Origin of the sequence: Trinickia sp. (assembly GCF_051953405.1) — a bacterium.
Lineage (GTDB): Bacteria > Pseudomonadota > Gammaproteobacteria > Burkholderiales > Burkholderiaceae > Trinickia.
In genome coordinates this window covers 1-41300 of sequence record NZ_JBQCIV010000065.1, presented here as the reverse complement: position 1 = coordinate 41300, position 41300 = coordinate 1, and the positions used below count along the sequence as shown (strand labels likewise).

The 41300-nt window shown below is 62.6% G+C and carries 26 protein-coding genes and 2 pseudogenes; 20 read left to right on the top strand and 8 right to left on the bottom strand.

Annotated elements, in window-relative coordinates:
- Window positions 1–457: 457 nt before the first annotated feature.
- The 13 genes and pseudogenes from ACTHN9_RS10660 to ACTHN9_RS10600 form a co-directional block, all read left to right on the top strand.
- Window positions 458–1966, top strand: a pseudogene (locus ACTHN9_RS10660) (phage integrase family protein); the annotation flags it as partial.
- A gap of 457 nt (window positions 1967–2423) precedes the next feature.
- Window positions 2424–4150, top strand: a pseudogene (locus ACTHN9_RS10655) (transposase); the annotation flags it as partial.
- Between the two features lie 284 nt (window positions 4151–4434).
- Complete coding sequence (locus ACTHN9_RS10650; protein ID WP_440536728.1) at window positions 4435–5313, top strand: MurR/RpiR family transcriptional regulator; 879 nt, start codon at window positions 4435–4437, stop codon at window positions 5311–5313.
- The gene (locus ACTHN9_RS10645; protein ID WP_440536727.1) at window positions 5306–6301 is read left to right on the top strand and encodes an isoaspartyl peptidase/L-asparaginase family protein; all 996 of its coding nucleotides are present in this window, start codon (window positions 5306–5308) and stop codon (window positions 6299–6301) included. Before ACTHN9_RS10650 ends, ACTHN9_RS10645 begins: the two co-directional genes overlap by 8 nt.
- A 57-nt stretch (window positions 6302–6358) precedes the next feature.
- On the top strand, window positions 6359–8254 hold the full coding sequence (locus tag ACTHN9_RS10640) for a dipeptide ABC transporter ATP-binding protein (RefSeq protein ID WP_440536726.1): 1896 nt from the start codon (window positions 6359–6361) through the stop codon (window positions 8252–8254).
- A 29-nt stretch (window positions 8255–8283) separates the two neighbouring features.
- Window positions 8284–9831 (top strand): glutathione ABC transporter substrate-binding protein GsiB, encoded by a 1548-nt coding sequence (gene gsiB / locus ACTHN9_RS10635; protein ID WP_440536725.1) that lies wholly within the window; start codon window positions 8284–8286, stop codon window positions 9829–9831.
- A 69-nt stretch (window positions 9832–9900) separates the two neighbouring features.
- The gene (gene gsiC / locus ACTHN9_RS10630; RefSeq protein ID WP_440536724.1) at window positions 9901–10821 is read left to right on the top strand and encodes a glutathione ABC transporter permease GsiC; all 921 of its coding nucleotides are present in this window, start codon (window positions 9901–9903) and stop codon (window positions 10819–10821) included.
- Window positions 10822–10833: 12 nt separating this feature from the next.
- Window positions 10834–11733, top strand: coding sequence for a glutathione ABC transporter permease GsiD (gsiD, locus tag ACTHN9_RS10625; RefSeq protein ID WP_440536723.1), 900 nt, complete (start codon window positions 10834–10836; stop codon window positions 11731–11733).
- Between the two features lie 37 nt (window positions 11734–11770).
- The gene (locus tag ACTHN9_RS10620; protein ID WP_440536722.1) at window positions 11771–12892 is read left to right on the top strand and encodes a DmpA family aminopeptidase; all 1122 of its coding nucleotides are present in this window, start codon (window positions 11771–11773) and stop codon (window positions 12890–12892) included.
- Window positions 12889–13707: a M55 family metallopeptidase gene (locus ACTHN9_RS10615; RefSeq protein ID WP_440536721.1), complete on the top strand. Its 819-nt coding sequence runs from the start codon at window positions 12889–12891 to the stop codon at window positions 13705–13707. Before ACTHN9_RS10620 ends, ACTHN9_RS10615 begins: the two co-directional genes overlap by 4 nt.
- A 493-nt stretch (window positions 13708–14200) precedes the next feature.
- Window positions 14201–14680 (top strand): DUF2147 domain-containing protein, encoded by a 480-nt coding sequence (locus tag ACTHN9_RS10610; protein WP_440536720.1) that lies wholly within the window; start codon window positions 14201–14203, stop codon window positions 14678–14680.
- Between the two features lie 13 nt (window positions 14681–14693).
- Window positions 14694–15392: a cytochrome c biogenesis CcdA family protein gene (locus tag ACTHN9_RS10605; protein WP_440536719.1), complete on the top strand. Its 699-nt coding sequence runs from the start codon at window positions 14694–14696 to the stop codon at window positions 15390–15392.
- Between the two features lie 2 nt (window positions 15393–15394).
- Window positions 15395–15922, top strand: a complete 528-nt coding sequence (locus tag ACTHN9_RS10600; RefSeq protein WP_440536718.1) for a thioredoxin family protein — start codon at window positions 15395–15397, stop codon at window positions 15920–15922.
- A gap of 157 nt (window positions 15923–16079) precedes the next feature.
- On the opposite strand, the gene ACTHN9_RS10595 is transcribed toward ACTHN9_RS10600, so the two are convergent.
- Both ACTHN9_RS10595 and ACTHN9_RS10590 read right to left on the bottom strand, forming a co-directional pair.
- A complete protein-coding gene (locus tag ACTHN9_RS10595) occupies window positions 16080–16946 on the bottom strand; it encodes an AraC family transcriptional regulator (protein ID WP_440536717.1) in 867 nt (288 codons plus the stop codon).
- A 320-nt stretch (window positions 16947–17266) separates the two neighbouring features.
- Complete coding sequence (locus ACTHN9_RS10590; RefSeq protein ID WP_440536716.1) at window positions 17267–18115, bottom strand: alpha/beta fold hydrolase; 849 nt, start codon at window positions 18113–18115, stop codon at window positions 17267–17269.
- 141 nt (window positions 18116–18256) lie between these two features.
- On the opposite strand from ACTHN9_RS10590, the gene ACTHN9_RS10585 reads away from it, so the two are divergent.
- From ACTHN9_RS10585 to ACTHN9_RS10575, 3 genes are read left to right on the top strand one after another with little or no spacing between them, the layout of a single operon-like run.
- Window positions 18257–18895, top strand: coding sequence for a TetR/AcrR family transcriptional regulator (locus tag ACTHN9_RS10585; RefSeq protein ID WP_440536715.1), 639 nt, complete (start codon window positions 18257–18259; stop codon window positions 18893–18895).
- A gap of 57 nt (window positions 18896–18952) precedes the next feature.
- Window positions 18953–20248: an MFS transporter gene (locus ACTHN9_RS10580; protein WP_440536714.1), complete on the top strand. Its 1296-nt coding sequence runs from the start codon at window positions 18953–18955 to the stop codon at window positions 20246–20248.
- Between the two features lie 22 nt (window positions 20249–20270).
- Window positions 20271–21770 carry an amidase gene (locus tag ACTHN9_RS10575; protein WP_440536713.1) on the top strand — a complete coding sequence of 500 codons (1500 nt, stop codon included), beginning with the start codon at window positions 20271–20273 and terminating at the stop codon, window positions 21768–21770.
- Window positions 21771–22402: 632 nt separating this feature from the next.
- On the opposite strand, the gene ACTHN9_RS10570 is transcribed toward ACTHN9_RS10575, so the two are convergent.
- From ACTHN9_RS10570 to ACTHN9_RS10560, 3 genes are all read right to left on the bottom strand, one after another.
- Complete coding sequence (locus ACTHN9_RS10570) at window positions 22403–25510, bottom strand: efflux RND transporter permease subunit (protein WP_440536712.1); 3108 nt, start codon at window positions 25508–25510, stop codon at window positions 22403–22405.
- A complete protein-coding gene (locus ACTHN9_RS10565; protein WP_440536711.1) occupies window positions 25507–26628 on the bottom strand; it encodes an efflux RND transporter periplasmic adaptor subunit in 1122 nt (373 codons plus the stop codon). The genes ACTHN9_RS10570 and ACTHN9_RS10565 overlap by 4 nt, the downstream gene beginning before the upstream one ends.
- A gap of 79 nt (window positions 26629–26707) precedes the next feature.
- Window positions 26708–27325, bottom strand: coding sequence for a TetR/AcrR family transcriptional regulator (locus ACTHN9_RS10560; protein WP_440536710.1), 618 nt, complete (start codon window positions 27323–27325; stop codon window positions 26708–26710).
- 87 nt (window positions 27326–27412) lie between these two features.
- Between ACTHN9_RS10560 and ACTHN9_RS10555 the strand changes: the two genes are divergently transcribed.
- The gene (locus tag ACTHN9_RS10555) at window positions 27413–28945 is read left to right on the top strand and encodes an efflux transporter outer membrane subunit (protein ID WP_440536709.1); all 1533 of its coding nucleotides are present in this window, start codon (window positions 27413–27415) and stop codon (window positions 28943–28945) included.
- Here ACTHN9_RS10555 and ACTHN9_RS10550 read toward each other — a convergent pair.
- A complete protein-coding gene (locus tag ACTHN9_RS10550; RefSeq protein WP_440536708.1) occupies window positions 28942–29343 on the bottom strand; it encodes a hypothetical protein in 402 nt (133 codons plus the stop codon). The genes ACTHN9_RS10555 and ACTHN9_RS10550 overlap by 4 nt on opposite strands.
- Here ACTHN9_RS10550 and ACTHN9_RS10545 point away from each other — a divergent pair.
- From ACTHN9_RS10545 to ACTHN9_RS10535, 3 genes are all read left to right on the top strand, one after another.
- Window positions 29300–30106, top strand: a complete 807-nt coding sequence (locus tag ACTHN9_RS10545; protein ID WP_440536707.1) for an oxidoreductase — start codon at window positions 29300–29302, stop codon at window positions 30104–30106. The two genes, ACTHN9_RS10550 and ACTHN9_RS10545, sit on opposite strands and share 44 nt — an antisense overlap.
- 459 nt (window positions 30107–30565) lie before the next feature.
- Window positions 30566–33838 carry a hypothetical protein gene (locus ACTHN9_RS10540; protein ID WP_440536706.1) on the top strand — a complete coding sequence of 1091 codons (3273 nt, stop codon included), beginning with the start codon at window positions 30566–30568 and terminating at the stop codon, window positions 33836–33838.
- A gap of 21 nt (window positions 33839–33859) precedes the next feature.
- Window positions 33860–39955, top strand: coding sequence for a toxin TcdB middle/N-terminal domain-containing protein (locus tag ACTHN9_RS10535; protein ID WP_440536705.1), 6096 nt, complete (start codon window positions 33860–33862; stop codon window positions 39953–39955).
- A 13-nt stretch (window positions 39956–39968) separates the two neighbouring features.
- Here the strand turns inward: ACTHN9_RS10535 and ACTHN9_RS10530 are convergent, their stop codons facing one another.
- Window positions 39969–40706, bottom strand: coding sequence for an amino acid ABC transporter permease (locus tag ACTHN9_RS10530; RefSeq protein WP_440536704.1), 738 nt, complete (start codon window positions 40704–40706; stop codon window positions 39969–39971).
- Window positions 40703–41300 (bottom strand): amino acid ABC transporter permease (locus ACTHN9_RS10525; RefSeq protein WP_440536703.1); only part of this gene is annotated, 598 nt, incomplete at its 5' end. The genes ACTHN9_RS10530 and ACTHN9_RS10525, both read right to left, overlap by 4 nt.

The following is a 41300-nucleotide window of genomic DNA, read 5'->3' as shown; positions in this document are numbered from 1 at the left end:
CGCAATGTCGTTGCCAAATGGACCGGATCTCGACATGATTGGAAAAGCGCGATGACACAGTTCGCACTGCTTTACCCCGAGCGCTTCAACATCGGGCTGTAAGTGTCAACCCGCCTCACACACAAAATCCCGGATACGTCCGTTCCTATCGGCGCGTTCTCGTTCAATAAGTCCAATCACGACCTTGTTAAGGCTGTGAACAAGCGACTTATCGAGTATCTCGGTTCAGCCGACCACCGCGCCCGCATGGAAAGGTACGGCCTCACGCACACGGAGATTGACGGCGCGATCATAAGCCAATCCGCTAAGTACTAGGGGTTGATTCGTGAGAAAGATGTGGTTCTATCGCTAACTCATATTATCGATAGGCATGCATTTTCCAGTGAAACTGCCGTTTCGCAAAACGCGTCACACCTGCCCGTCACTTCGCTGTCATCCCGCTACCTATAATCTTTGGATGCCAAACGTTCTGTTTCCACCATCCTTTCCCGACGCCGCGTCCCTGTCCGCGGTGCGCGCGTGGTATGCAGGCGTTGGCTCGCGCGAGGCGGTCGGGCGTTATTGCCCGCACGCGCTAGGAGGGGGCCAGTCAGCGCGCGGCGTGATCGGCCGGATTCGCCAGCAACTCGCCGGTTTCGCCCTCAGTCGTCATCGCGCCGATCTGGCGCGGCCGTTCCAGTGTGCGGCTGGTGAACGGACCTGCCATCGCAAAGCCGCGACCCGGGCGATCGCCATCATGCCGACGCTTGCGGTCCCGCAACCGCAGGTGAGCGATCCAGTCGATGTCTGGCTGCCGCCTCGCGTCGTCCCAGTGCTGCATCGACACGGCATCCGGACACTGGCCGACCTGACCGTGCGGATTCCCCGTCGCCGGCGCTGGTGGCTCACGTTTGTCGGACTCGGCGAGCGAAGCGCACGCCGGATCGAAGCCTTCTTTGCCGCACATTCGGCGCTCACCGAGAGGGTTCGTGCATTGGTCGTGGTGGTAACGCCTGAACCCGTGGTACCGTGGGAAAGCATCCGAGTGCCGCATGACGTCGATGGCTCGCGCGGCACTTTCCGCGCGCCGAAGCCGATGTGTGCACTCGAGGCCAATAACGACTATCAGGCAATCAGCGCCTGGCTCGAACGACACGAAGCTACCGAAACGCAGCGAGCCTATCGCCGGGAAGCCGAGCGCGTGCTGCTCTGGGCGATCGTCGAGCGCGGCAAGGCGTTGTCCTCGCTGACGAGCGAGGACGCGACCGCCTATCGCGCCTTCCTGCGCCATCCCGCACCCAGGGCCCGCTGGGTCGCGCCCGCGCGTCCGAGATCGTCGTCCGAGTGGCGTCCCTTCACCGGGGCGCTGTCGCCGGATTCGATCGCCTATGCGCTATCGGTCCTTGGTGCGATGTTCCGCTGGCTGATCGAGCAGCGCTACGTGCTCGCGAATCCATTCGCCGGCCTCAAGGTGCGCGGCGCGCAGCGCAACGGGGAACTGGACATCTCGCGCGCCTTTACGGCTGGCGAATGGGAACTGATCCGGACGATTGCTGATGGGCTCGAATGGTCCCATGGCTGGATGGTTCCCGCCGCGCAGCGCCTGCGCTTTCTACTCGATTTCGGTTACGCGACCGGCCTGCGTGCAGGCGAACTGGTCGGCGTTACGCTCGGCGGCATCGAAACCGGCGCGCGCGGCGAGCGGTGGCTCCACCTCACCGGCAAGGGTGCGAAGGCCGGCAAGGTGGTGCTGCCACCGCTCGCACGCGGCGCGCTGGACCAGTACCTGATGCAGCGCGGTCTGCCCGTGAGCCCCGCACGATGGACGCAGGACACGCCTCTGCTCGGACATCTCGACGAACCCGGCGGCATCACCACGCCGCGCCTGAGGGAGGTGCTGCGCCGGTTCTTCCGGACCGCTGCCGACGCTATCGAGGCCGACCACCCCGCGCTCGCCGGCAAGCTGCGGCGCGCGACGCCGCACTGGCATTATCAATGTGCTGATCGAGGACCTGGTCCGCCGCCGGTATGAGCTGCCGCCGCAGGGAACGTTGCAGCGCATCGCCACGCAGGCGCGCAACGATCTCAACGAGGCGATCCACGGCGCCATCAGCGGCACACTCGATGCATCACACATCGACCGGATCGACGCGCTGCTCGTCGTCAGGGCCGGCAAGTCGGGTTGGGACGATCTAAAACAGGAGCCGAAACGGCCAGCCGCGCGGGCGATCGCCAGCTTCCTCAAACATATCAACGGGATCAGGAAACTGGCGGAAGACTTGCCGGCGCCCCCGGTGATCCTATCCGTCAGCAAGCGGGCCCAGCTGATCACCGAAGCACGGGCACTCGACGTCGCGGAACTGCGTTCGCTCAAGGCCGAGAAGCGTTATGCGCTCGCGGTGCTCTTCATTCAGGCTCAGTTGCAGCAAGCGCTCGATGACGTCGCCGAGATCTTCATCAAGGTGGTGCGCAAGTTCGAATCCTATGCGAAGGTCCGGCTGCAAAAATACCAGCTTGAGCATGCCGATGTGCTGGAGGGACTGGTCGGCCAGTTCCGCGACGTGTTGCAAATCCTCCAGGACGAGGGTGTATCGGAGCGCAACAGGTTGCCGAAAATCCGCGAGGCGCTCGGCGACCCGGCCGAGGCGCTCGCGCAGTGCAACGAGCACATTGCCTATGCCGGCCAGTTCGACTTGCCGTTCATGCTCGTGCCTTGTCGCAACCAGCGCTCGCTGCTGTTCCAGTGTCTGGACGTGCTGCCGTTGCGATCGAGCTCGCAGGACCGCGCGGTACTGGTCGCGCTGGCCTGGTTGCAAGGCTTCCGGAACGCGCACCGCGAATATCTCCTATTGACGGAGAACGACCTCGCGAACCTGCCGCTGGACTGGCTTCCAGAAAAATGGGAGCGTGCGGTGTTCCCGCACGGCCAGGACACCCGGATCTCCTCACCGAAACCGAGCAGTGGCTCGACCTGCATAAACTGTTCGGCCCGCTGTCCGGGTTCGACGCGAAGGTCGACGATCCGCGCAAGCGCTTCATCACGACGCTGTTCTGCTATGGCTGCAACCTCGGTCCCAGCCAGACGGCGCGCTCGGTGAAGGGTCTCAGCCGCAAGCAGGTTGCCTGGCTGAACCTGAAGCACGTCACCGAGGAGCGGCTCGACAAGGCGAACGTGAAGGTGATCAACGCTTACAACCAGTTCGCGTTGCCGAAATACTGGGGCAGCGGCAAGCGTGCGTCGGCGGACGGCACCAAGTGGAGCCTGTACGAGCAGAACCTGCTGTCCGAGTATCACGTCCGCTATGGCGGATATGGAGGGATCGGCTACTACCACGTGTCCGACATGTACATCGCGCTGTTCAGCCACTTCATTCCGTGCGGCGTTCACGAAGTCGTCTACATTCTTGATGGGCTGATCCTGAACGGCGCCGACGTCAAGCCCGATACGATCCACGGCGATACGCAGGCGCAAAGTGGTCCGGTGTTCGGCCTGTCCTACGTGACGGGCATCAATCTGATGCCGCGCATGCGCAACATCAAGGACCTCGTTCTGTACAAGGCGGACCGGCGTCGCAAGTACAAGCATATCGACAGCCTGTGCCGCAAGGCGATTGACTGGGAACTGATCGAGCGGCACTATCCCGACATGATGCGCGTCGCGGTGTCGATCAAGGCAGGCAAGATGACGCCATCAACGATTCTGCGCCGGCTCGGCTCGGAGAGCACGAAAAACAAGCTCTACTTCGCATTCCGGGAGTTGGGGCGCGTGATCCGCACGTTGTTCCTGCTGAGGTATCTGAATGACCCGGAGCTGCGCCGCACGATTCACGCGGCGACCAACAAGAGCGAGCAGTTCAACGATTTCGCGCAATGGCTGATGTTCGGCGGCGAAGGTGTCATCGCGGAAAACGTCCGGCACGAGCAGCGCAAGGTGATCAAGTACAACCACCTCGTCGCAAATATGGTGATCCTGTACAACGTGCAATGGATGTCGCGCAAACTGAAAGAGCTGCAGCAGAAGGGGCATCCGGTCGACGCCGAGGTGCTCAAGGTGCTGTCACCGTACCGGCGGGAGCATGTCAACCGGCTCGGGGACTATCTGCTGGATCTGCAACGCCCCGTTCCACCACTCGATCCGACCATCGATTTCGCATTCAAATCAGCAGCTTAGGCCGAGATGTGGCGGATTTTTAGCGAATCCCGGCCGGACCTCAATCAATCTTTAACCGCGCCCCGCTAGCCTCACGCCAGCACGTCGGCTGGGTCCCCCCGCTTCCGTTGCCGCGATGCGTCGACGAACGGCATCGCGAGCGCAATCGCCGCATCGCCCCCTGAAAAGCAAAATCGCTAACCGATCGCGGGTTAGGGTTATTCCCAATGAAAATAGATTTTCGTCGCCGCTATTGTGGCGAAAAAATATTTTCATGCCCGAATTCTCAACCGCGTCGGAGTGCAATGAGCAAGACAGCGGCGTCAGTCGTCGACCGTATCGCGCAGGTGTTGCCGTCGTTGAGCGACGCCAACCGGCGCCTTGCCGACTTCGTGCTGGCCAAGCCGTTCAAGGTCGCGGTCATGACCATCGACGAATTCGCGAGTGCCTGCGAGGTATCGAACGCCACTGCCAATCGCTTCGTGCGCAAGCTGGGCTTGCCGGGGTATCCGCAATTCCGGGCGCTGCTTGCGCAAGGTTTCGAGCAGGCGCTCGCGCCGGTCGAGCGCTTACGGCTCGAGCGCACGCGTGCCGCATCGGCGGCCGATATCTTCGCCGCGTCGCTGTACGAGGACCAACGCAACTTCGACCTGACGCGCATGTCGCTCAGCGCCGACGAGTGCGAGAAGGCGGTGCAGGCGGTACTGGCCGCGCGCCGAATTTTCATTGTCGGCTTCGGATCGAGCGGGTTTCTCGCGGGCTTTTTGCAACGCAATCTCACGGTGCACTGCGATGTCGTGAAAAGCCTCGCCACGCTCGGTGGGGTGTCGGAGGCGGCCCGGCAAATCTCGCGCATTCGCAAGGGCGATCTGTTGATCTCGATCTGCTTCCCGCGCTATCTCGCCGACACCGTCACGCTGACGAAGTTAGCCCGAGAGGCCGGTGTCGACGTGCTCGCGATCACCGACAAGCCAACCTCGCCGATCGCCAAGCACGCCGACATCTGCCTTTATGCATCGAGCGAGCGGCAGTACCTATCGAATTCGGAAACCGCGGCGCTCGGGATGATCGAGGCGCTGTCGGCGGCGGTCGCGCATCGCTCCGAGCACTCGCTAGACGACGTGGCACAGCTCACGGAGGCGGTGATGCCGTGGCTAAGCAACCAGGATGACGGCCATGACTAATGCGGTATTGGCGATTCACGGCGGCGCGGGTGCGATGGCACGCGCGCAAGCCACCGCCGCAATGCGCGAAGCCTACGAAACCGCGCTCGCGCGCGTGCTGCAGGATGCGGGACGCGTGCTGGAGCAGGGCGGAAGCGCGCTCGATGCCGTGACCGAAGCCGTGCGGCTGCTCGAGGAATGCCCGCTCTTTAACGCGGGGCGCGGCGCCGTGTTCACGAGCGCCGGGACGCACGAACTCGATGCATCCATCATGGACGGGCGCACGCTGAACGCCGGCGCCGTCGCCAATCTACGCACCGTGCGCAATCCGGTACTCGCGGCGCGCGCGGTGATGGAGCGCAGCCAGCATGTCATGTTCGTTGCCGACGGCGCGGAAGCGTTCGCCCGTGAGCACGGGCTCGAATGCGTGGAGCCGTCGTTTTTCTCGACGCCATTGCGCCGCGAACAGCTCGAACGCGTGCAGCGGAGCGACGCCCAGCACACGGCGCTCGATCACGATGCCGGCTCGGCCGACGCGGTGCCGTTGTCGTTTTCCGGGGCACCGCGAGGCACCGCGCCACTCGACGAAGATCGCAAGCTCGGCACCGTCGGCGCGGTCGCGCTCGACGTGCACGGCGACCTCGCGGCAGCGACGTCCACCGGCGGCATGACCAATAAGCAACCGGGCCGCGTCGGCGACTCACCGATCATCGGCGCGGGATGCTATGCGGACAACCGCACCTGCGCCATCTCGACCACCGGCAGCGGCGAAATGTTCATCCGCATGGCGGTGGCGCACGACATCGCGGCACGCATCGAATACACGGGCGCCTCGCTGGACGCCGCTGCGCATCACGTGGTCCACGAAAAACTGCCGCGGATCGACGGGCGCGGCGGATTGGTTGCCGTCGATGCCCACGGCAACGTGAGCATGCCGTTCAACACGGAAGGGATGTACCGGGGCTTCATTCGCGCTGGACAGGCTCCGGTCGTTGCCATCTACAAGTAGGTCGATCCAGGGCGTTCGCGGTATGAAGGCCCGGCTCTTTTCGGCAGAAGAAAGACGATGAGCGAGAAAACGGCTGTCTTCGCGGATATGGCGCCCGAGCGGGTAGCACAGGTCGAAGGCCTGAGCGTTGTGTTCAGCGGATCGGAGCGCACGGTCGAGGCGGTCAAGCATCTGTCGTTTCATGTCGATCGAGGCGAGACGCTGGCAATCGTCGGCGAATCCGGCTCGGGAAAATCCGTCACCTCGCTCGCCCTCATGCGGCTCGTGGAGTACGGCGGAGGATGCATCACCGGCGGGCGTCTGGGTTTTCGGCGGCGCGGCGGGCAAACGCTCGATATCGCGCAGTGCTCCGGGCAGCACATGCGTGCGATGCGCGGCGCCGATCTGGCGATGATCTTTCAGGAGCCGATGACGTCGCTCAATCCCGTGTTTCCGGTGGGAGAGCAGATCGCCGAATCGATCCGCCTGCACCAAGGGCTCGGCGCGGAGCAGGCGCGCGCGCAAGCGCTGCGTATGCTCGATCAGGTGCGCATCCCCGATGCGAAAAATGTGCTCGGACGCTATCCGCATCAACTGTCGGGCGGCATGCGTCAGCGCGTGATGATCGCGATGGCGCTCGCCTGCAAGCCGGCGCTGCTGATCGCCGACGAGCCGACCACGGCGCTGGATGTGACCGTGCAGGCGCAGATCCTTCAATTGATCCGCGAACTGCAGCGCGAGATGCAGATGGGTGTGATGTTTATCACGCACGACATGGGCGTGGTTGCCGAAGTCGCCGATCGCGTGCTCGTCATGTTGCGCGGCGAGGCGGTCGAGGAGGGCCCATCGCAGCAGATTTTCGATGCGCCGGCTCATCCGTACACCCGCGCGCTGCTCGCGGCGGTGCCCCGCCTCGGATCGATGTGCGGCACGGATCTGCCTGAGCGTTTTCCGCTGCTCGCGGGTGCCGATGCGGCACAGCCCGTGCCGCCTGCGCCGCAGGACGCGCGAAACGCCGGCCCTGCCACCGCGAAGGAGCGCGAGCCGATCCTGAGCGTGCGCGAACTCACCACGCGCTTCGATATCCGCACGGGGCTTCTGAGCCGCATCACGCGCCGAGTGCATGCGGTGGAAAAGATCAGCTTCGATCTGTATCGCGGCGAAACGCTCGCGCTGGTCGGCGAATCCGGTTGCGGCAAATCGACAACGGGCCGTTCGCTGCTGCAGCTGGTCAAGAGCCAGCATGGCCGTATCGTGTTCGACGGCCAGGATATCGGCCGCCTAAGCGGCAATGCGTTGCGGGACCTGCGCCGCCATATTCAATTCGTGTTCCAAGATCCGCTAGCCTCGCTCGATCCGAGACTGACGGTCGGCTTCTCGATCATGGAGCCGATGCGGATCCATCGCCTGTACCCGGCGCGTGAAGCCGAAGCACGGATGCGCTATCTGCTCGAGCGTGTCGGCTTGCCCGCCGATGCCGCGCAGCGCTATCCGCACGAATTCTCCGGTGGCCAGCGTCAGCGCATTTGCATTGCACGGGCGCTGGCCACGAATCCGAAGGTCGTGATCGCCGACGAATCGGTGTCGGCGCTCGACGTCTCTATTCAAGCCCAGATCGTCAACTTGCTGATCGATCTGCAGCGCGAGATGGGCATGGCGTTGCTGTTCATTTCGCACGACATGGCCGTGGTGGAGCGTATCAGTCATCGGGTGGCGGTCATGTATCTGGGCCAGATCGTCGAGATCGGTTCGCGCCGCGACATTTTCGAGAATCCGCAACACCCCTATACCAAGCGCTTGATGGCCGCCGTGCCCGTCGCGGACCCGCACCGGCGCCATCTCGACCGGAAGCTGTCGTCGGGCGAGATTCCGAGCCCGATTCGCGATGTCGGCGACGAGCCGGACGTGAAGCCTTTGACGCAGATCGCCGACGGTCACTTCGTCGCACAGCACGCGATTGCCGCGCAGTTTTGATACACCCACCCGCTACGAGGAGTACAACGATGCGTACGTTTCGCGCGAAACAATGGATAGGGGCTGCCGCGCTGGCCTTTGGGGTTTTGACTGCACCGATGGCGATGGCGGCGAAGAATGTGACCGTCGCGGTACCGATCACGCTCGATTCGCTCGATCCATACAACACGAATTCGACGCTGGCGCAGGCGGTGGGCAAGTCGTACTACGAAGGATTGTTCGGGTTCGACAAGAATCTGAAAGTTCAGCCGCTATTGGCGGAAAGCTACACGGCGAGCCCCGACGGTCTCAGCTACACGTTCAAGCTGCGCCACGGCGTGAAATTCCAGGACGGGACCGATTTCAACGCCGAAGCGGTCAAGGTCAATCTCGAGCGCGTGCTCGACAAGAGCAACGGGCTCGCGCGCTACAACCAGTTCAATCGCATCAAGTCGGTGACCGTGGTCGATCCGTATACCGTCAAGATCGAACTGAACGAGCCGTTCTCCGCGCTCATCAATGCGCTCGCCCATCCGTCCGCAATGATGATCTCGCCCACCGCGCTCAAGAAGTGGGGCAAGGATATCGCGCTCCATCCGGTCGGCACCGGCCCGTTCGAATTCGTCGAATGGAAGCCGGCCGAGTACCTGAAGGTCCAGAAGTTCGACGGCTATTGGCGCAAGGGCTACCCGAAGATCGACACGTTGACGTTCCGTACCGTGACCGACAACAACACGCGCGCGGCGGTGGTGCAGACGGGCGAAGCGCAGTTCGCGTATCCGGTGCCCTACGAGCAAGCGAGCCTCTTGAAGGCGAACCCGAAGCTCGAATTGGTGGCGACGCCGTCGATCACGACGCGCTATGTGTCGATGAACACGCTGCAAAAACCGTTCGACGACGTGCGGGTGCGCGAGGCCGTGAACTATGCGATCAACAAGGACGCGCTCGCGAAGGTCGCGTTCGCGGGCTATGCATTCCCGGCGCAAGGCGTGGTGCCGCAAGGCGTGGCATTTGCGGAAAAGATGACCCCGTGGCCGTACGATCCCGCAAAGGCGCGCGAACTGCTGAAGGAGGCAGGCTACCCGACGGGCTTCTCCACGTCGCTGTGGTCGGGCTATAACGACGGGACGTCGGCGAAGGTCGTGCAGTTTCTGCAGCAGCAACTCGCGCAAGTAGGCATCAAGACGTCGATCGAAATGCTCGAGTCCGGCCAGCGCGTGCAGCGCGTGCAGACCGTGAAGGACCCGAAAACAGCCCCGGTGCGCATGTACTACGGCGGTTGGTCGGCTTCGACGGGCGAGGCCGATTGGGCGCTGCGTCCGCTGCTGACGACCAACGGTTGGCCGCCCGTGTTCTATAACACGGCCTATTACTCGAACAAGGAGGTCGACAAGGACGTCTCCGATGCGTTGTCGATCACCGATGCGACGAGGCGGCAGCAGCTTTACGCCGACGCGCAGCAGCGAGTGTGGAAGGACGCACCGTGGGCGTTTCTCACGACGGATCGCAACCTGTCGGTCGAGAGCAAAAACCTGAGCGGTTTCTACGTGATGCCCGACGGTTCGTTCAACTTCAGCGACGTCGATCTCGCGCAATAAGCGGATCGAGCCTCGGGTATCGGGGCGCGGGCGGGACAATTCGCTCGCGCTCGTCAACGCGGACTTGCCATGTTTGTCTATATCGTCAAGCGGCTCCTCGGCGCCGTCCCGACCCTGGTGTTCGTCGCGGTCGCGGTGTTCTTGTTCGTGCATGTGTTGCCCGGCGATCCGGCCCGCCTCGCGGCCGGGCCCGACGCGGACGAAGCGACCGTCACCCTCGTGCGCCACCAGCTTGGGCTGGATTTACCGATGCCCCAACAATTCGTGCGCTATTTCGGTCACGCGCTGCATGGGGATCTGGGCCAGTCGCTGCGGACGAAACGCCCCGTGTCGATCGAGATCGGCGAGCGTTTCATGCCGACGTTCGTTCTGACCGTCACCAGCATGGTGTGGTCCGTCGTCTTCGGGCTCGTGGTCGGCGTCGTATCGGCCGTGTGGCGCAACCGTGCGCCGGATGCGATCGGGATGACGCTCGCGGTTTCGGGTATCTCTTTTCCAGCATTCGCGCTCGGCATGGTGCTGATGCAAATCTTTTCGGTTCAACTCGGATGGCTGCCGGCGATCGGCGCGGGCTCGTGGCAGCACTACATTTTGCCGTCGATCACGCTGGGCGCCGGTGTGGCCGCGGTCATGGCGCGCTTCACGCGCGCCGCGTTCGTCGAGGTCATGCAGGAGGACTATGTGCGTACGGCGCGGGCAAAAGGCCTGTCCGAGTGGTTCGTGGTCGTCAAGCATACGTTTCGCAATGCCTTGATTCCGGTCGTGACGATGATGGGGCTGCAGTTCGGCTTTTTGCTGGGCGGCTCGATCGTCGTCGAAGCCGTGTTTGCGTGGCCCGGCATGGGCAGCTTGTTGGTCGATTCGGTGAATATGCGCGACTACCCGGTGATTCAGGGGCTGATTTTGCTGTTCTCCGTCGAGTTCATTGTCATCAATATCGTCGTGGACGTGCTGTACGGATTGATCAATCCGACCATCCACTATCAGTAAGAGGGAGCCGCCATGAATCGAATCGAAGTGCCCGCGCTGCGTATGCGCATCGCGCCGGCCGGGCAGGTTCGCACGCCGGCACGCGAGTTTTGGCGCAAGTTCCGCAAGCAGAAGCTGGCAATGTGGGCCGGCGCGTTCGTGCTGCTGCTCGTGCTCGTGGCAATCGTTGCGCCTTGGGTGGTACCGTTCGACCCGGAAAACTACTTCGACTACGACGCGCTGAACGCCGGTCCCTCGTGGCTGCATTGGATGGGCGTGGACGCGCTCGGTCGCGACGAGTTCAGCCGTATCGTGATGGGCTCGCGCATATCGCTGGCAGCGGGCTTCGTATCCGTGGCGCTCGGCGCCTTCGCCGGCACGGTCATGGGGTTGCTGGCGGGATACTACGAGGGCTGGTGGGACCGCATCGCGATGCGGATATCGGACGTGCTGCTCGCGTTCCCCGGCATTTTATTGGCGATCGGCGTGGTGGCGGTGTTGGGCTCGAGCATGGTCAATGTGATCATCGCGGTCGCCGTTTTTAGCGTCCCGGCGTTCGCGCGGCTAGTGCGTGCGAGCACGCTGTCGATCAAACACATGCTTTACATCGAGGCCATGCGCAGTATCGGCGCATCGGATTGGGTGATTCTGTTTCGGCACATCTTGCCGGGCACGATCTCGCCGATCGTGGTGTACGGGACCATGCGCATCGGCACGTCGATCATCACGGCGGCGAGCTTATCGTTCCTCGGCATGGGGGCGCAGCCGCCGACGCCGGAGTGGGGCGCCATGCTCAACGATGCCCGCGCGGACATGATGTTGGCGCCGCACGTGGCGATCTTCCCTGCTGTTGCAATCTTTCTGACCGTGCTGGCCTTCAATCTGCTTGGCGACGGCCTGCGCGATGCGCTCGACCCCAAACTCGACCGGTGAAGCGAATCGGTTTCCGTTATTGACCTCAAGGTGTCGAATGCCCGTACAACGAACCGGCGCGTCTGGCGCAAACGCGTCCGAAGCGATCCCCCGGATCGGCGTTCTTCCGTCGGGACCGCGCGATCTCATCAGCGATGTGCCCGGCGTGAAGGTCGGGCATGCGACGCTCGACCATGGCAACGTTCAGACCGGAGTCACCGTCGTCATACCGAATGAAGGCGACACGTTTTTGCATAAGGTTCCGGCCGCTGCGGCGGTCATCAATGGTTTCGGCAAGAGCGTCGGGCTTGTGCAACTGCGGGAGCTAGGCGTGCTCGAAACGCCGATCGCGCTAACGAACACGTTCTGCGTCGGGACAGTTGCCGAGGCGCAGATTCGCGCGGCGGTGAGTCGCCACCGGGAAATCGGTCGCACCTGGCCGACAGTCAATCCGCTCGTGTTCGAATGCAACGACGGCTATCTGAACGACATTCAAGCGTTGGCGGTGACAACCGAACACTATACGAAGGCTTTCCAAGAAGCGGCAGTGCAATTCGCACAGGGCTCCGTTGGGGCAGGGCGAGGGATGTCGTCGTTCGGATTCAAGGGCGGCATCGGCTCCGCCTCGCGTATCGCCACGTCGGCGAACGACGAGCGATATGTGCTGGGCGCGCTCGTGCTCGCCAACTTCGGGCGCCTCGAGAACCTGACGGTGGGCGGACAACCGCTCGGGCGTCGCATTCTCGAAAGCGGGCCTAAGACGAGCCACGCATCGTCCGAGCCGGAGAAAGGCTCGATCATCATGATCCTCGCAACGGATGCGCCGCTCGACGTACGCCAACTCGAACGCTTGGCGAAACGCTCGGCGGCTGGACTGGCTCGCACGGGCTCGGTGTACGGGCACGGTAGCGGCGATATCGCGCTCGCGTTCAGCTCGGCGTGGCGGGTTCCGCATTTGGCGAGCGAGCCGATGCCCGCCGTTCGGATGCTGCACGAAACGATGCTGGATCCGCTGTTCGATGCCTGCGCGGAAGCGGTCGAGCAGGCCGTTGTACGAGCGCTGTGGCGGGCCACTACCGTCACCGGGCGAGACGGGCATCGGCGCGAAGCGCTACCGGATGCAGTACCGAACTGGCGGGCGCTGCTGGCGCTTTCGCACTCGAGCGAGCCATCACATTGAAAATTCTGATCTCCACCGACATTGAAGGCGTGGCAGGCGTCACCCACGCCGAACAGACGCGCAGCGGCAACCCCGAGTACGAGCGGGCGCGAGCATGGATGACCGACGAGGCCAACGCGGCGATCCGCGGCGCGTTCGCCGGCGGCGCGTCTGATGTGCTCGTCAACGATTCGCATGGCGGTTTTCGCAATCTGCTGCTCGACCGGCTCGACGCGCGCGCGCAGACGATCACCGGCAAACCGCGCTACCTCGGCATGATGGCGGGCGTCGAGCAGGATTGCGACGCCGTTTATATGATCGGCTATCACGCGCGCGCGCAAACCGCCGGGGTGTTGGCGCACACGATCAATAGCCTTGCGTTCAGAAGCGTTCGCGTGAACGGCACGGAACTAGGGGAGGCCGGGCTTTACGGCGCGCTCGCAGGAGAATGGGGCGTGCCGGTGGCGTTGCTCTCCGGCGATGATGTGTTTTTAGCCGAAACCGCACCGATTTTCCCGGGGGCGATCGGCGTCGAAACGAAACGTGCCTTTGGCAATGCGGCATGCACGAGCCTCGCGCCGTCGCGCGCGTGCGCGCTGATCGAGGCGGCTGCTAGAGCTGCCGTGGCCAATGTGCGGGCCTTGCGGGCGTTCACGATCGCGGGGCCTTTGGAGTGCGAACTGACGACACAGACGCCGGGCCAAGCGGATCTGTTTTGCCAATGGCCACAGACGCGGCGGATCGACGGCAGCACGCTGCGTTTTGGCGCGGACAGCATGCAGTCCTTGGTGCGAATGCTCAACTGTTTTTCCGCGATGTCGTTTATGTTGCGCTGACTTGCGCAAGCGGGCATAGGGCGAAGATCAGAGCGCCTGCCCGATTCGGTCCTTGGCGGAAATGTCGGCGCGGCTGCGGACTCGGCCGGAGACGCGTTCGGCATCGTCCAGGCCGTTAGGGGAGGAGCGGCAAGCAAATATCAGTCGGCAAATCCCGGGGGCCGTGTCTTTTGGGGATTTCGGTATTCCTCGAACGGCCGGCGCATTCGTCGCTTCGTGACCGAACTTCACGGGTCATTCTCCATAGGGCCACGCTGCGCGTTGCGGTCGTAACGGGCCTTTCTGCTCGACATCCGACTCGCTACGCGAGGGCGCCGTGCTTTCCGTAAAGAGATTTGTATCGCAGTGTATCTGGCGCACCTTTTTACATGCTTTGATACACAAGCGGAAAAGTGCGAAATATACCGGGACATTATTTACGGTAAAGTTCGCCAGGGCATGACAGAGTTTTATCCGGCGTAAATTCCGAATCCATATAAAGTGAGTTATTAAAATGGAATTTTTATCAAAAAACGGCGATTGGGCAGGACTTGGGAAATTGGCCCTCGCGTTTGCGCTATCGGCCGGACTCGCGACTCCGGCGTTTGCCCAGGGCTCGAAGACTGAGCACCCGGCACCGATCGACGGTCGATGGTTGACGGCGAGCGGCAATCTGGAAATCCAGATTGCGCCCTGTGGCAAGGCGCGGTGTGGGACAGTCGTGAAAGTTCTAGCCAACCGTGCGATGGGTGGTCCGGGAGCGATCCACCCCACCGATTCTCGCCCGGCTATCGGAATGCATATTCTCAACGACTTTTTAGAAGGCCAAGATGGAAAATGGGCCGGGTCTATCTACAACCGTGAAAATGGCAAGAGCTACCCTTGCAAGATGGCCACCGGCAGTTCCGACCAGCTGATCGTTGTGCCATATGTCAGTGAAGGGGTGGCGGGCAACGTCCAAGTCTGGACACGCGTCGCGACCGCCTCGGAGTAGGAAGGAGGATGACGTGAACGTTTTTCTCGCCTTTCTCTCAGGCATCCTGACCATTGCAGCACCTTGCATTTTGCCGATGTTGCCGGTAGTGCTCGGTTCATCCATGGGTCAAGCGGATCGTTTTCGTCCCGTTTGTATTACTGCGGGTTTTGTTGCAGCATTTTCAACAGTCGCATTTATTTTCAGTCTCGTCACGGACATCATGGGGCTATCGCAACAGGTTTTGCGAGACTTGGCGATCGGCATGTTGATGATATTCGGCGTTCTCATGATATGGCCTGAGGGGTTCAGGAGGCTATCCGTCTATCTCAACGGCGTTGCTAACATGGCGAATGTGCTGGGGGCTCGCGGCTCGTCCGGCCGCCTCGGGGGATTTCTCCTCGGCATTTCCCTCGGTGCGGTGTGGACCCCGTGTGCGGGACCGGTCCTCGGTTCGATTCTTACGCTGATCGCGACCGATCACGATCATGCCAGGGCGGCGATTTTGTTATTCAGCTATTCGCTCGGGGCCGGTGTTCCAATGCTCGCGATTGCGTATGGCGGTCAACACGTCTCGCGGCGCATTCCGCGCGTCGCACGCTATAGCTATCGGCTACAACAGGGTTTTGGCGTATTGATCACGATGCTGGCCGTGGCCTTGTATCTTCAATACGACACGCTGATGACGGTGTGGCTATCTGGGTGGTTTCCGAGTTTTCAAACGGGGCTTTAGAAATGATTTTCAAATTTCTCCAGAGGATGGTGGTTTTTTTCGCAGTCCTGCTTTCTGCCTCGGTCTATGCGGAGGGCGCTGGTTTATACGACTACGGTCCAGCGCCCGAGTTAAAGGGAACGGGGGAGTGGTTGAATAGTTCGCCGTTGACCCTCGGATCGCTGAGAGGGAAAGTGGTTCTGGTTGATTTTTGGACCTATTCGTGTATCAACTGTTTGCGTGCGCTGCCATATGTCACGGGATGGTACAACAAATATAAGAATCAAGGGCTGGTCGTGCTCGGAGTTCATACCCCGGAGTTTCCGTTCGAGAAGGAAGTCGCGGGCGTGAAGACTGCGATAGATCATTTTCATATAAATTATCCAGTTGTGCAGGACAATCGATATGAAACATGGAATGCTTTTGGAAATGAATATTGGCCGTCTAGTTATTTGATCGACAAGCGCGGGAGAGTTGTGTTTAAGCATTTTGGCGAAGGAGGTTACGAGGAGATGGAGGCTGTAATCCGCCAGTTGCTTTCCCAGAAGTAAGTTGTTTGAGTAGGCTACGCGCAGCTCCCGCACGCGCGAAGGGACACTGGGTTTGCCTTCATCGAGTCTTGCCGATAGTTCACCGCGCGCGGCCGGGTGCGTCGCGGCGAGTGTGCAGGGCAGCGTATCGTCTTGCTCCCGTTGAACGGGTTGTGAGTCACGAAACCAGCGGTAAGCAGATATCGGTCAGCAATTCGGCGGGGGCGGTGTTCTTGGGGTTGTTGTGGTACTCCTCGAACACCGGCGCGTCCGCTGCCTCGTAATCGGAGTTGACGAGCCACTCGCCGTATAGCCATTGGTATGCAGCAGCCATGTCGGCATAGGGGCCTTTGTGCCGCAATACAGCGTATTTGCCGCCCGGGACCGATGTGATACGCACAGGGCCGCCGGACACGTCCACTGCGCGCGGTAGCCAAACGCCGGCTTTCGAGCGCAGTTCGTTTTCGCTCACGATGGCGGGATCGTCGTAGTAGAGCCCGATCATCCGTATTTCACCGGACAGCAGGCCGCGCGGGGCGAGCCATCCCATGAGGGCATCGAACGCTTTGCCGATTTGCATATAGGGGCCGATATGGTCGATCGTCAGCAGATCGAAGCCTTCGACGTTGCGAATCGCTACGTCATGGTTAAGCATTTTGGATTCTCCAGGGATGGCGAAAGATGGCCGGAAGCGTGTGTGCGTTCCGGCGTTTCGATACTGGGCGGGCGGCATGCCGAACACCGCGCTGAACGTTCTCGTGAAGGATTGCAGAGTGCTGTAGCCGGATCGCTCGGCGATCTCCGCAATAGGCATCGTGCCGTTGGCGAGGAAGCCAGCCGCGCGGTGCAGGCGCAACCGGCGCACCGTCGTGGCCAAGCTTTCGCCGTACATGGCGTGATAGATCCGATGCCAGTGATACGGAGAGAGGCACGCGATATCGGCTAGCTTTTCGATATCTAACGGCTCGTCCAAATGCTCGTAGATGTGGTCGAGCACCCGGGCGAGCCGGGCGGCGTATCGGTCGCGGTGGCCGTGATCATTCATGGCGGTCGTCAGGAAAATGCGATGCGTGGGACGATAGCATGCAGCGATTTAGCAAATCCTGCGGTTTTTGGTGGTCCGAGTGGGCGGGGGCGGTCACGAACGGACCGGGTCGCTGCTGCACGCCCACGAGCTGCCATCCGAAGGTGGCGACACGTTGTTCGCTAATATGTTTCCATCGCGGCGAGGGCTGGTGCCCGCCGTACGCGCATTCATCGATTTTCTCGGCACCGAGCTATCCGAAACGACGGCGCGTTCGAATCGGAACTTCGCAGCGTTCAGAGAGCGTGGCCGCCAGCCGTGACAACGCCGTTACCGATGGGCTATTGCCCAACGTCGCGGGCGGCACGATCGATCAGGTTGGCGACCACATCGGGATGCGAGACAAGGGACATGTGACTCGATTTCACCGTGTCGGTTCGCGCGCCGATTTGCTCCGCAAGCTTGCGCTGCACGACCGTTGGAAGGGCGTGGTCGCCTTCGGTGATCAGATACCAGCTTGGCTTGCGGTGCCACGCGGCCGTCGTCACTTTTCCGTCGAACGCGGCGGCTGCGATGGGCTGCTCCGTCGCGGCTAGGACGCGCACGCTCGACATCGGGACATCGCCTGCCATGACCTGCCGGTAGGCATTGGGGTCATCGAGCCAAATCAATCCACGTTGATCGGGCTGCATGCCTTGCATCGGCGCATGGAGCCGCGCGAGCATCGTAGAGACGGACTCGCCATTGTCGGGGACCAGCGCCGACAAATAGACGAGGGCCTTCACGTTGTCGGAATTGCCCGCTTCGGTGATGACCGCACCGGCCCAGGAGTGTCCAACGAGAACAACCGGGCCGTGTTGACGTTCGAGCACGCGGCGCGTGGCCGCGACGTCATCGTCGAGAGAGGTCAGAGGGTTCTGAACCGCTACGACATGATAGCCCCTGCGCTGAAGAATCTTGATCACGTCGGACCAGCAGGCGCCGTCCGCGAACGCGCCGTGGACGAGAACGATGTTGCGGGCTGGGACATGCATGGTCTGGGCAGTGCCCTCAAGTGGAACGACAAACGTTGCGGCGATCGTGGCTAGGCGAAGCCATCTGAGCCCCGGACTGCCGCTCTTGGAACGCGGCATCGGTTTGCTCGACGGTGAGATGCGGAATCGACGAATGATGCGAAAAATGCGTTTCATGGTTTTCCTTTTTTTCGATCGCTTGGCGGGCGCCCAGCACGAGAGCTGATTTCCAACTGCCCACGCGAGATGAACCCAGCTTGCCGGGTATACCCCATTCGACCTTGAGGTTGGCCAATATACAATACATCCATATTGTAAATGTTCAAACCTACCGTGACGATCTCCACCGATACCCGCAAGCGCGGCCCTCATGCAGAGAGGCGCCGTGCCACGCGCCAACAGATCTTGAACTCTGCTATTGAAGTTGTTCGGACCAAAAGTTTTCAGGGGGCGACCGTATTTGAAGTGGCGAAGCACGCAGACGTAACACCGGGGGCTGTGCAGCATCACTTCGCTTCGAAGGCCGATCTCATGATGGAAATCGTCGATGAGATTCTCCGTGCCGGACAAGATAGCCTGGGCGATACGGCACTACCGCGCAAAGCTCCTGTGCTTCGAGCCAGGGCATATGTGCAGAAACTGTGGCGCACGGTTTATGAACCACCAAGATTCCTCGTAGCGTGGAGCATCTATTTCGGGTGCACAACGGACACGGAAGCCTGCGCTCGGCTCGCTGAGCGCAGGGCCGAACTTGCCAAGGTTTTGCATCAGGGCTTTGTCGCCCAGTTTCCCGAGCTAGCAGGCGCGCGTGGTATCGATTCTTTTATCGATTTCGTCTTTTCCGCGTTGCGCGGCATTGCGATAGCACGGCTGTTCGGCCCTCAAGACGACAACTGCCGAGCGCAGCTCGAGCAGCTTGCGCAGACCATCCGGCATCGAATCGAGAGGGTTGGATAGTTCCACAGTGCGGATACGCCCGTCGGGACCGATAAAATCCACATTAGGAGACGAAGGATGAGCACGGTAGCTGGCGAGCAGAGTGGGGTGCTACCTAGGGGCTACGTGATCGTCGCGACGACCATCGGAAGCGCGCTGGAGTTCTACGACTTCACGGTCTATAGCTTTTTCTCTTTGATCATCGGCGAACTGTACTTTCCGGAGGTTGCGCCGGCGAATCGATTTCTTGCATCGATCGCGGTGTTTGGTGTCGGCTTTCTGATGCGTCCGCTTGGCGGCATCGTGTTCGGCGCCTATGCCGATACCGTAGGGCGCAAGAAGGCAATGGTGCTGACGATGATGCTCATGTCGGCTAGCTGCGCACTGATGACCGTGCTGCCGACTTACGGAACCATAGGCGCGGCGGCCCCGCTATTGCTAATGGGCGCGAGGCTTTTGCAGGGATTTGCGGCCGGCGGGGAGTTCGGGCCGGGCACGACGTTTCTGATGGAATACGCTACGCCCAAAACCCGTGCATTCTTCTCGAGTTGGAATTTTGCCGCGCAGTCGCTGGGCGTCGCGATGGGCGCGCTGACTGCCACGCTCGCGCATCTGTTTCTGTCTCGGGCGGAAATGGTGTCGTGGGGATGGCGCTTGCCGTTCGCCCTCGGCATATTCGTCGCGCCGATCGGGATGTTCATTCGGCGGCGTCTCGATGAGACGCTCGAAGTCCGGAAGGGGGGATCGACTGCCAGGCACTCGGTCCGTGTAGTCAAGGAAGTCCTGACGAAGCATCTCCGGCTGACAATCCTCGGAACGTTCGCCGAGTTGGGAGGTTCGGTTTCCACTCACGCCACGGCGTTCTTCTTGCCGAGTTACGCGGCGCGCCAACTCGGGATCGATCCCACCTACGCATCCGCGTCGGGGATTGTCGTTGCGATAGCGATTTTCGTTGCATCGCCCATGATGGGGCTGCTTGCAGAGCGCATAACCCGAAAGCGCCTCCTAATCATCTGCCGCGTCGCAATGATTGCGCTGGTCTACCCGTTGTTGCTCTGGCTCAAGACCGAACCGAATCCCGCAGTGCTGTTTGCCGTCGCGGCGATCCTTTCCGTCCTGGTCGCCGGGCAGGTGGTTCCGGTCAATGTGATGATTCCGGAGGCCTTTCCGCAATCGGTGCGAGCAACCGCCATTGCCATGACGTTCGTTGTCAGCGCCTCATTGTTCGGCGGCTTCACGCCCTTCATCGCAGGGCTTCTGGTCAAGCTGAGCGGGAATGACCTCGCGCCGGCGTGGTACGTGAGCGCGGCTTGTCTGATTGCTTTGTTGCCTTTCATTTGGCTGAAAGATCGCACCCACGACAACATTGAATGATCCATTGGAGGGCCCTTTGGCCATGAATGACCTGGTGAGCCTGTCCGCGGTCGAAATGAGATCGTTGATTGCGAAGAAAGATGTTTCCCCCGTCGATCTTGTGGAGGCGTGCATTGCCCGGATCGAGCGGATCAACCCGGCGGTCAACGCAATAGCGGCGACCTGCTACGACCGCGCTCGCGACGAGGCGAAGCATGCCGAGCAAGCGTTGGTTCGGGGGGATGGCCTTGGGTTATTGCATGGCGTGCCGATTGGGATCAAAGACATCGAAGATACTGCCGGGCTGCTCTCGACGTATGGCTCGCCCTTATACCGCAATCACGTGCCGAACAAAGACGCGGCGATAGTCGCCCGCTTGCGCGCTGCGGGTGCAATCATTGTGGGAAAGACAAACATCCCGGAGATGGGGGCGGGCGCCAATACTCGCAATCCGGTATGGGGTGCCACCGGCAACCCGTTTTCCCCTCTGCTTACCGCGGGTGGATCGTCGGGTGGCTCCGCCGCGGCGCTGGCTACGGACATGCTTCCGCTCTGTACCGGTTCGGATACAGGCGGCTCATTGCGAATTCCCGCCGCTTACTGCGGCGTGGTTGGCCTGCGGCCCTCGGTTGGGCTCGTCCCGAATCAACGCAAACCGTTGGGTTGGTCTCCTATTTCCGTTGTCGGGCCGATGGCGCGGTCGGTCGCCGATCTTCGCTTGCAACTCGCTGCGATGGTAGGGCTGCATGAGTCGGACCCGCTGTCGTATGCCGACACGCCGGAGCGCTATTTGGAGCGCGCTCCGGTCGATCTCAGCGCTTTGCGTGTAGCCTGGACCGAAGACTTTGGCGTGTGCGCGGTGGATCCGGCGATACGTTCGGCTTTCCGGGAAAAGATCGCCTCGATCGAGCATTGGTTCGCGAAGTGCGAACCGCTAGCGATCGATTTAGGCGAGGCACATCGCACGTTCGACGTTATCCGCGCAGAAGCATTTGTCGCGGGATTCCAAGACGTTTACGAACGTAGTCGCGATGCGCTTGCGTCCACCGTTCGGAGCAACTACGAGATGGGGGCCGCGCTTAGCTTGAACGAAGTCGCGAGGGCTCAGGCGGCGCAGACAAAGATCTTTCATGCTTTCCAGGAAGCGTTCGGACAGTACGATATTTTGCTTTCGCCCGTGGCTCCCGTGTCTCCGTTCCCTTGGGCGCGCGCATACGTCGATCGTATCGGGGACGTTGCCTTGGAGAATTATTACCGGTGGATAGCGCTTACGTACGTCGTCACGCTCGCTACTAATCCTGCCTTGTCCCTGCCTTGCGGAACAGACCATTTAGGCATGCCGTTTGGGCTGCAGATCGTAGGAAAGTTTCGTGGGGACAGGGAGCTGCTTTCCATTGCTGCGGCTCTTGAAAGCGAATTTTGCGCACGGGAGGATTTGCGACGGTCGCGGCCCGACATCGAGGGCCTCCCGGCAAGCGTTGCAGCGCTGCGCAGCGTTGTGACCGCTCCTAGCGACCGCTATGTTAGGGGGGCGATTTGCTAGCCGATGCGCTCGAAAAAGGAGGAATAGGAAGAGATGCGATGTTGGGGTGCTCGGTTCGATTTCCTTCATTTGACATAATCTCAATTATCAACCGATTGATTGTTTGGGTGTTCAGGTTGCAAGCAAGACGAAAGGCAGTCGTTCATACACCACAGCGCCTACGAACCGTCACACTTTTTTGCCTCGCGCCGGTAAGCTTATCCGGCAGCCATCGAGCAGGACCAGCACGCTAAAAGCACGAAGCAGGTCATTCGACGCCGCCCCGCAGCTAACGAAGAGCAATTCACCTTGCAACTACGGCTCGACATCGCATAACGAAATCTAGCCGACATGCTAAAAGCGCCGCAATAGCGGCGCTTTTTTTTACTTGCTTCTGGGATTTATCCCATGCTTCGTTAGAAGCGCCCTCAATCGACGTATCTCAAGGAACATCGAGACTAGCGAAAACAGCGTTAGCGCAGGGAAAAACCACTGACCCGAGTAATGAAGAAGGGCCCATGCGCCCGCAGCGCAAACAAGCGCCACCAGCACCAACGCCTGAACGCAACGACCTCTTGCTGCCCGTCATCAAACCATCGAGTGCGAACCAAGTATTCATCCCCGCCCCCGCGATACGGGCGCGCATTCGGCAACTACGATGCAACGGCGCCCGCGCTCACGCTGTCCTTCCCGGCAGAGTCAGTGCCTACGACCTCAGGGCGGATCGTGAACCAGATCGAGTACATCGCCGGCAGAAAAACCAAGGTGAGGATCGTCCCGGCAAAAGTCCCGCCGATCAGCGTATAGGCCAAGGTGCCCCAGAACACGGAGTGCGTCAGCGGGATGAAGGCTAGCATCGCGGCGAGCGCGGTCAATATGACGGGTCTAGACCGTTGGATAGTCGCTTCCACCACTGCATGGAAAGGCGTCATCCCTTCGCCGGCGTTGTGCTCGATCTGACCGATCAGGATCAGCGTATTGCGCATCAAGATGCCCGAGAGCGCAATGAGTCCGACGAGCGCGTTGATTCCGAACGGCTGATTGAACAGCAACAACGTGGGAACCACGCCGATCAACCCGAGCGGACTCGTCGCGAATACCATCATCGTGGCGGCGATCGATCGCGTCTGGAAAATGATAATCAGCAACGTCAGCGCAATCATGATCGGGAACAGCGGCACGAGTGCCTTCGTCGCCTTGCCCGACTCTTCGATCGAACCGGCCTCCTCGATCCGGTAACCGTCCGGAAGCTTCGCGATAATCGGCTGCAACTGCTTCATCATTGCGGTGGAGACGTCGGGTGGCTGCAGTCCGTCCGCAATATCGCCCCGCACAGTGATAGTGGGCGTGCGATCGCGCCGGCGCAGGATCGGGTCCTCCATGCGAATGTCGATCTTTCCGACTTGGGACAGCGGAATGCGCTGACCTGCCGCTCCGATCAGGGTGAAGCCGCCGATACGCTGCGGATCCAGCCGGATATCGCCAGCAGAGCGCGCGACCACCTCGACGGAACGAATGTCTTCGCGAACGTTCGTCACCGGCACCCCTGTCAGGAGAAACTGCAACTGCTGTGCGACAGAACTGGACGTCAGCCCCACCGCCGCCAGTCGATCTTGGTCCAAAGTGAAGTGAACGGTCGGAACGAGCGGCCCCCAATCGGTGTTCACTGTCCGCATCATCGAACTCGCACGCATCGTGCCTTCGACCTGGGCGGCGATTGCGCGCAACGTGGCCGCGTCGGGTCCCGTGACTCGGAATGCCACCGGATAGGGGGAGTATGGCCCGAACACCAATTGCGTGACGCGTACCTGCGCACCGGGCGCCAATCCTTCCGCGACCGCTTTGCGCAGGCGGTTTTTGAGCGCCTCGCGCTGTTCCTCATCGTTCGTACGAATCACAATCTTGGCGAAAGACGGGTCGGGAAGCTCCGGCGCCATCGCCAGATAAAAGCGCGGAGCCCCTTGGCCAATGTATGAAGTCACGATTTTGGCCTCGGGCTGCTTCGCCAGCCACGCCTCGACCTTGCCCGTTGCAGCAGACGTTTGCTCGATCGACGTGCCGTAGGGCAGTTGAACTTCCACCATGACTTCCGGGCGATCGGACGTCGGGAAGAATTGCTTCTTCACAACGGCCATTCCCGCCACGGCCACGAAGAACGACGCGACGACGATCCCCGCGACCATCCATTTACGCTGAACCACACGTACGAGGAACCGGCGAAAGCGCTGGTAGTTCGGCGTGTTGTAGATGGCATCATGCCCGCCCTCCACTTTGGGAATGTCGGGCAGCAATTTCACGCCGAGATACGGCGTGAACACGACAGCGACGATCCAAGAAGCGATCAGCGCGATGCCGACGATCCAGAACATATTGCTGGTGTACTCGCCGGCCGTCGATCGGGCAAAGCCGTTCGGCATGAAGCCGACCGCGGTCACCAGCGTGCCCGAGAGCATGGGCGCGGCCGTATGGCTCCACGCATACGCCGACGCTTGAACGCGGCTGTAGCCCTCCTCCATTTTCACGACCATCATCTCGATGGCGATGATGGCGTCATCCACAAGCAGGCCGAGCGCCAGAATCAGCGAACCGAGCGTGATGCGGTCGAAATTCTTCCCCGTTGCGGCCATGACGATGAATACGGCCGCCAAGGTCAACGGCACCGCTGCCGATACGACGACCCCGACGCGCCAGCCCATGCTCGCGAAACTGACGATCATGACGACGAGCAGCGCAACGAAGAACTTGATCATGAATTCGTTGACGGCCGAACGAATGTTGACGGCTTGGTCGGTCACCTTCGTCAAGCTCATCCCCAGCGGCAGGCCTGTGTTGATTTTCGCGACCTCTTTGTCCAGCGCCTGCCCGAGGTTCAATCCATTCCAGCCGTCGCGCATGACGACACCCAGCAGCACTGCCGGTTCGCCGTTGTTGCGAATCTGGAAGGTGGCCGGATCTTCGTAACCGCGCTCGACGGTCGCCACGTCCGAAAGCTTGAGCGTTCTGCCTTGGACGACGATCGGCGTATCGCGGATCTTCTGCAGTTTGTCGAACGCCCCTTCGACTCGGATGAAGACTTGCGAGCCGGCCGTATCGATCGAGCCCGCCGGCGTCAGGACATTCTGGCCGTTCAGCGCCGCGAAAATTTGCTGCGGCGTGACGCCGATCGTCGCGAGCCGATCGTGCGAGAACGAGATGAAGATTCGTTCGGCTTGCTCACCGACAATGTTGACCTTTTTGACCCCTGCCACATGAAGCAGCCGCTGCCGAAGCTTTTCGGCATCTCGTACCAGTAGCCGTTCGGGTTGTCCTTTCGCCTTGAGCGCGAACAACGCAAAGGTCACGTCGGCGTATTCGTCGTTGACGACAGGTCCGATCACGCCCGCCGGCAAATTCCCGGCCTCGTCGGAGAGCTTCTTTCGTGCTTGGTAGAACTGCTCGGGCACTTCGGCGGGCGGTGTGCTGTCGAGCAACGTCACCGTCGTGAACGCGAGCCCCGGGCGCGTATAGGTCTCGGTGCGCTCGTACCAGCGCAATTCCTGCATCCGCTTTTCGAGCGGTTCGGCTACCTGGTCCTGCATCTCCTGCGCGGTGGCTCCGGGCCATGCCGTAATGACTGTCATCGATTTGACGGTAAAAGGCGGATCCTCGGCTCGGCCAAGTTTGAAGAACGCGACGATCCCGGCAACGGAGATCAGGATGATCAGAAAGAGTGTGACGGAGCGCTCGCGAACCGCGAGGGCCGACAAGTTGAATCCGCTCATCGCGTCTCTCCTTGTTGCCCGACCGAGGCTGCGGCAATGCGGTCGTCCGCAAGACGCACCTGCTCGCCTTCGTGCAGCAGTTGCGCGCCAAGCGCGACTACCCGCTCGCCTTCGCGAACGTCGCCCGTGACAGCGGCCGTATCGGCGCCGAGCGCCGCGACGTGAACCTTATGCCAGGACGCATGCGCCGGCGATCCGTCGATCGTCCAGACGCCGGTGCCCGTGCCCGGATCGAACAATGCGCCGACCGGCACCTCCATCGCAGCCTGTGGCTGTCCGGCGTCGCGCGGCAGATCGAGGGTAACGGTCGCCCCTAGCGGCGCGTCCGACAGCGTGCCCCCAAGCACGTATCTCGCCTCGAAGGTGCGGGTCAGACGATCGGCGGAATCCGACAATTGCCGCAACGTAGCGGGCACGCTCTTCTGATTCGCACCGTAAAGCCTCGCCTGCGCAATCGAACCGGGAGACGGGCGAAGCGTTTCGGGAAGTTGCACGATGGCTTCGCGCGGCCCCGCGTGTGCGAGGCGCACAACCACCTGCCCCGCGGTCACGACCTGCCCCGGCTCGGCCAAAGTGTCGACGATGACGCCGTCGGCATCCGCCAGGAGTACCGCATATCCCGAAGCATTGTTCGCCACGTCGGCCTGCGCTTTCGCGGCGGCCAATTGCGCCTTCGCCGAATCGGCCGCTGCCTTGAGCTGTTCGTAGGTCGATACCGACACCGCGCCCGCCGCCACGAGACCGCGATACCGGGCTTCATCGTCGGAGGCTTGCTTGGCGCGTGCCTGAGCGGCATCGACCAATTGCTGCTGCGATCGCGCCTGAAGGCCGAGGTCGACCGGATCGATGCGCATCAAGGGTTGGCCGCGCTTGACCGTCTGGCCCACGTCGACCAAGCGCTCGATCACTTTTCCTTGAACCCGGAAACCGAGATCGCTTTGGACCCGTGCACCAACGATGCCGGTGAACGAGCGGCTTTGCCCCGGGGCGGCTTGGACCACGCTGGTACGCACGAGCGGAGCCTCGGTGCGCGGGTCGGAGACATGCCCGTCACCGCACGCCGCCAGAGCGAGCGAGGCCAGGCTCAATGTGTAAAAGAGATGACGACGCGCAAACATGAGGTCGCTCCTTGCGACGAGTAGGAGCGCTCATTCTTCTACGAGTGACTATTTTAGTCAATGGTCACAAAGAAAAAATTTACGGTGCCAGACTTCTGAGGACGAGACTTGCGAGCTGCATCGTCGCTTCCTCCGCGCCATCGAGGTTGTGCTGGAGCAGCAGCGGGTTGAAGTACGGGTTCATCACCAAGAAGATGGCATTCACCGTTTCGTCGAGCGGCGTCTTGCGCTCGAACTCGCCTGTTTCGCGGCCGAGCCGCACGATGTCCGACACCATTTGGCGGATCTGCTGCTCGTAGCCGTTGACCGAAGGCCACGGGGTGCCCGCCGCCGCGGCTGCAATGTCGTAAAGCTTGCGGTCTTGGAAGAAGAGTTGGCTCCCGGAGACGACCAAAGCCTTGAACATGCGGCGGAATTTCTCGGTTGCGCTGTGGGCGTCCCCCACTGTTCGGTGGACCGCTTCGATGATGGTGGCCAGCCGATTGGCACAAATTACCTCACCAATGGCCTGTTTGGAGTCAAAAAACTTATAGATATAAGCCTTCGAAAAACCAATCGCCTTCGCAAGGTCGGAGACTGTAGTTTTTTCGTAGCCATATCGGCTGAAGTATTCGGTCGCGGCATCGACGATCTGTGCGCGGACTTCGTGCTCCGTGGGACCACGGGACGGCTGGGAGGACGGGGTGGGCGTGTTCATGGCTCAAGCTTAACTTCCGAGAGAGTGATTGACAACTAGTGACCGTATTGTATATTAGTCACACTTCGACCCCTCTCTGGACTCACCATGTTCTCGTATCGACCGGTTCTTCTCTTATTAAGCGCCGCCGTGCTCTCCGCCTGCGCGGTGGGGCCCGACTACCGGCGCCCCGATGTGCCGCTCGCGCAAAGCTACATGAATCGGCCGACGGCTGCGACGAAGGCGACGACCCCCGGCGATCTATCCGCTTGGTGGGAGGGATTCAACGACCCGCTGCTGACGCGTTATGTGTCCACAGCCCTCGCCCAGAATCTGGACCTGGCGCAAGCGGCTGCGCGGATCGATCAGGCTCGTGCGCGCCTGGGCGGCGCGAACGCCGCACTACTGCCTTCGGCGACGGTTTCCGCTTCTGCCGCCAGGGCCTATCAGTCGATCGATACGCCCGAGGGCCGGTTGCTCAATGCAACACCCAATTACCAGCGCCGGGGCAGCGAATACGAGACCGATCTCGAAGCCGGTTGGGAGATCGACATTTTTGGCGGCCTGCGCCGACAGCGCGAAGCTGCACTCGCCGATTATTCGGCTACGCAAGCGTCGGCTGTCGCGACTCGGCTGGCCGTTACGGCCCAGACCGCGGACATTTACGTCACGATCCGTGGCCTGCAGGCGCGCCTCGATATTGCCAACCGGCAGGTGAAAACCCAGCAAGACCTCTTGAGCAGAGTCAAGCTGCTCTTCGCAAGCGGCGCCGCCGCCGACTATCAGGTCCAACAAGCGCAAGGAACACTGGATCAGGTTCAGGCAACGATCCCGATCCTCACTGCCAGCCTCGATGCGGCGACGAATTCGCTGGACGTCATGCTCGGCACCCCGCCCGGTACCCATCGCGCCGAGTTGGCCGTCGCGGCCCCCATCCCGGCCGTGCCGCCCATCTCCGATATGGGCACGCCGGCCGATCTGCTGCAACGACGGCCCGATTTGATCGCGGCCGAACGCCACCTCGCCGCCACGAACGCGCAGATCGGTGCAGCGGTGAGCGAGTACTATCCGAAGCTTTCGCTCAGTGCGATGCTCGGCAGCGCAACTGCCGTCTCGGCCGGCACGCTGTTCACCGGCGGCGCCACGCAGGCGGCGGGGCTCTTGGGATTGCGCTGGCGCTTGTTCGACTTTGGGCGTATCGACGCCGAAGTGGGCGAGGCAAAAGGCAAGGAGGCGGAAGCGCTCGCAGGCTATCGACTCGCTGTTCTGCGCGCCACCGAGGATGTCGAGAATTCGCTGTCGTCGCTCGTGAACCGGCAGGCGCAGACGACGACGCTCGAGCACGCGGTATCGTCGTTGTCCAAAGCGAAGGACGCTTCGACGGCGGCGTACAGTAGCGGCGCGGCCAGCTTCATCGATGTATTGCACGCCGACGAAACCTTGCTTCAGGCTTCCGATGCGAGCGTGCAGGCGCAAACCGAATCGGCTCGCGCAGCGATTGCGACCTTCAAAGCGCTCGGGGGTGGATGGAACGCTCCCATGCATCCGCAGCAGTTGACGTCCGCCGTGATCGACGCGTCTCGTCGGCCACCGATCGATGCGCCTGACGATGTCGCTGTCATCGCGCCGGAGACACACTAAGCCCGCTTGGCTTCGATGAATAAGGCGAGCTGCGCGCCTACGTCGTTTAGGATTTCGCTCGAAAACGACGGATCGATATCGCCAATGGCCCTTGACAGGGCCATCGCCCCCACCATTGCCGCCAGCACGGTCACCGCCTCGGCCCGGCCGTGCTTCTCGTCGCCTGACGACAGCATTGCTCCAACCAGTTCGATATAGCGCTGGATGCCATCGCGAAAGGCTTGACGCGTTCCGGCGGGTTGTCGCCACACCTCGGTAGCGAGCGCGGCATTTTCATTGCTGTTGCAATCAAAAAAGGAGAGGCTGATGCCTCGACTCCCCTCAAGCCGTAACCCCACTGCCGGAGTGCATCCGATGAAGAAGAAAACCGTATTGATTACCGGCGCGTCCTCCGGCATTGGAGAGGCCAGCGCAAGAGCGCTGGCCGCCGCCGGCTACCGCGTATTCGGCGGCGTGCGCAGACTGGATTCCGCCCGCGAGATTCCCGGCGTCGAGTTCGTCAAACTGGACGTGCAGGACGAGGATTCGATCGCAGCCGCGGTCCACGCCGTGCTGCAAAAGACGGGGCGCATCGACATCCTCGTCAACAATGCTGGGGTTGCGCTCGCGGGCCCTGTCGAGGCCACGAGCGACGCGGAGGCAAAGGCACTGTTCGACGTCAACTTGTTTGGCGTTTTGCGCGTCGTCCGGGCGCTCTTGCCTTCGATGCGAAGCCATCGGAGCGGGCTTATCGTCAACGTGAGTTCGGTACTCGGATTCCTGCCGGCCCCTTTCATGGGCCTTTACGCCGCCAGCAAGCACGCACTCGAAGGTCTTTCCGAATCGCTCGATCACGAAGTCCGAGGCTTTGGCATCCGTGTCGTGCTGTTGCAGCCGAGCTTTACGCGCACGAAGCTGGACGCGAACGCGACGAAAACTCAGGCCGTTATCGAAGACTACGCCGCCGCGTTCGCCGGCAGCGTCGAGGCAGTGCGGCAGCAAGTGGCGAGTGCTCCGCCGCCCGAGGATGTAGCGAAGAAACTCTTGGCCGTCATCGAGAGCACCCACCAGCTAAGGCGCCCAGCGGACGGCCGGGCAAAGCTGCTCAGTGTCTTGCGCCGGTTCGCGCCTTTGGGGCAAGTCGATAAGAGTCTAAGGCGCGCCTTCGGCCTACAGGCTTGAATGGCTGCGCCGGTTACTCAAGTGCGAATACTCGCGTCCAATGGAGACTTCGCCGCGCGCAGTTTCGCCGCCCGTAAGGGGGAGCTTCAAAAGTACGCCGCTTACGCACGCCACAAATGGGCAAGCGGTGGCCGATCTGCTCGGGCCGCCGGAAATGCTCTTTGTAATTTCCGCGCGAAAAACACGCATGGAAATTACTTTATTAATCGGAAATGGAATAAATTCGAATCATAAAAAGAACGATCGATCAAATAATACCAACTCGTCTTTTAAATCAAAGATGAATTGACTTAGGAAAATATCCACCTAAAGTACAGCAACCGTGTTTCGACTGGCACGCAAACGTACCTGCCATGTCGCCCACGTTAAAGCTTGCAAGATCAGGCCGGGAGTTCGACCGCGCGGCTGCTCGCCGGCGGTCTAGATGAAACTGAACGCCGTTTTCGGGGGGACGCCACGATGCCTACGCTCACTCAGCGCGTATCGACCTACAGCTTCATCGACCGTCCACCGGTCAATCCACGCGCGGTCGGCACATCGAACACGGACGCTGCGTTGCTCGCAGAGATCGACGCGTTGCTGGCATCGGCCGCCGCTTCGTTCAACGCGCGCGCTTATGCGGACGCGCTCGACGACTACTTCGCATGCGAATCGCTGATCTATGCACAGCTCGATCCGCAATGGGACCCGGAACTCGGGGGCCGCCTGCGCGCCCAGCTACCGCGTGACCCCGCCCTCTTCGACGCGCTGCTCTCCGCAACGTCGCAATGGCTAAACCTCCTGTCTGTGCCGGCACCCGCGAGCCCAGTGCGGCCTGCAACGCCCCCTTCTGCGCAGCAACTCGCCAGCGTTGCCGCGTTGCACGGCGCGGGGCTGATGCCCGTCAGCGCGAATCCAGCCTCGACCGCGCAGGCGCTCGCGGACATGCAGCTCGCGTCGCTCTATTCCGCACAGGGCAACAGTGCGGCAAGCAGCGCCGCCGTGGCACGCGCGAAGTTGCTCGACGCAACAGTCGCAGGGGCGTTCTCGCCGGGCACTATGCAACAACCGAGCATACTTCCGTCGGCCAACCCCAACGTGGCATCGTCTCCATCCCCGACGCTGCATGCCGCGGCGATTACGGCGGGGCCGCTGCGCGGCATCGACCTGTCGCCGACCCCGACGACCTCGCCGATCAAGATCTTGCCGTTTCCGAAGGTGCCGGTCACGCTGCTCGCACAAAGACAGTTAGGACTCCTGACCGGTAGCGGCGCGCAGACGGCCGTCAGGTCAATCCAGTGGGCCTCGAGCGGCAACCCCGATATCGCGTCGATCAAGTCGCTGCTCTACGCGCCGCACGTATCGGCCACGGCCCTACCCGATGCGCTGACGAACGCGAACAGCCTGTGGGAGCGCTCGCTGGTGCTCCCGCACGACTACTTCTACACGATCCCGCTCGCTATCGCGCAGTGCTACCAGGCACTCGGCGACTATGCGAACGCCGAGACCTACTACCTTCAGGCAGCCGGCTACACGTACCTCAACACATCGACCGAGGGGCCGTATGTATGGGTCGCGCTCGCCGGCCTCTATAGCGCATGGGGCGACAGCCTCTATCAGCAAGGCGACCGCGCGGGTGCAACGGCGGTCTATAGCAAAGTGGTAACACCCGGCAGCCCTGCCGCCCCGGCCACGTCGCTTTATCAACTTGCGGGCCTAGCAACCGCCGCGAAAAGCGCGACCGCCCTTTTGCCACAGCTCGCCACGCTTGCGCAATCCGGCGTCGCAGGCGTGTCTGCCGACGACGTCGCAATCGCCACCGTGCTGCTCAAGGTCTATGCAAAGCTCGTGCAAATCGGCGCGGGGCTCGACTACTGGGGCAACTACGCGGCGGCTGTGCCGATCTGGTCGTTCAGCTATCTACAGCAGATTGCGATCAATTTCGCGCAGCTCGCACTACAGGCCGAGAATCAGGTCATCAATTACTGGAATCAGGCAGATCAGGCCACCCTGACGAAGACGGAACTCACGAATCAGGTTGCCCAGGCAAACGGACAAGTAAACGCGGCCGCGCAGCAGCTCGCAGTGGCCCAGGCGCAAGCGCAGGCTTATCAGGCGGGCGTCACGCTCGCGCAGACGCGCGCCACGAACGCCGCAAAAAACGCGCAGGAGTACGGCTCGATCAACGGCCAAGTCATCATCATCCAAGCCACAGGCCAGCAGGTGTCGGGCGGCGATGACGGCGATTACAACGGCGTGAGCGCGATGGCCAACCAGTACCTGTCGGGGCAAACGATTTCGGGCGACTCGGCCACCGTCGCGGCCGCGACCAATCTCGCCGCGAACCGGCTCAGCCAGCAGTTTCAGATCGACAGCATGAACCGGACGACGACCGAAATGCAGCAGGCGGCCGCGCAGGCTCAGGCACAACTGACCGCGGCGAATGCGCAGGTGTCGGCGGCGGGCGCCAATCTTGCCGTTGCGCAGCTCAACGCACAAGCGGCCGCGCAAACACTCGGCGTGTTCGATGCCAACACATTTACGCCGCAGGTCTGGAAGGCGATGGGCGATTTCGTCGACCAGTTCTACGAGCGTTACATGGACATGGCGTTGCGTGCGTCCAAGCTGATGCAGCAGGCCTACAACTTCGAGAACGACACCAACGTGGCATTCATCAAGGCCTCCTATCAAGGCGTGGTCGACGGGCTGCTGGCCGCCGACGCGCTGATGGCCGACATCCAGTCGTTCACCGACGACCTCGTGAACTCGACGCGCGGCAAGAAGCAGTATCTGAAGCAATCGATCTCGCTCGCGAGCCGATACGGCTATCTGTTCGAGACGCAGTTGCGCAAGACAGGATCGATGGCATTCGAGACGACGCTCGACGATTTCGACAGCGCGTATCCGGGTTCGTATCAAGGCCGCATCCGCCGCGTGCTCGTCTCGGTGCAAGGCATCGTTCCGCCGACGGGTATTTCCGGCACGCTCAGTAACAACGGGATATCGTTTTACCGGCTGCCATCCGATGTGGCGACGCCCGCCGCGCCGAGCAAGGCGCGCGTGCAAAGCGCGGAGACGCAGGTCATTTCGGACTACGATCCGCTGCAGGACGCCGTGCTCGCGCCGCCGCTCGATAATCAGACGGGTATCTTCGAAGGCGCGGGCGTCGCGAGCAGTTGGACGTTAAGCCTGCCGCCTGCACTCAACGACATCAACTACGGCACGCTCACCGACGTCGTGCTGACGTTCATCTATGAAGCGCGCTTCGATCCGAGCCTTGTGCAGCCCGTGCTCGCGCAGCTCGCGAGCCGCCCCGGCTATTACAACCGCGAACGCGCAATTCCGCTTGCGTGGCTCTATCCCGACCTGTTCTACGGTTTTCTATCGACGGGGACGCTCACGCTTACCCTATCCGCTGCCGACTTTCCGTTAGACCAGAGCGCGCCGAGCATCACCGCGGTGAGCCTGCTCGTCGCGATGAAGCCTGGCACGAGTGCCGCGAACATCGCCATCGCGCTGAGCGCGCCGGGCAAGGCTGCCGTCTCGGCCCCAACCGATGCGACCGGCGCAATCTCCTCGCAGTCGGCCGGCAGCACCTGGACCGGGGCCGTTGGAGGGTCCGCGCTCGGCGACTGGACACTGACGTTGAGCGCTGCAGCCAACCCTTCGCTTGCGCCCGGCGGCAAACTCGACCTCTCCTCGCTGATCAATCTCGTGCTTGTCATCGATTACGCATTCAAGCCGCGCAGTTGAACCCCATCTAGGAGGCGAGCCGTGGCCAAGACAAGCGGTACCGCCGACGAGATCCTCAACCTCCCTTCGGGCGGCGGATCGGTTGGCGGCGATGGAGGCGATTTCAGCGTCGACCTGAACACCGGCACGGCGACGCTGAAATTCGATCTGACGGTACCGGCCGGTCCGAACGGATTGACGCCGCCCCATACGCTGCAGTATTCGGCGGGTGCGGGCGATGGACCGTTCGGCATGGGCTGGTCGCTGGGCTTGATGACGATCCGCCGCAAGATCGTGCCGGCGTTGGGTGGGGCCGAACCCACGCCGCCCGGTACGTGCACGCTCGTCGGCGTCGGCGAGCTAGTCGACATGGGCGCGCAGCGGTTTCGCCCGATCGTGGATAGCACCGGATTGCTGATCGAATTGAGCGGCGCCGCCTGGACAGTGACCGACAAAAGCGACACCCGGTACACGCTCGGGACGAGCGCGAACGCCCAGATCGGCGACGGCGCGCTGCCGGCGGCCTGGCTCGTCGATCGCTGCACGGACAGTTCCGGCAATGCGATCGCCTATACCTGGCGAACCGATGGCGGCAGCCGCGTGCCTCAGACGATCGAATGGGGCACGTATCGGCTCGCATTCGTCTATGAAAGCCGGCCCGACGTACTCATCGATGGCAGCTACGGCGCACCCGTCAGGCTCGATATGCGTTGCAGCCGGATCGAATTGCACGTGACGACCGAAGCGCAGAGCCTGGTGCGCAGTTGGACGCTGCTGTACGACGACGATGGCGGCCAAGGCCGCTCGCTCCTCGCGACGATACGCGAGCAAGGCCATGCGGCGGACGGCTCGGCGCTGTCCGCACCCGATCGCACCTTCGCCTACTCGAAGCCGGGCACGCCGGCACTCGTGCCGGTAACGGGTTGGACCGCATCGCTGTCGGACCCGGACACCGATCTCGCCGATCTCACCGGCGACGGGCTGCCCGACATCGTCCGTCTCGGCAACGGCATGCCGACGATGCATCCGAATCTCGGCGGCGGTCAGTTCGGCGCGCCGCGGCCGCTTTCGCGTACCGCCGCGCCGCTTAAGCTCTCGTCGCCGTCGGTGGCGTTCGCCGACATGTCGGGTAACGGCAGCGTCGACGTGCTCGTGCTCGGCGAGCGCTTCTCCGGCTATTACCCATTGTCGGCGCCGGGCGGCGCGGCACCGACCGGGTTTGGCCGGCCGATCGTTTTCGAGCGCGCGCCCGCCGTATCGCCCGGCGACGTCAGGCTACGCTTCGTCGATTTGAACGGCGACGGTATCACCGACATCCTGCTAGACACCGGCGGCGGCTGGCTGATGTATCTGCGCGACGGTCCGGCAACGTGGTCGGATGCACCGCGTATGTTGCCGCCCGAGCGTATGCCGCCCGTCTCGCTGGCGGATCCGCATGTCTATCTTGCCGACATGACGGGCAACGGCCTAATGGACGTCGTTCGCGTGACGGGCGGCGGTGTCACCTACTGGCCCGCGCGCGCGGACGGCGGCTGGGACGCGGCCATACCGATGACGCCTTCTCCGGCATTCCCGCGCGATTACGACCCACACCGGCTCGCGCTTTTCGATATCGACGGCGACGGCTGCGCAGATCTCGTCTACGTCGGCCTGCAATCGGTCACGCTGTGGCGCAACGTGGGCGCGACGCGGCTCGCTGCGCCAACGACGATCGCCAGTACGCCGGTCGCGCTGCCGGGCAGCTTCCGGATCGTCGACCTGCTGGGGGCAGGCACGGCGGGCGTGCACTTCCAACTGCCCTCGATAGCGGGTGCGTCGCGCCAGGCCTATCTGGATCTCGGCGGTGGCGCGAAGCCGTATCTGCTGACCGACATCGCGCATGGCGTTGCAGTGAGTACCCACGTGAGCTACCGCACAAGCACGGAGTATGCGCGCGACGATGCGCAGGCGGGCAAGCCATGGCAGACCTATCACCCGTTTCCGATTCAATGCGTCGCCCGCACGGATCAGACCGATCACGGCACGGGTGCCACCACGAGTGTTCGCTACACCTATCACGAGGCGCGCTACGATCCCGCGACGCGCACGTTCCTAGGCTTCGGCCGCGTCGATAGCGATCAGCTCGGCGACGCGTCATGCCCGACGCTGCGCGTCGAAACGACATTTCATCTTGGCCTCGATCCGGCCGATCCGGGCCGGCCGCTCGCCGAAGAGGAAGCGCTGAAACTTGGCGCGCTGCGTCGCAAGCCGCTCACGACCACGACGTACGGGCTCGACGGCTCGGCGCTCGAAGACCGGCCGTATTCGATTGCGCGGCATGCTTACGATGCGCTCGTCGTCGCGTCATCGGTCGACGGCGGCCGGCACATCGCCGTGCCCTACTGCACGACATCGACTGAAGAGCGCTGGGAGCGGCAAAGCGCAATGGTGTCGACGCGCACCGTCGACTATCTCGCGATCACCCCCGAAGGCGACATCACCTCGCAACGCACGCGTGCGCAGCGTGCAGGCGTGGCGACACCCGATCAGGACGTGACGACAACGACGACGCTCGCAACGGGCGGCACGTATCTGAGGCTCCCGGCACGCGTCACGCAGACGGCACCCGATGGCAGCATCGTGTCCGAATCGATCTGCTTCTACGATGGCGACGCGTTCGCGGGGCTGCCCGAGGGCCAAGCGTCGAATGGCCTCGTGACGCGGATAGAGGATCGCGTGTTCGACGATGCCTTCGTTGCCGCAGTCTGGGGAGCGAACCCGCCCGAACTCGCGCAGTACGGCTACCACCGCCTGGCGGGCGATGTCGCCGGCTGGTGGAAGACACGCCGAGCGCATGCGCGCGCCTCGAACGCGAGCGGCCCGACGCTCGCAACGAAGGGGCCCCTCGGGGCGCTGCAGACGTTGCAATACGATGCGAGCGGGCAGCGCGTCGTCAAGGTGATCGACGCGCTCGGCAATAGGGCGTCGGCGACAACTGACGCGCGCGTCTATCAGACGGCGTCGCTCACCGACGCCAACGGCTATCTGACTTCCGACGCGTTCGACGCGCTCGGCCGTGTCGTCGCGACGATCGGCCCGCTCGACTCCGCCGCGATGCCGTCTTTGACGTTCGCGTACACACCCGGCGCGATCTCGACGGTTGCGAGCGCGACGCGCAGCGCGCATGGCGGCAACGAGACGGTACCCGCCGTGACCTGGCTCGACGGCACCGGCAACGTGCTCGGCAAGGGCACGCCCGCTGCGACGGCCGGCCAGTGGGTTGTAACGAACGCAGTGCGCCGCAACGCGCGCGGGATCGTCGCCGCATCTTTTCTGCCCTACACGGCGACGGGCGACGGCTGGCAGCCGCCGCCCGACGGTACGGGCGTCACAGCGTCGACGTACGATGCACTCGGCCGGCTCGTGCAGCTCACGCGGCCGGACGGGCTCGTCGTCGCGAGCCGCCGCGAAGGCGCCACGGTGATCACAAGCGAGACGTGGCCGGGCGGCGCGACCGTCGATGTCGAACGGCAGGTCTACGACGCCGCGGGCCAACTGGTGTCGGTGTCGCGCAACGCCGGCGATCATTGGGTCGAGCAGCGTTACGGCTACGCGCCATCGGGCAAGGTCAGCGATGTGACGCTGCCCGGCGGCGCGCACATCGCCTTTACGCTCGACGCACTCGGTCGCCTCTTCGTGCAGCAAAGCCCAGACACCGGACGCACCGTCTATCTGATCGATGCGTCGGACAATCAGCGCGCCCGCACGAACGCCGCGGGCCAGAGCGTCTACACCGACGTCGATGCGATGAACCGCGTGACAGCCGTCCGTCACGACGCGGAAGCGGCGCCACGGGTGCGCTACGAGTATGTCGACGCGAACGGTGCAGCGCCGGCCGACGGCATCACCGCCAATCGCTTCACGCGGCTGTGGCGCGTCACCGATGAACTCGGCACACTCGTTTTCGAATACGACGAAGCAGGACGCAAGACGTCGACGACACGCACGGTCGCAAGCACGGGGCAGGCCTTCGTCACGCAACGCGCGTACGATGCGCTGGGCCGCACGGCGAGTGTGACGCTGCCGGCCACGGCGCCGGGCGGCAAGGGTCGTACGATCGAGTACGGCTACGGGGCAGACGGGCGGCTCACGAGCGCATCAGGCGTAGTCGATCAAGCGGTGTACGACACGTTCGGACGCATGACGTCGCTGCGCTACGCGAACGGTGCAGCAACGCTGATCGACTACGCCCCCAATGCGGGCGGCATCGCCCGCATGCGCGCGCTCGATGCATCGCAAACGGTGCTGCGCGATACGACGCTCGCGCGTAGCGACGGACTCGTGCAAACGCTTTCGAGCGCATGCCCCGGCGACGACAGCGCCGATTTCGGCTACGACGCGCTGCGCCGGCTGACAAGCGCGAACTATCGTCAAGGGACGACTGCCGGCGATGCACATGGCTGGACCTTCGACGACGCATTCAACGCGACGGCCGTCACCGACGCTGGCGCACTCACCTACGAGGCCGGCACTCATCGGCTTGCCTCGATCGGCGGCGCCGCAGTGGCCTTCGATCCGGCGGGCCGCATGACGGCTGGGCGATTCGGGGCTGCAACCTTCGACGCGGCCGATCACCTCGTTAGCGTGGCGATGCCGAATGCGACGCAGATCGCGCACACGTACGACTACCAGGGGCGCCGCGTGCGCACGACGACGAACGGGGCACAGACGTACTTGAGCCCGACCGAGGACCTCGAATTCCAGGGCGACACGGCGATCGTCTGGATCGCGTTCGGCAGACAGCGGGTGGCAGCCGACGTCGGCGGCACACTGACGTTCGTCCATCCCAATGCGCTCGGCACGATGGATCTTCTCACCGATGCCAAGGGGGCCTACGCCGCGCGTGTGCGGCTGACGCCGTTCGGTTACGCGCGGCCTACCGACGCCCCCGTACCGCCCGGAGAAATCGCGGCCGTTGTGGCGGCGCTCGGGACGACCGACGCAACGGGGCTCGTCTGCCATGGCCTGCGATGGTACGACCCGCGCGTCGGCCAGTTCATCAGCCCCGACCCGGTCGTAACGAGCGTCTACACGGTAGGCGCGTGGAATCCGTACGTCTACTGCCTTGCCAATCCGATCCTGCTCGCGGACCCAAGCGGCGCCAGCTTCTTGAGCGTGCTCGAGATCATCGGCATCGCGGTGCTTGCCGCGGCTTGCGTGGTCGGCGCGATTTTCACGGGGGGCGCGACGCTCGTTGCGCTGGGCGTGATCTCCGCGAACATCGGCGGCTGGTTGCTCGCGGGCGTTGCGCTTGGCAGCCTCGGCGGCGCGATTGCGGGCGAACTTGCCGCGCAAAAGGCAGGCGGCAACCTTTGGGCAGGGGCGTTCCTCGGCGCGTTCCTCGGTGGCGCGACCTCGCTCGCCGGCGGTGCGCTGGGCGGCGCTGCTGCAGCCGGGATCGATACATTGATCGGCGGCACCAAGACGTTCCTGTCGTTCGTTGCGGCAGGCGCGATCCAGGGCACGTTCGCCGGCGCCGGCACGGGGCTCGCCATTGGTTTCGCCGGCGGCAAGGGCAACGCGGAATCGATGTTGATTGCGATGGCAAAGGGCGCGGCGTGGGGGGCGGTGCTCGGCACGCTGCTCGGCGCGGGCATCGGCGCGATCGCAGGCACGGGCATCAGCGGCGCGGGAACTGCCGACAAATTCCTCAACATCGGCGCATTCGGCCAGAAGTTCGCGGATTTCACTAGCACATCGACGGCGATCAATTCGGCCGATAACGCGGCGGGCGTGACCGAATCGCTCGCGCAGTTGTCGATGCCGAACGGCATCAATGCGAGCAATCTGCTGGGCCTACTGCCGAACCTGGTGACGACGAACGAGCAGGCGGCCGGCTGGCTCTCGATCCCGATCTCGTGGCTCGCGCCGGGTGTGCTGAACGACGCCGGGTTTGCGGGGCTCGTCGATACGTCGATGGCACTCGATCAAGGAGGGCTCAGCTACGCGCACCAGATTTCCCTGCTGCTCGGGGCGGCGCCCTACTTCATCGACTACGCGGCGACGATGGCCCAGATCGTCGATGCGAACGGCGTGAACAACTTCGAAATGGCGTTCAATCGAGCGTTCGGGTCCGGGAACCCGAGCAATACCGGGTGAGTCGGGGTGAGTTTCAGCATGGCGGACGGCCTGCCGTTTGCGATCGTAGGGGACGTACGGCGCGCCGTCGGTCTGCCCTTGGCCGCGCAGCGAGCACGCGTGCCGCGCACCATTGCATGGCGGAACATATCAGTAGATAGACGAGCCCAACGAACAGAAAGATCTGCACCGGATACACCATCAGGCGGTTGTTCACCTGGTTGGCGAGAAACGTGAACTCGGGTACGCCGACGATATAAGCCAGCGACGTGTCCTTGATCAACGACACCCATTGATTGAGGAACGAAGGCGCCATCATCCGAACCGCCTGCGGCAGCGAAACGTAGCGCAACGCCTGCCAGCGTGTCATACCCAGCGACAGCGCGGCCTGCACTTGTCCTCGGCCTACTGCCGCAATACCCGCATGTACGGCGTGCGACAGATACGCGCCACCGATCAGCGCCAGCGCACATACGACCGTGGCGAGCCCTGGTACGTCGACGTGTAGCAGCATCGGCATCAGGAAGAATGTCCAGAAGATCAGCATCAGCACTGGAATGGCTCTGAAGAAGCCGACAAGAGCGGTCAGCGCCAGATGCGCGGCACCCCGCGTCATCGACAGTGCGATGCCGCCCGCCAAGCCCACAACGGCGGACAACGCTGCCGATACGACCGCCATCGCGACCGTCAAGGCCACGCCGCCGAGCGGGCCGTCGGGGAACGTGCCGAACAGCAGGTAACGCAGCGTAGGCCCCCATTCGAACGCGCTCATGCGTTGCCCCTGTGCCAGCCGCTTGCATCGCGACGCTTCAGCACGAGCAGCGCAGCTTCGATTGCCGCGATGGTTCCGATGTACAGCACCGTCGCCGCGCCGAACGCCTGGAACGTCTTGAAGGTTTCGGTATCGACCTGGCGCGAGGCATACGACAGTTCCGCAAGACCGATCGCCATGGTGAGCGACGAGTTCTTCACAATGTTCATGTATTGGCCGGCGAGCGGCGGTATAGCAATGCGAATCGCTTGCGGCAGGATCACATGACGGAACACGGCGATCGGTGTCAGCCCGAGTGCCTCCGCGGCCTGATATTGGGCCGGCTTTACGCCGCGTATCCCGGCGCGGAATTCCTCGCCGATGAACGCGGCCGCATAGCAGGTCAGCCCGATCCAGCCCGCTACGAATTCAAAAGACGGCCACGCAAGCGCGACAGGTCCCAACGCAAACCCATGCGCACCGTTGAGCCAACCCATCCAGCTTTGCGGCAACAGCGTGGCCGCGCCGAAGTACCAGAACAGCAGTTGGACGAGCAGCGGCGAATTGCGGAACACGAGCACGTACAACGCAGCCCCGCGCGCAACGGCCCGATTT

Coding starts and splice junctions, on each gene's coding strand:
- ACTHN9_RS10650 (WP_440536728.1), top strand. CDS start 4,435: ATGAGCAAGACAGCGGCGTCAGTCGTCGACCGTATCGCGCAGGTGTTG.
- ACTHN9_RS10645 (WP_440536727.1), top strand. CDS start 5,306: ATGACTAATGCGGTATTGGCGATTCACGGCGGCGCGGGTGCGATGGCA.
- ACTHN9_RS10640 (WP_440536726.1), top strand. CDS start 6,359: ATGAGCGAGAAAACGGCTGTCTTCGCGGATATGGCGCCCGAGCGGGTA.
- gsiB (WP_440536725.1), top strand. CDS start 8,284: ATGCGTACGTTTCGCGCGAAACAATGGATAGGGGCTGCCGCGCTGGCC.
- gsiC (WP_440536724.1), top strand. CDS start 9,901: ATGTTTGTCTATATCGTCAAGCGGCTCCTCGGCGCCGTCCCGACCCTG.
- gsiD (WP_440536723.1), top strand. CDS start 10,834: ATGAATCGAATCGAAGTGCCCGCGCTGCGTATGCGCATCGCGCCGGCC.
- ACTHN9_RS10620 (WP_440536722.1), top strand. CDS start 11,771: ATGCCCGTACAACGAACCGGCGCGTCTGGCGCAAACGCGTCCGAAGCG.
- ACTHN9_RS10610 (WP_440536720.1), top strand. CDS start 14,201: ATGGAATTTTTATCAAAAAACGGCGATTGGGCAGGACTTGGGAAATTG.
- ACTHN9_RS10600 (WP_440536718.1), top strand. CDS start 15,395: ATGATTTTCAAATTTCTCCAGAGGATGGTGGTTTTTTTCGCAGTCCTG.
- ACTHN9_RS10595 (WP_440536717.1), bottom strand. CDS start 16,946: ATGAATGATCACGGCCACCGCGACCGATACGCCGCCCGGCTCGCCCGG.
- ACTHN9_RS10590 (WP_440536716.1), bottom strand. CDS start 18,115: ATGAAACGCATTTTTCGCATCATTCGTCGATTCCGCATCTCACCGTCG.
- ACTHN9_RS10585 (WP_440536715.1), top strand. CDS start 18,257: ATGTTCAAACCTACCGTGACGATCTCCACCGATACCCGCAAGCGCGGC.
- ACTHN9_RS10580 (WP_440536714.1), top strand. CDS start 18,953: ATGAGCACGGTAGCTGGCGAGCAGAGTGGGGTGCTACCTAGGGGCTAC.
- ACTHN9_RS10575 (WP_440536713.1), top strand. CDS start 20,271: ATGAATGACCTGGTGAGCCTGTCCGCGGTCGAAATGAGATCGTTGATT.
- ACTHN9_RS10570 (WP_440536712.1), bottom strand. CDS start 25,510: ATGAGCGGATTCAACTTGTCGGCCCTCGCGGTTCGCGAGCGCTCCGTC.
- ACTHN9_RS10565 (WP_440536711.1), bottom strand. CDS start 26,628: ATGTTTGCGCGTCGTCATCTCTTTTACACATTGAGCCTGGCCTCGCTC.
- ACTHN9_RS10560 (WP_440536710.1), bottom strand. CDS start 27,325: ATGAACACGCCCACCCCGTCCTCCCAGCCGTCCCGTGGTCCCACGGAG.
- ACTHN9_RS10555 (WP_440536709.1), top strand. CDS start 27,413: ATGTTCTCGTATCGACCGGTTCTTCTCTTATTAAGCGCCGCCGTGCTC.
- ACTHN9_RS10545 (WP_440536707.1), top strand. CDS start 29,300: ATGAAGAAGAAAACCGTATTGATTACCGGCGCGTCCTCCGGCATTGGA.
- ACTHN9_RS10550 (WP_440536708.1), bottom strand. CDS start 29,343: ATGCCGGAGGACGCGCCGGTAATCAATACGGTTTTCTTCTTCATCGGA.
- ACTHN9_RS10540 (WP_440536706.1), top strand. CDS start 30,566: ATGCCTACGCTCACTCAGCGCGTATCGACCTACAGCTTCATCGACCGT.
- ACTHN9_RS10530 (WP_440536704.1), bottom strand. CDS start 40,706: ATGAGCGCGTTCGAATGGGGGCCTACGCTGCGTTACCTGCTGTTCGGC.